This is a genomic window from Mycobacterium sp. pUA109 (assembly GCF_041287095.1).
Taxonomy (GTDB): Bacteria; Actinomycetota; Actinomycetes; order Mycobacteriales; family Mycobacteriaceae; genus Mycobacterium.
Genome location: NZ_JBGGKS010000010.1, coordinates 56,281 through 113,951 on the forward strand (window position 1 = coordinate 56,281; position 57,671 = coordinate 113,951).

50 protein-coding genes and 2 pseudogenes (2 of these 52 only partly in view) are annotated in these 57,671 nt (G+C 68.8%); 32 read left to right on the forward strand and 20 right to left on the reverse strand.

Features of this window, described 5'->3' with window-relative positions:
• Positions 1-71, reverse strand: partial view of a LysR family transcriptional regulator gene (locus tag ACAG26_RS13215; RefSeq protein ID WP_370482859.1) — the 5' end (the start) only. It extends 835 nt beyond the left edge of the window; the window shows 71 of its 906 coding nt (coding positions 1-71); the start codon lies at positions 69-71; its stop codon lies beyond the left edge, outside the window.
• A 1,631-nt stretch (positions 72-1,702) separates the two neighbouring features.
• Here ACAG26_RS13215 and ACAG26_RS13220 point away from each other — a divergent pair.
• The 5 genes from ACAG26_RS13220 to ACAG26_RS13240 all read left to right on the forward strand — a co-directional run bounded on the left by ACAG26_RS13220 (position 1,703) and on the right by ACAG26_RS13240 (position 6,358).
• Entirely contained in the window at positions 1,703-2,710 is a 1,008-nt protein-coding gene (locus ACAG26_RS13220; protein WP_370482861.1) for an ABC transporter substrate-binding protein, read from the forward strand.
• Between the two features lie 116 nt (positions 2,711-2,826).
• Positions 2,827-3,546 carry an ABC transporter permease gene (locus tag ACAG26_RS13225; RefSeq protein WP_370482863.1) on the forward strand — a complete coding sequence of 240 codons (720 nt, stop codon included), beginning with the start codon at positions 2,827-2,829 and terminating at the stop codon, positions 3,544-3,546.
• Positions 3,543-4,247 (forward strand): ABC transporter ATP-binding protein, encoded by a 705-nt coding sequence (locus tag ACAG26_RS13230; RefSeq protein ID WP_370482865.1) that lies wholly within the window; start codon positions 3,543-3,545, stop codon positions 4,245-4,247. The genes ACAG26_RS13225 and ACAG26_RS13230 overlap by 4 nt, the downstream gene beginning before the upstream one ends.
• Before the next feature lie 31 nt (positions 4,248-4,278).
• Positions 4,279-5,169: an ABC transporter substrate-binding protein gene (locus ACAG26_RS13235; RefSeq protein WP_370482867.1), complete on the forward strand. Its 891-nt coding sequence runs from the start codon at positions 4,279-4,281 to the stop codon at positions 5,167-5,169.
• A gap of 4 nt (positions 5,170-5,173) precedes the next feature.
• Complete coding sequence (locus ACAG26_RS13240; protein ID WP_370482869.1) at positions 5,174-6,358, forward strand: MFS transporter; 1,185 nt, start codon at positions 5,174-5,176, stop codon at positions 6,356-6,358.
• On the opposite strand, the gene ACAG26_RS13245 is transcribed toward ACAG26_RS13240, so the two are convergent.
• Positions 6,333-7,325, reverse strand: a complete 993-nt coding sequence (locus tag ACAG26_RS13245) for an IclR family transcriptional regulator (RefSeq protein ID WP_370482871.1) — start codon at positions 7,323-7,325, stop codon at positions 6,333-6,335. The two genes, ACAG26_RS13240 and ACAG26_RS13245, sit on opposite strands and share 26 nt — an antisense overlap.
• A gap of 110 nt (positions 7,326-7,435) precedes the next feature.
• Here ACAG26_RS13245 and ACAG26_RS13250 point away from each other — a divergent pair, with 110 nt between their 5' ends.
• From ACAG26_RS13250 to ACAG26_RS13275, 6 genes are all read left to right on the forward strand, one after another.
• Positions 7,436-8,002 (forward strand): alpha/beta fold hydrolase, encoded by a 567-nt coding sequence (locus tag ACAG26_RS13250; protein WP_370482873.1) that lies wholly within the window; start codon positions 7,436-7,438, stop codon positions 8,000-8,002.
• A gap of 161 nt (positions 8,003-8,163) precedes the next feature.
• Complete coding sequence (locus ACAG26_RS13255) at positions 8,164-9,522, forward strand: glutamine synthetase family protein (protein WP_370483092.1); 1,359 nt, start codon at positions 8,164-8,166, stop codon at positions 9,520-9,522.
• Between the two features lie 13 nt (positions 9,523-9,535).
• Positions 9,536-10,240, forward strand: coding sequence for a gamma-glutamyl-gamma-aminobutyrate hydrolase family protein (locus ACAG26_RS13260; protein ID WP_370483093.1), 705 nt, complete (start codon positions 9,536-9,538; stop codon positions 10,238-10,240).
• Positions 10,237-11,604 carry an aldehyde dehydrogenase gene (locus ACAG26_RS13265; RefSeq protein ID WP_370482875.1) on the forward strand — a complete coding sequence of 456 codons (1,368 nt, stop codon included), beginning with the start codon at positions 10,237-10,239 and terminating at the stop codon, positions 11,602-11,604. Before ACAG26_RS13260 ends, ACAG26_RS13265 begins: the two co-directional genes overlap by 4 nt.
• Entirely contained in the window at positions 11,601-12,377 is a 777-nt protein-coding gene (locus tag ACAG26_RS13270; protein WP_370482877.1) for a 3-oxoacyl-ACP reductase, read from the forward strand. The genes ACAG26_RS13265 and ACAG26_RS13270 overlap by 4 nt, the downstream gene beginning before the upstream one ends.
• Positions 12,378-12,578: 201 nt before the next feature.
• Positions 12,579-13,007, forward strand: coding sequence for an SgcJ/EcaC family oxidoreductase (locus tag ACAG26_RS13275; protein ID WP_370483094.1), 429 nt, complete (start codon positions 12,579-12,581; stop codon positions 13,005-13,007).
• 6 nt (positions 13,008-13,013) lie between these two features.
• On the opposite strand, the gene ACAG26_RS13280 is transcribed toward ACAG26_RS13275, so the two are convergent.
• Positions 13,014-13,514, reverse strand: a complete 501-nt coding sequence (locus ACAG26_RS13280) for a MarR family winged helix-turn-helix transcriptional regulator (RefSeq protein WP_370483095.1) — start codon at positions 13,512-13,514, stop codon at positions 13,014-13,016.
• Between the two features lie 70 nt (positions 13,515-13,584).
• Between ACAG26_RS13280 and ACAG26_RS13285 the strand changes: the two genes are divergently transcribed.
• Entirely contained in the window at positions 13,585-14,568 is a 984-nt protein-coding gene (locus ACAG26_RS13285) for a zinc-binding alcohol dehydrogenase family protein (protein ID WP_370482879.1), read from the forward strand.
• A gap of 86 nt (positions 14,569-14,654) precedes the next feature.
• Here the strand turns inward: ACAG26_RS13285 and ACAG26_RS13290 are convergent, their stop codons facing one another.
• On the reverse strand, positions 14,655-15,935 hold the full coding sequence (locus ACAG26_RS13290) for a sodium:proton exchanger (RefSeq protein WP_370482881.1): 1,281 nt from the start codon (positions 15,933-15,935) through the stop codon (positions 14,655-14,657).
• A gap of 270 nt (positions 15,936-16,205) precedes the next feature.
• Between ACAG26_RS13290 and ACAG26_RS13295 the strand changes: the two genes are divergently transcribed.
• Complete coding sequence (locus ACAG26_RS13295; protein WP_370483097.1) at positions 16,206-17,285, forward strand: HoxN/HupN/NixA family nickel/cobalt transporter; 1,080 nt, start codon at positions 16,206-16,208, stop codon at positions 17,283-17,285.
• 67 nt (positions 17,286-17,352) lie between these two features.
• Here ACAG26_RS13295 and mtr read toward each other — a convergent pair whose 3' ends face one another.
• Both mtr and ACAG26_RS13305 read right to left on the reverse strand, forming a co-directional pair.
• Positions 17,353-18,729, reverse strand: a complete 1,377-nt coding sequence (mtr, locus tag ACAG26_RS13300; RefSeq protein WP_370482883.1) for a mycothione reductase — start codon at positions 18,727-18,729, stop codon at positions 17,353-17,355.
• Positions 18,729-19,739 (reverse strand): alpha/beta hydrolase, encoded by a 1,011-nt coding sequence (locus ACAG26_RS13305; RefSeq protein WP_370482885.1) that lies wholly within the window; start codon positions 19,737-19,739, stop codon positions 18,729-18,731. Before ACAG26_RS13305 ends, mtr begins: the two co-directional genes overlap by 1 nt.
• A 130-nt stretch (positions 19,740-19,869) precedes the next feature.
• Here ACAG26_RS13305 and mqo point away from each other — a divergent pair, with 130 nt between their 5' ends.
• From mqo to ACAG26_RS13345, 8 genes are all read left to right on the forward strand, one after another.
• Positions 19,870-21,366: a malate dehydrogenase (quinone) gene (gene mqo, locus ACAG26_RS13310; protein WP_370482887.1), complete on the forward strand. Its 1,497-nt coding sequence runs from the start codon at positions 19,870-19,872 to the stop codon at positions 21,364-21,366.
• Positions 21,367-21,377: 11 nt separating this feature from the next.
• Positions 21,378-23,240, forward strand: a complete 1,863-nt coding sequence (locus tag ACAG26_RS13315; RefSeq protein ID WP_370482889.1) for a magnesium chelatase subunit D family protein — start codon at positions 21,378-21,380, stop codon at positions 23,238-23,240.
• 23 nt (positions 23,241-23,263) lie between these two features.
• Positions 23,264-23,878 carry a cob(I)yrinic acid a,c-diamide adenosyltransferase gene (gene cobO, locus ACAG26_RS13320; RefSeq protein ID WP_370482891.1) on the forward strand — a complete coding sequence of 205 codons (615 nt, stop codon included), beginning with the start codon at positions 23,264-23,266 and terminating at the stop codon, positions 23,876-23,878.
• On the forward strand, positions 23,875-25,251 hold the full coding sequence (locus ACAG26_RS13325; RefSeq protein WP_370482893.1) for a cobyrinate a,c-diamide synthase: 1,377 nt from the start codon (positions 23,875-23,877) through the stop codon (positions 25,249-25,251). The genes cobO and ACAG26_RS13325 overlap by 4 nt, the downstream gene beginning before the upstream one ends.
• Positions 25,248-26,453: a uroporphyrinogen-III C-methyltransferase gene (gene cobA, locus ACAG26_RS13330; RefSeq protein WP_370482895.1), complete on the forward strand. Its 1,206-nt coding sequence runs from the start codon at positions 25,248-25,250 to the stop codon at positions 26,451-26,453. Before ACAG26_RS13325 ends, cobA begins: the two co-directional genes overlap by 4 nt.
• Before the next feature lie 33 nt (positions 26,454-26,486).
• Entirely contained in the window at positions 26,487-28,067 is a 1,581-nt protein-coding gene (locus ACAG26_RS13335; RefSeq protein WP_370482897.1) for an MFS transporter, read from the forward strand.
• Between the two features lie 154 nt (positions 28,068-28,221).
• Positions 28,222-29,715, forward strand: a complete 1,494-nt coding sequence (locus tag ACAG26_RS13340; RefSeq protein WP_370482899.1) for an MFS transporter — start codon at positions 28,222-28,224, stop codon at positions 29,713-29,715.
• Positions 29,716-29,834: 119 nt separating this feature from the next.
• Positions 29,835-31,583, forward strand: coding sequence for a proline--tRNA ligase (locus ACAG26_RS13345; RefSeq protein WP_370482901.1), 1,749 nt, complete (start codon positions 29,835-29,837; stop codon positions 31,581-31,583).
• Between the two features lie 130 nt (positions 31,584-31,713).
• Here ACAG26_RS13345 and ACAG26_RS13350 read toward each other — a convergent pair whose 3' ends face one another.
• Both ACAG26_RS13350 and ACAG26_RS13355 read right to left on the reverse strand, forming a co-directional pair.
• Positions 31,714-32,181 carry a ferritin-like domain-containing protein gene (locus ACAG26_RS13350; protein WP_370482903.1) on the reverse strand — a complete coding sequence of 156 codons (468 nt, stop codon included), beginning with the start codon at positions 32,179-32,181 and terminating at the stop codon, positions 31,714-31,716.
• Positions 32,178-32,687 (reverse strand): hypothetical protein, encoded by a 510-nt coding sequence (locus tag ACAG26_RS13355; protein WP_370482905.1) that lies wholly within the window; start codon positions 32,685-32,687, stop codon positions 32,178-32,180. The genes ACAG26_RS13350 and ACAG26_RS13355 overlap by 4 nt, the downstream gene beginning before the upstream one ends.
• A 319-nt stretch (positions 32,688-33,006) precedes the next feature.
• Here ACAG26_RS13355 and rimP point away from each other — a divergent pair, with 319 nt between their 5' ends.
• The 8 genes from rimP (at position 33,007) to ACAG26_RS13395 (ending at position 41,691) form a co-directional block, all read left to right on the forward strand.
• The gene (gene rimP, locus ACAG26_RS13360; RefSeq protein ID WP_370482907.1) at positions 33,007-33,522 is read left to right on the forward strand and encodes a ribosome maturation factor RimP; all 516 of its coding nucleotides are present in this window, start codon (positions 33,007-33,009) and stop codon (positions 33,520-33,522) included.
• On the forward strand, positions 33,519-34,556 hold the full coding sequence (gene nusA, locus ACAG26_RS13365) for a transcription termination factor NusA (protein WP_370482909.1): 1,038 nt from the start codon (positions 33,519-33,521) through the stop codon (positions 34,554-34,556). The genes rimP and nusA overlap by 4 nt, the downstream gene beginning before the upstream one ends.
• 9 nt (positions 34,557-34,565) lie before the next feature.
• Positions 34,566-35,630 carry a glycoside hydrolase family 172 protein gene (locus ACAG26_RS13370; protein WP_370482911.1) on the forward strand — a complete coding sequence of 355 codons (1,065 nt, stop codon included), beginning with the start codon at positions 34,566-34,568 and terminating at the stop codon, positions 35,628-35,630.
• Between the two features lie 172 nt (positions 35,631-35,802).
• On the forward strand, positions 35,803-36,024 hold the full coding sequence (locus tag ACAG26_RS13375; RefSeq protein ID WP_370483098.1) for a YlxR family protein: 222 nt from the start codon (positions 35,803-35,805) through the stop codon (positions 36,022-36,024).
• Positions 36,025-36,125: 101 nt separating this feature from the next.
• Positions 36,126-38,813: a translation initiation factor IF-2 gene (gene infB / locus ACAG26_RS13380; RefSeq protein WP_370482913.1), complete on the forward strand. Its 2,688-nt coding sequence runs from the start codon at positions 36,126-36,128 to the stop codon at positions 38,811-38,813.
• A gap of 2 nt (positions 38,814-38,815) precedes the next feature.
• Positions 38,816-39,304, forward strand: coding sequence for a 30S ribosome-binding factor RbfA (rbfA, locus tag ACAG26_RS13385; RefSeq protein WP_370482915.1), 489 nt, complete (start codon positions 38,816-38,818; stop codon positions 39,302-39,304).
• Positions 39,267-40,295 (forward strand): bifunctional oligoribonuclease/PAP phosphatase NrnA, encoded by a 1,029-nt coding sequence (locus tag ACAG26_RS13390; protein WP_370483099.1) that lies wholly within the window; start codon positions 39,267-39,269, stop codon positions 40,293-40,295. Before rbfA ends, ACAG26_RS13390 begins: the two co-directional genes overlap by 38 nt.
• A 70-nt stretch (positions 40,296-40,365) precedes the next feature.
• Positions 40,366-41,691, forward strand: coding sequence for an MATE family efflux transporter (locus ACAG26_RS13395; RefSeq protein WP_370482918.1), 1,326 nt, complete (start codon positions 40,366-40,368; stop codon positions 41,689-41,691).
• A 137-nt stretch (positions 41,692-41,828) separates the two neighbouring features.
• Here ACAG26_RS13395 and ACAG26_RS13400 read toward each other — a convergent pair.
• The 9 genes and pseudogenes from ACAG26_RS13400 to ACAG26_RS13440 all read right to left on the reverse strand — a co-directional run.
• Positions 41,829-42,830, reverse strand: a pseudogene (locus ACAG26_RS13400) (alpha/beta fold hydrolase); the annotation flags it as partial.
• Positions 42,831-43,069: 239 nt separating this feature from the next.
• Complete coding sequence (locus ACAG26_RS13405) at positions 43,070-43,729, reverse strand: TetR/AcrR family transcriptional regulator (protein ID WP_370482920.1); 660 nt, start codon at positions 43,727-43,729, stop codon at positions 43,070-43,072.
• 75 nt (positions 43,730-43,804) lie between these two features.
• Positions 43,805-45,055 (reverse strand): MlaD family protein, encoded by a 1,251-nt coding sequence (locus ACAG26_RS13410; RefSeq protein ID WP_370482922.1) that lies wholly within the window; start codon positions 45,053-45,055, stop codon positions 43,805-43,807.
• Positions 45,052-46,239 (reverse strand): MCE family protein, encoded by a 1,188-nt coding sequence (locus tag ACAG26_RS13415; protein WP_370482923.1) that lies wholly within the window; start codon positions 46,237-46,239, stop codon positions 45,052-45,054. The genes ACAG26_RS13410 and ACAG26_RS13415 overlap by 4 nt, the downstream gene beginning before the upstream one ends.
• A gap of 2 nt (positions 46,240-46,241) precedes the next feature.
• Positions 46,242-47,408 carry an MCE family protein gene (locus ACAG26_RS13420; RefSeq protein WP_370482925.1) on the reverse strand — a complete coding sequence of 389 codons (1,167 nt, stop codon included), beginning with the start codon at positions 47,406-47,408 and terminating at the stop codon, positions 46,242-46,244.
• The gene (locus ACAG26_RS13425; RefSeq protein ID WP_370482927.1) at positions 47,405-48,472 is read right to left on the reverse strand and encodes an MCE family protein; all 1,068 of its coding nucleotides are present in this window, start codon (positions 48,470-48,472) and stop codon (positions 47,405-47,407) included. Before ACAG26_RS13425 ends, ACAG26_RS13420 begins: the two co-directional genes overlap by 4 nt.
• Complete coding sequence (locus ACAG26_RS13430) at positions 48,465-49,541, reverse strand: MCE family protein (protein WP_370482931.1); 1,077 nt, start codon at positions 49,539-49,541, stop codon at positions 48,465-48,467. The genes ACAG26_RS13425 and ACAG26_RS13430 overlap by 8 nt, the downstream gene beginning before the upstream one ends.
• Positions 49,538-51,139: an MlaD family protein gene (locus ACAG26_RS13435; RefSeq protein WP_370482934.1), complete on the reverse strand. Its 1,602-nt coding sequence runs from the start codon at positions 51,137-51,139 to the stop codon at positions 49,538-49,540. Before ACAG26_RS13435 ends, ACAG26_RS13430 begins: the two co-directional genes overlap by 4 nt.
• A gap of 52 nt (positions 51,140-51,191) precedes the next feature.
• Positions 51,192-51,314: pseudogene (locus ACAG26_RS13440) on the reverse strand (ABC transporter permease); the annotation flags it as partial.
• 668 nt (positions 51,315-51,982) lie between these two features.
• On the opposite strand from ACAG26_RS13440, the gene ACAG26_RS13445 reads away from it, so the two are divergent.
• Positions 51,983-53,716 carry a CocE/NonD family hydrolase gene (locus ACAG26_RS13445; RefSeq protein WP_370482936.1) on the forward strand — a complete coding sequence of 578 codons (1,734 nt, stop codon included), beginning with the start codon at positions 51,983-51,985 and terminating at the stop codon, positions 53,714-53,716.
• Here ACAG26_RS13445 and ACAG26_RS13450 read toward each other — a convergent pair.
• Positions 53,702-54,466, reverse strand: a complete 765-nt coding sequence (locus tag ACAG26_RS13450) for an enoyl-CoA hydratase (RefSeq protein WP_370482939.1) — start codon at positions 54,464-54,466, stop codon at positions 53,702-53,704. The genes ACAG26_RS13445 and ACAG26_RS13450 overlap by 15 nt on opposite strands.
• 177 nt (positions 54,467-54,643) lie before the next feature.
• Here ACAG26_RS13450 and ACAG26_RS13455 point away from each other — a divergent pair, with 177 nt between their 5' ends.
• Positions 54,644-55,606, forward strand: a complete 963-nt coding sequence (locus ACAG26_RS13455) for a TauD/TfdA dioxygenase family protein (RefSeq protein WP_370482941.1) — start codon at positions 54,644-54,646, stop codon at positions 55,604-55,606.
• A 14-nt stretch (positions 55,607-55,620) separates the two neighbouring features.
• Positions 55,621-56,181, forward strand: a complete 561-nt coding sequence (locus tag ACAG26_RS13460; protein WP_370482943.1) for a DUF1802 family protein — start codon at positions 55,621-55,623, stop codon at positions 56,179-56,181.
• On the opposite strand, the gene ACAG26_RS13465 is transcribed toward ACAG26_RS13460, so the two are convergent.
• On the reverse strand, positions 56,140-57,159 hold the full coding sequence (locus tag ACAG26_RS13465) for an isopenicillin N synthase family dioxygenase (protein ID WP_370482945.1): 1,020 nt from the start codon (positions 57,157-57,159) through the stop codon (positions 56,140-56,142). The two genes, ACAG26_RS13460 and ACAG26_RS13465, sit on opposite strands and share 42 nt — an antisense overlap.
• A gap of 48 nt (positions 57,160-57,207) precedes the next feature.
• Positions 57,208-57,671, reverse strand: partial view of a CocE/NonD family hydrolase gene (locus ACAG26_RS13470; RefSeq protein WP_370482946.1) — the final stretch only. Its footprint extends 1,189 nt past the window's final position; the window shows 464 of its 1,653 coding nt (coding positions 1,190-1,653); its start codon lies beyond the right edge, outside the window; the stop codon is at positions 57,208-57,210.

The window sequence follows — 57,671 nt, forward strand, 5'->3', positions numbered from 1 at the left end:
GCGACGGCGGTGACCGTACCCAGGTCGGCGAGATCGCTGAGCAGCATCATGCGACGCAGATCGAGCATCATCTATCGCCTGCGGCCGGTGCCTCAAGCGCCGAGGCCGACGCGTGATCGGCAACGCGACTGCCGTTGGCGGGCATAAGGACTGACGAGGTCATAAGAGATGATGGTGGCACATGACGCGGCTGGCGCGGTTGGATTAGGCCCCGGCCAAATCTGACTGCAACTCGCTGTACTGGCGTTACGGTGTGATTTCTGCAGAAATCAGCGCGGATGAAACTCGGAAGTTATTCCGCCAGCGGACCGCAACGGGTATGGAAGACCTTCTCGGTGCGGTGTCGTGTAGGGCGCTCCCGGACAAAAAGACTAGTCGCCCAGGGTAATCAGATCACTATCGCCGGCGGCGAGGCCACGTAGTGGCCCTCCATGAATGGGTCGCGCCGTGTCGAGTCGATATACGAGGCGCGTAATACGCGCTGCCGCAACGTCAGACGGTTACTTGCGACAAAACATGCTGCGATGGTGAAAAGCCAAGGGGGCGTGGAGGGGGGATTGAGAAGTGAAAACCGCGCTGTGCCGAGGGCTGCGGCTAGATCGCCAAGGTAAAGCTGCGAAATGCACTGGGGCGACGAGGGGGTCGCTCCCGTCATCGATGCCACGATGCGCGAACCAGGCCACATCCTCAGCGTGGCCGGCTAGAGATCACCACTTCCGCCTTGTCCATAGCATGGACACTGGCCTGAGGGCGTCCAAATGCGTTCCTCTGCAAGGATAGTCGACCATCCACCGGACCCATGCTGACGTCCGACTCCTGAACTGTGTCATATCACGAAGAGGTGAGGAGGAGTTCGCGATGAGGATGGCGACAATTACTGTATAACAGGGTAATTCGGTCCAGCACGAGCGCTACTACGCCCGGCGCTTTGCCGCTTCGGCGCTCAGCATGCTGATCCAGCTTGGCTTTGCGCGGCCGCTGTGCATCGGCGCCGTGTCAGTGAAGGGCATCAGGGCGGCGCCAATGATGCCAGGCCGGTCTGCCCGGCTGTCCGCGCAGCTCCATCGGTATCTGTCTCTGTATAGGAAACGCTATTGCCAGGACGCATACGCATAAAACTAGCGGGAAATACCGCTGCCGTCCAGCCGAGGGACCTACGGGTGGCCAATTCGCGCTCCCGCACCGCGTCCGAAAGGCGTCCTCGATGCACGGGCGAATCGGAGTCCTGATCTTTCGAACTACCTGCGCCTGCGGCGTTTCCGGGATGACGGGCACAAACGGGCCGGTCGGGTGCCGCTGCGATCGATTGGCGCAAGCTGCGCAACGAGCCGTTGACGATGCTGGGCGTCGTGGTGCTTGCCGTTCCCGTCTAAACAACTGCGGGACGGGCTGATTCGGTGGCCTGCGAAAGCGTGACCCCTGATCGCCGACGGATGGTTTAACTCAGCGGGAAGTAAATCCACCGCTACCGATTTCGATGAGGTTCGAAGCGCTGCACAGCAGTGAGATCCCCCGTGGAGAACCGCTGCTTCGGGGCGGTGTCAGACACAAGCGACCGTTGACGGGCGTAATGAGCACTCCTACGGTGTCGGCTGAAGGGCTAAGGGGAAATCTCTGAAAATGGGCTACCCGCTTGGATTTCAGTATCAAGACCTGCTCGGTGCGCGGTGTAGAAGCGTGGAGAGCACAAGGAGATATGCGGGTGTCGGACAGGATGCTTAGCCGCCGCGGGGTGCTGCGCGCCGGTGTCGTTGGCCTAGGTGGGCTCGGACTGGGCGCCATACTGGCATCGTGCGGGTCGGACGGTGCGGCGGGCGAGAAGCGGGCCAGGATCGAAGATACCCAGAAGGGGACCGCCGGTGCGGTGATCCGGCCGATCTCCGAGCGGTATGGACTGCTCGATTCGCTGTCGCTGACCTATGTGGCCGGAACAGGACCGGGCGACGTGCAGAACAAGCTGCTGTCCGGCGCGCTGGACAACGCCAGCATGGGCCCGATCGGCGCCGTCGTGGCGAACAACGCGGGCGCCGCGCTGACGGTATTCACTACCGGCCTGAACAATCATGTGCGGTGGCTGGTGCCAGCCAACAGTCCGTACCGAACTCCTGCCGATCTGCGGGGTAAGCGCATCGCGACGCCACCCAACAACAGTGATGCCTACCGCTCGGCGCAGCTGGCCGCGGCCGTCAACGGGATCGAGTTCAACAAGGAATACGAGATCCACCAGGGCGCGGTGTTGGCGGGGCTGGCGCTGTTCGACCGCGGTGACGTCGAAGGCATCGTCACCATTGAGCCCAACGCCACCCGGCTGGTGGCCCGCGGAGCGCGGCAACTGGCCACCGTGGACGAATTGTGGCGGCAAGGCACCGGGCATTCGGAGCCGTTGCTGCTCAACGGGCAGGGGGCGCGGTTGGACTGGGTGAACAGCAACCCCGACCTCGCCGCGGCGCTGCAGAAACTCCGGTTGGATGCCCATCACAAGATCCGCGAGCAGCCGCAGATCCTCGCGGAGCTGGCCGGCTACTACGGAATCCCGCCCACCGAGAAGGAGGCGATCAAGCTCTTGCCGCAGCGGCTGGTCGACATCTATCCGGTCGAGTGGGGCCAGGCCGCGGCAACGAGTATGGACACCCAAATCGCGGCCGCCGTGCAGCACGGTCTGCTGCCAAAGGCGCCGACCGCGCCGGTTTACTCGAAGCTGACCTCATGACCGTCGACATCGAAGCGCCGCCGCCGCAGGCCGTCCGGAAGGCGACGCCGGAACAGCGGGTGCGCCGCGCCCGCCGCGGCTGGCTGGCGACCGTGTGGCCACCCACGCTTTTCGTGGTGCTGCTGGCCGCGGGCTGGCAGATCATGGCCGTTCGACTGAACAGTGTGCTGGTACCTGGTCTGCCCGCGATCGTCGAGGCGTTGGTCAACACCGTGTCGGGAGGGCGCTTCCTGCCGGCCTTGGGGGCCACCCTGCTACGGGTGGCTCTCGGCTTCGCGCTCGCGTTCATCGTGTCGCTCGTTGTCGGGATCGGGATGGGGCGCAACATCAAGGCCCGTCGGTTTTTCGAACCCGCTGTGCTGCTCGGGCTTACCGTGCCAAGTTTGATTTGGGCACTGCTGTGTGTGATCTGGTTCGGCGTCGGTCTGGCGAATCCGGTGATCGCGGTGGCGTTATCGTCGGCGCCGGCGCTGACGCTGAGCGTCTACCAAGGTGTCGCGTCGATGTCCGCGGAACTGGTGGAGATGGCGTACATCTACCGGTTCCCGATGCGGCGCCGGCTGCGCTACCTATGGTTGCCCGCGATCCAGCCGGCGCTGTTTTCCGGCGCCCGAATCGGACTTTCCTTGTCCTGGAAGGTGATTGTGCTGGTCGAGGTCTTCGGGATGTCCAGCGGTGTCGGCTATGAACTCAACAACGATTTCGCCGCACAGGACGTCGCCGGCGTGCTGAGCTGGACGATGCTGTTCGCCTTGGTCATGGCGCTTCTGGAATACGGCGTCCTGCAGGGCCTGGAGCGGTACTTCACCCGCTGGCGGAAGCTCAGCGCGGTATGAGCACAGCGGTGGTGCTGGACTCGGTCGCCAAAAGCTTCGCGACCGAGCACGTCTTCCGGGAGTTCTCGCTGACCGTGCAGAACGGCGAGTTCGTCGCGGTGGTCGGCGCGTCGGGTACCGGCAAGACCACCCTGCTACATCTGGTCGCCGGGCTGGAAAAACCCGATGCTGGCTCGGTACACACGACGGGCGGGCCGCCGCGTCTCGGTGTGGTGTTCCAGCAGCCGCGATTGCTGGACTGGGTATCGGTGCGTAAGAACGTCGAACTCGCCGTGGAGGCGGCCGCCTTAGATACCGGCGAGGTGGACACGATCCTGGAATCGGTCGGGCTCGGTGACTACGCGGACACGTTTCCCTCGCTGCTGTCCGGTGGCCAACGCCAGCGGGTGGCCGTCGCTCGCGCGTTCGCGGTGCGGCCGGACCTGATGCTGCTCGACGAGCCGTTCAGCGCGCTCGACGAGATTACCGGACGCCGTCTGCGTCTCCTGCTGCAGAATTTGTGGCTGCGGCAGCCGCTGTCGGGTCTGCTGGTGACCCACAATCCGCTGGAGGCGGTGCTGCTCGCCGACCGGGTGATTGTGCTGTCCGGCCGCCCAGCCGTCATCACCCAGGAATATGTCATCAACCTGCCCCGGCCCCGCTCGCCGGAAGATCCGGCGCTCTTCGAAGCCAGCCGGCGCATCATCGCCAACCTCATCTGAGTTTCCCAACCCATAGAAAGGTGCATTCATAATGTCGACCCCAATCACCATGGAACTGCTGGCACTGGTGTTTTCGCTGCCGCAACTCGTGGCGAAGGACGAGGGCTACTTCGCCGAGGAGGGCCTCGATGTCACCTTCGTGCCCAAGGAGCAGGCAGCCGTCACCTACCTGGACAACCACGAACTGCTCAGTGCATTCGGCGCCACCAAGTCCCACTTCGAAAGCGGCGAAGCGACCCTGTACCGCGCGTGCGAATGGGGCCAAATTCGCCGATCGCACGACAGCACGATCGGCGGCAGGATCGTGAGCAAGCGCGCCGCGGTCGCCGGTCAGGCCATCGTGGTGGCCCCGGACGCCCCCGAGGTCCATCTTTCGGACCTGGCGAACAAGGACGTTGCGGTCAACTTCCATCACGGCTCGCACTATGTGGCCCTGCAGATGCTGGAAGGGTTCCTGCCGCGGGAGGAGATCAAGGTGGTCCACCTCGGCGGGCCACAACTACGATTCGAGGCGCTGCGTGACGGACGCATTGCGGCCGCGGCGTTGATGGAGCCATGGGTGACCCTCGCGGAGAAGCAGGGCTACAAGGTGTTGTCCGAGGCGTTCTACATCGGATCCGAGGTGGCCAGCCCTGACCTTGACACCGAGACCTATGAGGCGATCGGCCGCGCGGTGAACCGGGCCGTGGTCAAGCTCAACGAGGATCTACGCCCCTACCTGCACCACCTGATCGCTGAAGTCCCACCGGAGCTCGGCGAACTGCACCCCGACGACTTCCCGCTGGGCCGGTTCCGATTCGTGCCCCAGGAGCCTTACCCGCAAGACCAGTTCCAGCGCACCTACGATTGGATGGTCGGCTGGGGGCTGATCCAGGACGACTCCCGCTTCAACCAGATCGTCAGTAACCTGATCACCACCTGACGGGGTGACTGCCTCTTCCGAGGCCACGTCCACAGGCGTCCACGCGCGGGTATGGCCGGTGTATGCCGGCGGGTTCCTGGGCCCGTTCGGCAGCACCATGGTCACTCCGATGATCCACGAGGTTGCCCGCGGGCTTGGCGGCACGGAGCAAGCCGCTGCCGGCGCCGTTACCGCCTACATGCTGCCGTTCGCCGGGCTCATGCTGGTGTCGGGCACGGTCGCCGAACGCTGGGGCCGCGGACGCACCATCCAGGTTTCGCTGGTGCTGTTCGTCCTGGCCAGCATCTGGTGCGCGCTGGCCCCCGACATGGCGTGGTTCCTGGCCGGACGTGCCGTACAAGGTGCGACGAACGCGTTCACCACGCCGCTGCTGGTCGCGGCCATCGGTGACCTGGTGCCAAATCACCGGCTCGGCAAAGCGCTGGGGTGGTTCGCCGCGATGCAAGCGGCGGGCCAGGCATTCAGCCCACTGGTCACCGGGGTGTTCTCGGCGCTGGACTGGCGTTTGGCGTTCGCGTTCCCCTCGGCGCTGGCGTTGCTGCTTGTCGTGTTGCCGCCGGGCGAAGCGGCGGTGGTGCGTCGAGCGTCCGGGCGGGCGTCGTGGCGCGCCCTCAAGACAAAACGCCTGGCACTCGCGTGCGCGTTGTCCTTCCTGTGCTACCTCGCTGCGGTCGGGCTTACGGTGCTGGGCAGCTTACGCGCGCAGCAGGTATTCGACCTCGGGCCGACCCAACGGGGCCTGGTCGGTGCCGCGTTCGGAGTCGCCGGCCTGGCCTGCGCCGGACCACTGGGCGGAGTGCTGGACCGTATCGGCCCGCGGATACTTGGGCTCGCCATGAACGCCGCCCTAGCCACCGGGGTCCTGATCGCCGCCTTCTCGGCGACGGTCGCCGCGCTCGCGTTGGGCATCGCGCTGACCGGAATCGCGGTCACCGGGTTGCGTTCCGTCATCAACAGCCTCGCGGTCACCAGTGCGCCGACCAACCGGGGCGGCGCGGCTTCGCTGGCCCTGTCGTTCCAGTTTTTCGGCGGCGCACTGGCCCCCGCCATCTGGGTACCGCTGTATCAGGCAACGGGCGAGTTCGGTTTCGCCGCCGGTGCGTTGGCCCCGGGGGTGGCGTTTGTCGTGATCGCGCTGGCACCGAAACGAGTTGGTGCTGCCGCTATCCCGATGGCGGAAACGCGGTAGCCGACCAGGCGCCGGTCGGGTCGCCGGAAATCGCCCGGACAATCAGGTCGCGGCCCTCGCGCAACACGGGTTCGGCCGCTGCGGGGTCGAGTCGGTCGGTGGGGCCAGCGATGTTGAGTGAGACGGTGTGGAAGCGCAGCGAATCGTACAGCGGCATCGACACCGCCGAGATCCCCGGGGTGACCTTGTCGGCCGTGTAGACGAACCCGGCCTGCCTGACCCGGGCCAGCTTGGACTCGGAAGCCAACGCGATGCCGCGGCTGCGCAGGGCGTCGCGCTCGGCCTTGTTTAGGGCGAACGCCGCCAGCACCAGCCCGGAGGAGCTCGCGTCCAGCGCCATGCGTGTGCCGACTCGAATATCGGCATAGAGCGCTTGGCGGCACTCCGCGCGTTGGATGATCACCGCGGCGTCGTCGGCAAGCGCTGCGACCGACACGGTCTCGTGCGCACGCGCGGCGATCTGCTCGAGGAACGTGTGGATGCGTTGACCCAGCCCCGCCTGCTGAAGTGCGGCGTTACCGAGCCGGGTCAGCTTCAGGGTCAGCCCGTAGCGACCATCCTGCCCCTGCTCGACCCAGCCGGAGGTGACCAGCCCGGCCAGTTGTTTGTGTACCGTCCCGCGTGAACCGTTGACTCGTTGCGCGAGCTCGCTGACCCCCAGTGGTCGTCCCGCGTCGGCCAGCGCCTCAACCAGCAACAGGCTCTTTTGGGCCGAGCTGAGCGGCGCATCCGGGAGTGGGTGCGGTGATCGTCCAGTGTCGGCTTCTGTCCTCGTCTTGGAGACGCCGTTTCTGCTCGGCACACGGTGATCGTATATGGAACCTCGTGGTGGTGCCGTTGCCGCACGCGGTCTGGCCGTGTTGCGTCGTGCCGGCGGGTGCCATGGTGGCGCCGGCGACCCATCTGGTCGGGTTCGGCAACCGGGTGTGACACGCGCCTGATCATGGTGATCCAAAACGCTACGCACGCATGGGCTTTCTGCGTATCATCGGCCCAGCAGGTCGGCTTGCCTGAAAGGTCGCTGAGACCGCGTCGAAAATGGCCCGCCAGGCGCCGTCTGGTTGTAGCGTGCTGAAAATGCCTTCGACGATGACAACCGTCGACGGATTCCCCATCCCGGTCAGCGTGGCCGGCCCCGGAGGGAGTCCTGTCGTGGTGGTGCTCAGTGCCGCCCAGCGCACCGTCGCCGCGTACGACGCCGTCTGCGAACGCCTGCACACCGCCCATTTGCGGACCGTCGTCGTCGGTCCCGACCCGCGGTTGACGGTCAAGTCGGTGGTCGGCATTCTCGACTCGCTCGACATCCAGTGGGGTGTCGTCGTCGGTGATCGGCTCGGCGGCGGCGAGCTTGCCTGGGAGTTGGCCGCGACCCGGTTGGATCGCTTCACCGGCCTGGTGGCCATCGACCGGGGCCATCCGCGGGTGCCCGACCTCAACGGCATGGTGCGTGACGAGCATTGCCCACCGGTGGAGATCAACACCACCGTGTTGGTGAGTGGCCGGGGCGCGCAGCAGGTGGCCCGCGCCAGCCAGCGCTACGTTTACGGCGACTTCCGGGTGGTCGAACTGCTCGGTCGACGCAGCGCGCAGGAGTCCACCGCGCAACTCGCCGCCGAAATCGTGTTGCGCACCAGCACCTGGTGACCTCCGCCTGCTCCGCGAGCGTGCGTGTCCCCGGTCGGCGCGCCGACCGGATTCCCGGGTCTACGCACGCTCGCGCCGACGACGTAAGTGACTGCAGTGCCAGTTGTTTCGCGTGAGAGTTATGCGACATAACTGCACTCAGCCGGCACAGCGCGGATAGGATCGGAGAGGTGCTCACGGTTACCGACCTGCAACAGCTGGTCGCGGCCGGCGATATCGACACCGTCATCGTCGCGTTCCCCGATATGCAGGGCCGGCTGACGGGCAAGCGGATCGCGGCCGCCCACTTCGTCGCCGAGGTGGCCGCCCACGGGGTGGAGTGCTGCAGCTACCTGTTGGCGGTCGACGTCGAAATGAACACGGTGCCCGGCTACGCACTATCGAATTGGGACACCGGCTACGGCGACATGGTGCTGATCCCAGACTTCGGCACGTTACGACGCACCCCCTGGTTGCCCGGCACTGCGCTGGTGCTGGCCGACCTGCGCCACCACGACGGCGGGCCGGTGGCGGTCGCACCGCGCCAGATCCTGGCCACCCAGATCGACCGGCTCACCGAGCGGGGCCTGGTGCCCGACGCCGCCACCGAACTGGAATTTCTGGTGTTCGAGGACAGCTACCGGCAGGCATGGGAACACGGCTACCGCGGCCTGACCCCGGCCACCGACTACAACGCCGACTACGGCCTGGTGGCCGGATCCCGGCTCGAGCCGCTGCTGCGCGACATCCGAGTGCAGATGGCCGAGGCCGGGCTGACGTGGGAGAGCGTCAAGGGCGAATGCCATCCAGGCCAGCAGGAGATCACCTTCCGCTACGCCCCCGCGATGGTGTCCTGCGATAACCACTGCATCTACAAAAGCGGCGCGAAGGAGATCGCCGACCAGCACGGTAAAAGCCTGACGTTCATGGCGAAATATGACGAACACGAAGGCAACAGCTGCCACATCCATCTGTCGCTGCGCGGCGAGGACGGTGCCGCGGTGTTCGCCGACCCCGATGCGCCGCACGGCATGTCGTCGCTGTTTGCCAGCTTCGTGGCGGGTCAGTTGGTGACGCTGCCGGAGCTGACGCTGCTGTACGCGCCGACCATCAACTCCTACAAACGGTTTGCCGCCGCCAGCTTCGCGCCCACCGCGGTCGGGTGGGGCCTGGATAACCGCACCTGTGCGCTGCGGGTGGTCGGCCACGGCGCTGGGCTGCGAGTCGAGTGCCGCGTTCCCGGCGGCGACGTCAACCCCTACCTGGCGCTCGCGGCGCTGATCGCCGGTGGACTGCACGGGGTCGACAACGACCTGGTGCTGCCGGACCCGTTTGCCGGCAACGCCTACGCCAGCGACCTGCCCCGGCTCCCGGCTACCCTGGATGAGGCTGCCGCCTTGTTCGAACACTCGGCGGTGGCGCGTAAGGCATTCGGTGACGACGTCGTCGCGCATTACCTCAACAACGCACGGGTAGAGGTGCAGGCGTTCAACGCCGCGGTCACCGACTGGGAGAGAGTGCGAGGCTTTGAGCGGCTATAAGCCCGTCGTCGGCATGACGACCTACCTGGATCAGGCGCAGACCGGAGTCTGGGACGTCCCGGCCAGTTTCCTGCCCGCCAGCTACTTCCAAGGCATCACCGCGGCCGGCGGGATCGCGACGCTGCTACCGCCGCAGCCGGTGGACCCCGAGATCGCCGAGGGGGTGCTCGACCGGCTGGATGGTCTGGTGATCACCGGCGGCAAGGACGTTGACCCGGCCGCCTACGGTCAGTCCCGGCATCCGACCACCGACGAACCCGGCGGTCTGCGCGATACCTGGGAATTCGCTTTGCTGGCCGCGGCGCTGCGGCGCGGGCTCCCGGTGCTGGGCATCTGCCGCGGCGCCCAGGTGCTCAACGTGGCGTTCGGCGGAACGTTGCACCAGCACCTGCCCGAGGTGATCGGCCACAACGGGCACCGCGCCGGCAACGCGGTGTTCACCACGCTCACGGCACGCACCGTGCCGGGTACCCGGCTCGCGTCGCTGCTCGGCGACGCCGCCGCGGTGCGGTGCTATCACCACCAAGCCATCGCCGACGTCGGGGAGGGCTTGGTGGTCAGCGCCCGCGACGACGACGGGGTGATCGAGGCGATCGAACTGCCCGGCGAGGGTTTTGTGCTGGCGGTGCAGTGGCATCCGGAGGAATCCCTGGATGATTTGCGGCTCTTCGCCGCGATCGTGGATGCCGCGCGGGCCTATGCGGGGGCGGTGCGATGAGCGCCGCCCAGCTGATCAACCCCGCCACCGAGCAACCGCTGGACCGCGTCGAGCACACCGAGGCCGCCGCCGTCGACGACGCGGTGGCGCGGGCTCAGGTGGCGCAGCGACGGTGGGCGCGGCTGGCACCCGCGGCGCGCGCCGAGGGGCTGCGGGCGTTTGCGGCGGTTGTCGACGCCCACGTCGGCGATCTGGCCGCGCTGGAAGTCGCCAACTCCGGGCACCCGATCTCGGCCGCCGAGTGGGAGGCCGGCCACGTCCGCGACGTGCTGCAGTTCTACGCCGCCAGCCCGGAACGCCTCTCCGGGCAACAGATTCCGGTCGCCGGCGGGCTCGACGTCACCTTCCACGAACCGCTGGGGGTGGTCGGTGTTATCACCCCGTGGAACTTCCCGATGCCGATCGCCTGCTGGGGCTTCGCGCCCGCGCTGGCCGCAGGCAACGCCGTACTGATCAAACCCGCCGAGTGGACCCCGCTGACCACCCTGCGACTGGGAGAGCTGGCCACCGAAGCCGGACTGGACCCCGACCTGCTGCAAGTGCTGCCCGGCCAGGGCACCGTGGTGGGGGACCGGCTGGTCACCCACCCGGACGTTCGCAAGATCGTCTTCACCGGATCCACCGTCACCGGCACCCGGGTGATGGCCGCGGCGGCCGCGCAGGTCAAGCGGGTCACCCTGGAGCTGGGCGGCAAGAGCGCCAACATTGTGTTCGACGACTGCGACCTGGACCGCGCCGCGGCCACCGCGCCCTACGGGGTGTTCGACAACGCCGGCCAGGACTGCTGTGCCCGCAGCCGGATCCTGGTGCAGCGCAGCGTCTATGACCGGTTCATGGAGCTGCTGGAGCCGGCGGTCAGCGGTGTCGTCGTCGGCGATCCGGCGTCCCGCGACACCGAGATGGGGCCGCTGGTGTCCCGGCCGCACTGGGAGAAGGTCGCGTCCTACGTGCCCGACGATGCGCCGGTCGCGTTCCGCGGCGGCGTCCCCGACGGTCCCGGCTTCTGGTTTGCGCCGACGGTGCTGACCCCGGCGCGCACCGACCGCGCCGTCATCGACGAGATCTTCGGTCCGGTGGTGACCGTGTTGCCGTTCGACGACGAGGCCGACGCGATTGCCCTGGCCAACGACACAGCATTCGGCCTGTCCGGTTCGATCTGGACCGATGACCTGTCACGGGCGCTGCGGGTGACGAGGGCGGTGGAAGCCGGGAACCTGTCGGTGAATTCGCATTCCTCGGTGCGCTATGCCACGCCGTTCGGCGGCTTCAAGCAGTCGGGTGTGGGCCGGGAGCTGGGCCCGGATGCGCCGCTGGCGTTCACCGACACCAAGAACGTGTTCATCGCCGTGAAGGAGGCTCCGTGACCGATCTGACCCAGCGGCTGGCCGGACGGGTGGCGGTGGTGACCGGGGGCGGCGGCGGGATCGGTTTGGCCGCGGCCCGTCGGATGCGCGCCGAGGGCGCAACCATCGTGGTCGGGGACGTCGACGCCGATGCCGGTGCGGCGGCCGCCGATGAGCTATCCGGATTGTTTGTGCCGGTGGATGTTTCCGATCAGGGCGCGGTCGATGCACTGTTCGCTGCCGCGGCCGACCGGTATGGGTCGGTCGATATCGCGTTCAACAATGCCGGCATCTCCCCGCCGGAGGATGACCTGATCGAGGATACCGAACTTCCGGCATGGCAGCGTGTGCAGGACGTCAACTTGAAGTCGGTGTACCTGTGCTGCCGGGCGGCGCTGCGGCATATGGCGCCCGCGGGGAGGGGCTCGATCATCAACACCGCGTCGTTTGTGGCGGTGATGGGTTCGGCGACGTCGCAGATCTCCTATACGGCCTCCAAGGGGGGCGTGCTGGCCATGTCACGTGAGCTGGGTGTGCAGTACGCGCGGCAGGGTATCCGGGTCAACGCGCTGTGCCCGGGCCCGGTGAACACCCCGCTGTTGCAAGAGCTTTTCGCCGCCGATCCCGAGCGGGCGGCGCGCCGGCTGGTGCATGTGCCGCTGGGCCGGTTCGCCGAACCGGAGGAGATCGCCGCCGCTGTCGCATTTTTGGCCAGCGACGACGCGTCGTTCATCACCGCCTCGACGTTCCTGGTTGATGGTGGGATCAGCTCGGCGTATGTGACTCCGCTGTAGGGGTCGCCTGTTTCGGCCGCCCAGCTAACGCTCGGGCCCAAGCTCGGCGGTGTCGGCGTATTCGGCGAGCTGGTTGATCAACGGGTGCTCGCAACGGTCCAAAACAAGCCCATAAAGGTCACAGAATCATAACAATCCCCCCGGATATCGAGGCGCGGATGGTTCGCTCATGCGACGGGGAGCAGAGGGGTGAGCACCGCGATGACCAACGACCGGCGTGCCGACGAAGACGCCATCCACGTGCTGATTAATCGGCAGGTCAAGGGCTGGGCAGCAGGGGATTCCGCTGCTTATGCCAGTGTGTTCACCGCCAACGCGGACTACGTCACGTTTCTGGGCGCCCATCACCAGGGACGTGATGCGATCGCCGCATCGTATGCTCCGCTGTTCAAGAGATTCCTCAAGGGATCACGGCTGGATGTCGAGGTCACCCAACTGCGGTTTCTGACGCCCGATGTGGCGGTGATCCACGCCAAAGCTGCCGTGGTGAAGGGGAAACGGCGGCCTCGCAATTACCGGGTGAACACCACCGTGGCCGTCCGGACCGAGGACGGCTGGCGGTTTTCCTCCTCGCAAAACACCACCCATCGCCGACTGGCTGAAAAGCTCCTGGGCGCGCTCGCATCGTAGCCGGACCTACGTCGCCAACCGCACACCCACGCGTTCGGCCTTCAATAGATCCCGAAGGATTTTGGTCACTGTGGCCAACTCGGCACGGCTATAGCGGCAGAGAAAGTCGTGCATCCCACGATCCATTTCGGCATGCAGCTGCCGATGCGCGCCGACGACGATCCGACCGTCGGCGGTGGTGCTGAGCGCGATCTCTTTCCGGTTGCCCGGCACCGGCGAACGCTGCACCAACCCGGCGTCGACGAGTCGCTGCACATGTTTGGAGACCGTCCCCTTGAGCTGGCCGGAGCGCGCCGCCAGCGCGACCAGGTTGATCGGCTCGTCGCCGATGTGGTCGAGCAGATGCATGCTCAGCGTCGGTAGGTCGCGCACCAGCGGTTCCAACCGCCGCGGGCAGTGCTCGGCCATAAAGTCGCGCTCGGCGTCGCCGTCGGAGTCGTCGAACTTATCGCCGACGGCCTGAATCAGCTCACCGATCTCGGCGACGGCGTCGGACTTGGTTTTGATGGAAACCATCTTGTCATGATCGCATCCGCGAGAGTAAGTTTCCATGGAAACTATCCTCGAGGAGGGCGTGATGAAAGCAGCGGTGATCGAGGCCCTCGGCCGGGCACCGGTATACGCCGAATTCCCCGAACCCGCCGCGCACGACGATGCCGTGGTGGCGACGGTGGAGGCGGCGGCCCTGACCAACCTCACCCGCGGGTTGGTAGCGGGTTCGCACTACGGGAGCTCGGGGCTGGCGTTGCCCAGCGTCGCCGGGGTGGACGGGGTGGCGCGGCTATCCGATGGGCGCCGGGTCTACACCGGCGCGGTGAGCCCATACGGGATGATGGCCGAACGCGCGTTGATTGATCCGCGCGGCGCCGTCGACGTGCCCGACGGAGTGGACGCGGTGACCGCCGCGGCCGCACCCAATCCCGGTCTGTCGGCGTGGATGTCGCTGCACCACGCCGCGCAGATCCAGCCCGACCATCACGTCTTGGTGGTGGGGGCGACCGGTGTCACCGGAGCGCTCGCCGTCCAACTGGCCAAGATGGAGTTCGGGGTGCAGCGGGTCGTGGCGGTGGGCCGCGACGCCGACCGCTTGCAATGGTTGCGCACCGTCGGCGCCGACGACACCATCCGGCTCGGCCATGACGATCTGGGCGCCCGGGTCGGCGACGCGCACCGTGACCGGCCGTTCGACGTGGTCCTGGACTATCTGTGGGGAGAGCCGGCCGAACACGTGCTTTCCGCACTGGGCAACGACGGGTTGGGGCCGACCTTTCACGCCACCCGATACGTGCAGATTGGGTCCATGGCCGGTCCGACGATCAACCTGGCGGCGGGCATTTTGCGCAGCGCCGGGGTGACACTGACGGGCGTCGGCTTCGGCAGTGTGCCGTTGGATGTGGTGGTGCGCGCCCGCACCGAGTTCTTGCCTCGACTCTTCGGCATGCTCGCCGACGGTCAGCTGCAGTTGACGACGCAGGCCCGGCCGCTGGCAGACGTCGAGGCGGTCTGGGCGCAGCGCGAGCCGTCGGGCACCCGGGTGGTGTTCACCCCGCGAGCGTGTTGAAATTGCGGCGAGGGTCGTGCATTTGCGAAAACCACGACCCTCGCCGCAATCTCAAGTGTGTCTTGGTGTCCGCTCGCCACAAAGTGCTACCCCTCAGCCGGGTGGGGGTGCCCGCTGTGGCGCACCGCGTGCCCGACGAACGGTGCGGCGACGGTGGCGGCCAGGTGGCGGCGATGGACGATCAGCCCGGCGACGGACACCGCCGTGTAGATGCCGCAGAGCAGCAACCGCCCCTCGGTGGAGCTGATCGGGAACTGGACAATGAACAACGCCAACAGTGCCCAGGCGGTGGCGCGGTGGAAGCGCAGCGCCAGGATCAGCGTCACCCCCATCAGGGTCTGGGTGGCGGTGAGCAGCACTTCCTCGATCTGACGGGAATCGAGCACCAGCGAGAATCCGCCGCCGCCGAGTAGGTGGGCCAGCGGCAGTGAGCCGATCAGCAACGTCCACTGGTTGACCTTGGCCGAGATCAGGGTGCCGATCGCCGCGGCCCCCTTGCCACGGCTGGCGAAGATGGTGGCGATGATGAATTCGGGGGCCTCGGAGGCCAGCGGCGCCAGCCACTGCACCAGCAGGAACCGGTCGATCCCTAACTCGGTGCCGGCGGCGACAAGATTGTCGGCGAACGGTTTCGCGCACAACAAGATCACCGCACCGGCCGCGGTGAACAAGGTGGTGACGGCGATGCGGCGGGTGCGGTCGGGCAGCTCTCCGAGGGCGGCGGCGGTGCCGATCAGGTCGGGCTCTTCCACGTCGCCGTGGCTGATTTTGTAGAGGTAGAAGCCGAACCAGGCCAACAACCCCAGCCCCAGTACCAGGTGGATTTGACCGCTGGCCGGGATGGCGAACGCGACCACGCCGGCGATCAGCAGAAACCCGAGTTCGACCCGGTTGGCGGGCTCCAGCGACACCGCGGCGGCTCTACGACCGGTGGCTTTGCGGGCCACCACCAGACTGACCAGCACCACGACCGGCCAGCCCAGACCCATCAACAGCCGGTTGGATCCGGTCATGTTGGCCGCCGCGTACTGGGTGTATTCCGGGGCATGACCGGAGGTATAGGCGTAGTACAGGTCGACGGCGTATTCGGGCAACACCGCGATCAACGCGAGCAGCGCGATCGCCAGCCCACCGGACACATCGATCTGGGCCGCTTCGGCCGCCCAGGCCAGCAAGAAGCTGGCCGCCACCACCGCGCCGCCGTAAACCAGCAGGGCGACAACGGGGTGGAGATGCAGGCCAGCGGTCCGAACCACCACGGCCGGGATAATGAACACCGCCGTGATCAGCGTCGAACGGCTCAGAGTGCGCCACGGGGAGCGTGCTGCCGGCCGGACGGCCACAGCGGGACGGCTAGTGGCGAGCATCGTGCTCCTTCACTCGGGGATGCCGATCGTCGGTCACCAAACCTACCGGCCGTCCACCTGGTTCAGCAACGTGGCGACTGTTCGAAGTGTCGACATCAGGAACCTTGTTTTTGCTCGTCAGGGCGCACAACTTTGGAAGTTAGGCCAGCCTTATTCGAAAGTTGGGCAAACCGTGGGGCGTGTCCGCGTTGCACCGCGTTCCGGCGGTGTCCTAACCTGACCTGGTTGTCTTCCCACGCCGATGCCGCCAACCAGCCCCGATCGTGGTGGGTGCGGCTGCGGGGTTCCTTGACGCGGCAGGAATGGTCGCGGCTGGGCTTGATGTTCGCGGTGATCATCGGATTACATCTGGCCGGCTGGATCACGTTGGTGTGCCTGGTCGAGCCCGCCCATTACAGCGTCGGCGACAAGGCCTTCGGGGTCGGAATCGGGTTGACCGCCTACACGCTGGGGCTACGGCACGCGTTCGACGCCGACCACATTGCCGCCATCGATAACACCACCCGCAAACTGATGAACGACGGCCAGCGCCCGTTGGCGGTGGGATTCTTCTTCTCGCTGGGGCATTCCACCGTCGTGTTCGGCCTGGCGGCCCTGCTGACGGTGGGATTGAAGAGCGTCGTCGGGCCGGTCCAAGACGACTCATCGCGGTTGCACCATTACACCGAGCTGATCGGAACCAGCGTCTCCGGCGTATTTCTGTACCTGATCGCGATCCTCAATGTCGTCATTTTGGCCGGCATTCTGCGGGTGTTCGCCCGGATGCGCCGTGGCAGCTACGACGAAGCCGAACTCGAAGCCCAGCTGGACAGCCGGGGCCTGCTCAACCGGTTGTTGGGCCGCCTCACCAAGTCCATCGCCAAGTCCTGGCACATGTACCCGGTCGGCATCCTGTTCGGGCTCGGTTTTGACACCGCCACCGAAATCGCGCTGCTGGTGCTGGCCGGCACCAGCGCGGCCGCCGGCCTGCCCTGGTACGCCATCTTGTGCCTGCCCACCTTGTTCGCCGCGGGCATGTGCTTGCTGGACACCATCGACGGGTCGTTCATGAACTTCGCGTACGGTTGGGCGTTCGCCAACCCGGTGCGCAAGGTCTACTACAACATCACCATCACCGCCCTGTCCGTGGTCGTCGCCCTGCTGATCGGCACCGTCGAACTGCTGGGCCTGCTCGCCGAGCGGCTGGGCTGGTCGGGCGGATTCTGGAACTGGGTTGGAGGGCTCAACCTCAACGCGATCGGTTACGTCATCGTCGGCATGTTCGTCGTCACCTGGGCAATCGCCGTGCTGGTCTGGCGCTACGGCCGCATCGAGGAGAAGTGGAGCCTGCCGGCCGAGGATTTCGCCTAACCCCGCGAGCAGACACAAAATCACCCCAAACGACGGTTTTGAGGGGACTTTTGCGTCTGCTCGCGCCTCAAGACAGGCCCAGCAGGGCGTTCTCGACGACCTCGGGCAGCGCCGGGTGAATCCAGTACTGGCCGCGGGCCATCTCCGGTGCGGTCAGCCCGAAGCTCATCGCCTGAATCAGCGGCTGGATGATCGACGACGCCTGGTAGCCGAGGATGTGCGCGCCCAGCAACCGGCCGGTGCCGCGTTCGCCGACCAGCTTGACGATCCCGGTGGTGTCCTCCATCGCCCAGCCGTAGGCGACGTCGCCGTAGTCCTGCACCTTCACCGACACGTCGAAACCCTGTGCGCGCGCCTGATTTTCGGTCAACCCGACACTGGCGATCTGCGGGTCGGTGAACACCGCCGACGGGACGTAGCGGTGGTCGGTGGCCACCATCGCGTCGGTAGCGTCCCAGTCGCACAGCAGATTGTGCTGCACCACCCGCGCCTCGTGGTTGGCCACATGTTTGAGCTCATACGGGGAGGACACGTCGCCGAGCGCGAAAACGTTGCGGGCCGAGGTGCGTTGGTACGCGTCGACGACCACCCGGCCGTCGGCGACGGCGATGCCGGCCTGCTCGGCATCCAACAGGTCACCGTTGGGCACCCGGCCGGTGGCCACCAGCACGGCGTCGGTGCGCAGCGTCGAACCGTCATCGAGGGTCAGCGCGATGCCGGCGCCGTCGGTGCGGGCGGCCACCACGTTGCGGTGGCTGCGCAGCTCCCACTTGCTCGCCGCAATGCGGGTGAACCGTTCGCTGATGGTGTCGTCGAGGTGGCGCAGCAGGGTGCCGCCCCGGATCACCAGGGTGACCCGCACCCCGAGCGCGGAGAAGATGTGCGCGAATTCGGCGGCCACGAAGCCGCCGCCGACGATCGTCAGGTGCCGGGGCAACTCGGCGATCCGCATCACGGTGTCGCTGGTGTGATACGCCACCCCGCTGTGCTGGAACACCTCGGGAACCACCACCCGCGAGCCGGCGGCGATCACCACCTGCTCGGCGCTGAACTCGTCACCGCCCTCGGTGCGCAGCAGATACCGGCCGTCCGACACCGCCCCGAACCGGGTGTGCTGGTCATACACGTCGATGTTGGGTGCGTCGCGACGGTAGTCCTCGCCGCCGACCGCGATCGGGTCGATGCGTCCGAAGACCCGCGAGACGATGTCGGTCCAGCGCACCTGATCGACGTGCGCGTCCACGCCGTAGCGGGCCGCGTGCCGGACGGTGTTGGCCACCTCGGCGGCGTAGACGAACATCTTCGTCGGGATGCATCCGACGTTGAGGCAGGTGCCGCCGAAGGTGCCCTGCTCGCAAATCGCCACCCGTTTACCGGCATAGCGTTCGTCGAGAATGCTGTTGCCCGAACCGGTTCCGATGATCGCCAGATCGTAGGTTTCCATCAGCGCCCGCTTCCGGTCGGTGCGGCGGGGTCCGCGGCACGGCAATAGTGGTCCAGCCAGCTGTCCAGCTGCCGATACGCGGCTCGGCGCGGACCGGGCAGCGACAAGAACACGTCGTGTTTGGCGTCGACCACCGGGACCACGGTGCTGCGGTTGCCGATGCACCCCGCCCAGCGGGCGATCTGGGTGACGTCGAGCACCGCGTCACCGCACCGCAACGTGACCGGGTCGGCGGTTTCGGGCACGCTGTGATCCGAGCGCAGGATCAGGTTGGGCACCCCGACGTCCAGACCGCGGTGCAACCGGGCCTGGCCGCGCCGGCTCGCGTGCAGCCAGCCGAACGTGATCGGAAAGCCGCCCAGCGGCTTCCACGCCAGGTTGTAGTCGAACTCGCCGTCGTAGTCGTGGTGCAGGCTGCAGCCGTACCCGCCGCAGCCGGGCCCCCGCGCCACCTTCGTCGGGGCCAGCCGAGCCAGCGCGGCGATCACCGCCGACGTCACCGGCCAGCGCAGGATCGCCGGGCCGTGCAGGTCCAGCCACGGACTGTTGAGCACCAGGCCGTCGACCCCGGTGCCCGCCAGCACGCCGAGGCGACGCAGCCGGTCCAGCCACAGCGGCACGATCAGCCCGCCGGTGGAGTGCCCGTACACCAGCACCCGCGCCGAGCCGGTCTGCTCGGCGATGACGTCGAGGGCCGCCTGCAGCTCGACGTCGTAGTGCCGCAGGTCGGTGGTGAAGTGCGGTGTCTGCCCGGCCCGCCACGACCGGCCGCATTTGCGCAGGTCGAGTCCGTAGAAGGCGAAACCGCGGGCGGCGAAGTGCTCGGCCAGCGCGGTGTTGAAGAAGTAGTCGGTGTAGCCGTGCACCGCGAGCACGGCGCCCGCCTCGGCGGTTGCGTCGGTGCGGGCGACGAGGGTCGCGACGATGTCGCCCTCGCCGTCGGGGTCGGCGCCCAGCGGAATGGTGTACCGCCGGTAGCCGGGCAGATCGTCGGGCGTCCAGCCGGTCACACCGGTCAGCTTAAGGGCTGTTGACGCCCGCACCGGGCGGGGATTCGACCGCGCCGGGTCAATAGCTGGGGCCGTCGGGATAACCTGGGGACCGAAGAAAACTGGCGAGTAGGTAAGGACGAAGGATCCGGTGTCAGACGAAGCCAAGACCGCGAAGACCGACGTCGTGCTGGTGGGCGCGGGGATTATGAGCGCCACGCTGGGCGCGTTGCTGCGCCGGGTGCAGCCGGACTGGTCGATCACGCTGATCGAACGCCTGGACGGTGCCGCCGCCGAAAGCAGCGACCCGTGGAATAACGCCGGCACCGGGCACTCGGCGCTGTGTGAGCTCAACTACACCCCGGAGCAGCCGGACGGCTCGATCGACATCACCAAGGCGGTGACCGTCAACGAGCAATTCCAGGTGACCCGCCAGTTCTGGGCCTACGCGGTGGAGAACGGGATGCTGACCGACGTGCGCAGCTTCCTCAACCCGGTTCCGCACGTCAGCTTCGTGCACGGCGCCGAGCGGATCGACTTCCTGCGGCGCCGCCAGCAGGCGCTGGCCGCCAACCCGCTGTTCGCCGCCACCGAGTTCATCGACGACCCCGATGAATTCGCCCGCCGGCTGCCGCTGATGGCCGCCGGCCGCGACTTCTCCGAACCGGTCGCGCTGAACTGGTCGGCCGACGGCACCGACGTCGATTTCGGCTCGCTGTCCAAACAGCTGATCGGCTACGGCGTGCAAAGCGGCACCACCGCGCTGTTCGGCCACGAGGTGCGCAACCTGTCCAAGCAGCGCGACGGCAGCTGGACCGTGAAGATCCGCAACCGACGCACCGGCCAGAAATCGAAGCTCAACGCCAAGTTCGTGTTCGTCGGCGCCGGCGGCGATGCGTTGCCGCTGCTGCAGAAGTCGGGCATCAAGGAGGCCAAGGGGTTTGGTGGTTTCCCGGTGGGCGGAAAGTTCATCCGCACCGGGAACCCGGAGCTGGCCGCCGCGCACCAGGCGAAGGTGTACGGCTTCCCGCCGCTGGGCGCCCCGCCCATGTCGGCGCCGCACCTGGACACCCGGGTCATCGGCGGCAAGTCCTGGCTGCTGTTCGGTCCGTTCGCCGGTTGGACGCCGAAGTTCTTGAAGCAGGGGCATTTCACCGACCTGCCGAAGTCGGTCAAACCCAACAACATGTCGTCGATGGTCAGCGTCGGGCTGACCCAGATGAGCCTGGTGAACTACCTCGTCGGGCAGCTGCTGCTGTCCGAGCCCGACCGGGTGGCCGCGCTGCGCGAGTTCGCGCCGACCGCCCGCGACGCCGACTGGGAGACCATCGAGGCCGGGCAGCGGGTGCAGGTCATCCGGCCGCAGGGTGCGAAGGGGGTGCTGGAATTCGGCACCACCGTGCTGGCCGACGCCGACGGCAGCATCGCCGGCCTGCTGGGGGCCTCGCCGGGCGCGTCGACCGCCGTGCCGGCCATGCTCGACGTGATGGAGCGGTGCTTCCCCGACCGGTATCAGTCCTGGCTGCCCACCCTCAAGGAGATGGTGCCGTCGCTGGGGACCCAGTTGTCCAATGAGCCCGCCCTGTTCGAGGAGGTCTGGTCCTGGGGCACCAAGGTGCTGGGGCTGAAGGCCGACACCGCCCGGTGACCGTCCCCGCGGTGACCCGATATCCGTTCAGCGCGATCGTCGGGCACGACCGGCTGCGCCTGGCGCTGATCCTGTGCGCGGTCCGTCCAGAGATCGGCGGGGTGCTGATCCGCGGCGAGAAGGGCACCGCCAAGTCGACGGCGGTGCGCGGGCTGGCCGCGTTGCTGCCCGCGGCCCGGCTGGTCGAGCTGCCGATCGGTGCGACCGAGGACCGGGTGATCGGTTCCCTGGATCTGCAGCGGGTGCTGCGCGACGGGGAACACGCGTTTTCGCCGGGCCTGCTGGCCCGCGCGCACGGCGGTGTCCTCTACGTCGACGAGGTCAACCTGCTGCACGATCACCTGGTCGATGTGCTGCTCGACGCCGCCGCGATGGGGCGGGTGCACATCGAACGCGACGGCATCTCGCATTCGCACGAGGCCCGGTTCGTGCTGATCGGGACGATGAACCCCGAGGAGGGGGAGCTGCGGCCGCAGCTGCTGGACCGCTTCGGGCTGACCGTCGACGTGCAGGCCTCCCGCGATGTCGACGTGCGGGTGCAGGTCATCCGGGCCCGGATGGCCTATGAAGCCGACCCGGACGGGTTCGCCGCCCGCTACGCCGCCGAGGATGCCGAGTTGGCCCGCCGCATCGCGGCCGCCCGCGCGGCCGTGGACGCGGTGGTGCTGCCGGAGACCGAGCTGCGCCGCATCGCCGCCTTGTGCGCGGCGTTCGACGTCGACGGGATGCGGGCCGATTTGGTGGTGGCCCGCACCGCCGTCGCGCACGCGGCCTGGCGCGGCGCCGACACCGTCGACGAATCCGACATCCGGGTGGCCGCCGAGTTGGCATTGCCGCACCGCCGGCGCCGCGACCCGTTCGACGAGCCCGGCATCGACCCCGCCCAGCTCGACGAGGCGCTGGCCCAGGCCGGCGCCGAGAACCCGGAGCCGGACCCGGATCCGCCCGGCGGCGGCCAGGCCTCGGAACCGGCGCCGGGCCAGCAGGATTCGTCCGCGTCGCGCCCGCAGGCGCCCAATTCGATGGGCGACGACCCGCAGCGCCCGGCTTCGCCGCGCTCGCGATCGTCGACGAAACCCAGCGCGCCGCCGGCGGCGACGTTCCGCACCCGCGCGCTGACCGTGCCCGGTGTCGGCGAGGGGGCGCCGGGGCGCCGATCCCGGGCCCGCAACAGCGCCGGGATGACGGTGGGCGCCACCGAGGACACCGCGCAGGGCCATGGCCTGCACCTGTTCGCGACGTTGTTGGCCGCGGCGGGGCGCGCCGGGGCGGGCCGGTTGCGGCCACAGCCCGACGACGTGCGCCGCGCGGTGCGCGAGGGCCGCGAGGGCAACCTGGTGGTGTTCGTCGTCGACGCGTCCGGGTCGATGGCCGCCCGCGACCGGATGGCCGCGGTCAGCGGCGCGGCGCTGTCGCTGCTGCGCGACGCCTATCAGCGGCGCGACAAGGTCGCGGTGATCACCTTCCGCGGGCAGCAGGCGCAGCTGGTGTTGCCGCCGACATCCTCGGCGCATATCGCCGGACGCCGGCTGGCCCGGTTCGACACCGGCGGCAAAACCCCGCTCGCCGAAGGCCTGCTGGCCGCCCGGGACCTGGTGGCACGGGAGAAGGTGCGCGACGCGGCGCGGCGCCCGCTGGTGGTGGTGCTCACCGACGGCCGGGCCACCGCCGGCCCGGACCCGTTGGGCCGCAGCCGGTCCGCGGCGGCCCGGTTGGTCGCCGAGGGTGCCGCCGCGGTGGTGGTGGACTGCGAAACGTCCTATGTGCGGCTGGGACTGGCCAGCGAGCTGGCCGCGGCGCTGGGTGCGCCGACCGTGCGGCTCGAACAGCTGCGCGCCGATCAGCTGACCTCGGCCGTGCGCCGGGCGGCGTGAACCAGGGGAGAAGGTAACCGCCGATGCCGCAAGGCCGTCCGCTCCAGGTGCCCGACGACGGGTTGACCACTCGGGCCCGACGCAACGCGCCGGTGCTGGCGGTGCACACCGGCCCGGGCAAGGGGAAATCGACGGCGGCGTTCGGGATGGCGTTGCGGGCCTGGAACGCCGGCCTGGACGTCGGGGTATTCCAGTTCGTCAAGAGCGCCAAATGGAAGGTCGGCGAGGAGTCGGCGTTTCGCCAGCTGGGCCGGCTGCACGACGAACACGGGGTCGGCGGCGCCGTCGAATGGCACAAGATGGGCGCCGGGTGGTCGTGGTCACGCAAAGCCGGCAGCGATGACGACCATGCCGTGGCGGCCGCCGCCGGGTGGGCGGAGATCGCCCGCCGGCTGGCCGCGCAGCAGCACGGGTTCTACGTGCTCGACGAGTTCACCTACCCGCTGAAGTGGGGTTGGGTCGACGTCGAGGAGGTGGTGGCGGTGCTGGTGGATCGACCGGGAACTCAGCACGTGGTGATCACCGGCCGGGACGCGCCGCCGCGGCTGATCGAGGCCGCGGACCTGGTCACCGAGATGACCAAGATCAAACATCCGATGGACGCCGGCCGCAAAGGGCAAAAAGGCATCGAGTGGTGAGCACCCCGGCGATCGTGGTGGCCGCCCCGGCCTCGGGCAGCGGGAAGACCACGGTGGCCACCGGTTTGATGGGCGCGCTGCGGCGCGCCGGGCACGCGGTCGCGGGGTTCAAGGTCGGCCCGGACTTCATCGACCCCGGCTATCACGCGCTGGCCACCGGCCGGCCCGGCCGCAACCTGGACCCGGTGCTGGTGGGGCAGGAGCTGATCGGGCCGCTGTACTCCCATGGCTGCGCCGGCGCGGACCTCGCCGTCATCGAGGGCGTGATGGGGCTGTTCGACGGGCGGATCGAGCCGTGCCCGACCGGCGTCGCCGCCGGATCCACCGCGCAGGTCGCCGGGCTGCTGGGCGCCCCGGTGCTGCTGGTGGTCGACACCCGCGGCCAAAGCCACAGCATCGCCGCGCTGCTGCACGGGTTTGCCACGTTTCACCCCGGCGTCCGCGTCGCCGGCGTGGTGCTCAACCGGGTCGGTTCGGCGCGGCACGAGCAGGTGCTGCGGTCGGCCTGCGAGCAGACCGGGATACCGGTGTGGGGGGCGATCCCGTGGGTCGATGAACTGGCGGTGCCGTCGCGGCACCTGGGCCTGGTCACCGCCGTCGAACACGGCAGCCGGGCCCGCGCCGCGGTGCGCGCGATGACCGATCTGGTGGCCCGCCACGTCGACTTGGCCGCGGTCGCCGCGGCCGCGACCGCGCAGGTCCCCGGCCCGTGCTGGGATCCGCAGGCCGCGGTCGGGCCGCCCGCGCACGGGCGGCCCACCGTGGCGGTGGCCGCCGGCAAAGCGTTCAGCTTCGGCTACCCCGAACACGGCGAACTGCTGCGAGCCGCCGGCGCCCAGGTCGCCGCATTCGATCCGCTGACCGACCCGCTGCCCGCCGACGCCGCCGCCCTGGTGCTGCCCGGCGGCTTCCCCGAGGAGCACACCGCCGAGCTGTCGGCCAACGAGCAGCTGCGCGCCCAGATCACCCAGCTGGCCGCCCGCGCCCCGGTGCACGCCGAATGCGCGGGGCTGACCTACCTGGTCACCGACCTCGACGGGTCCCCGATGTGCGGGGTGCTGGCCGGCTCGGCGCGGTTCACCCAACGGCTGACGCTGGGGTACCGGGACGTCGTCGCCGTCACCGACTCGCCGCCGTGGCCCACCGGCCAGCGCGCGGTGGGCCACGAATTTCACCGCACCGCAGTCACATTCACCGACGACTACCCGCCGGCGTGGGTGCGCCGGGGCGAGGACGGCGCGCCGGTGCACGACGGCGCCGTGCGCGGCGGGGTGCACGCGGCCTACCTGCACACCCATCCGGCGGCGCATCCGGAGTCGGTGCGGCGCTTCGTTGAGCATGCCGCCGACGCAGCCACTACAGTTGCCCGGTGACCGATAATCCCTACCTGGTCGGGCTGCGGCTGGCCGGCAAGAAGGTGGTCGTCGTCGGCGCGGGAAGTGTCGCGCAGCGTCGGCTCGGCCTGCTGATCGCCAGCGGCGCGCAGGTGCAGATCATTGGCCGGGCGGCGACCCCCGCCGTCGAGGCGATGGGGGCCACCGACGGTGTGACGCTGGAATTGCGCGACTACCGCGACGGCGACCTGGCCGGCGCCTGGTACGCCATCGCCGCCACCAACGACGCCGACGTCAACGCCGCCGTGGTCGCCGAAGCCGACCGCCGCCAGATCTTCTGCGTCCGCGCCGATATTGCCGTCGAGGGCACCGCGGTCACCCCGGCGACGTTCGGCTACGCCGGGCTGACGGTGGGGGTACTGGCCGGTGGCGAGCACCGCCGGTCGGCGGCGATCCGGTCCGCCATCCACGAGGCGCTGCAGGCCGGTCTGATCACCGCGGACAGCGTCGACGTGGTGCGTGGCGGGGTGGCGCTGGTCGGCGGCGGGCCCGGCGACCCCGAGCTGATCACCGTGCGCGGCCGGCGGCTGCTCGCCCAAGCCGACGTGGTGGTCGCCGACCGGCTGGCCCCGCCCGAGCTGCTCGCCGAACTGCCCCCGCAGGTGGAGGTCATCGACGCCGCCAAGATCCCGTACGGGCGGGCGATGGCCCAGGACGCCATCAACGCGGTGATGATCGAGCGAGCGAAGGCCGGGCAGTTCGTGGTGCGGCTCAAAGGCGGGGACCCGTTCGTGTTCGCCCGCGGCTACGAGGAGGTGTTGGCGTGCGCCGACGCCGGGATTCCGGTCACCGTGGTGCCCGGTGTGACCAGTGCCATAGCCGTGCCCGCCTTGGCCGGCGTTCCGGTCACCCATCGGGGCGTCAATCACGAGTTTGTGGTGGTCAGCGGCCATGTCGCGCCCGGGCACCCCGAATCGTTAGTGAATTGGGATGCACTGGCCGCGATGTCCGGCACCATTGTTTTGCTGATGGGCGTCGAACGCATCGAACAATTCAGCGAGGCGCTGCTGAAAGGCGGTCGACCTGCGGAAACCCCGGTGCTCGTGGTCCAGCACGGCACGACGGCCGCGCAACGGGCGTTGCGGGCGACGCTGCGCGACGCGCCGGAAAAGATTCGCGCCGAGGGCATTCGACCTCCCGCGATCATCGTCATCGGATCGGTCGCCGCCTTCGGCGCTTAAACAGCTCTTAATATTACTGTAGGGTAGCCCGCTATGACGGCTCTCAACGATGCAGAGCGGAGCGCCCCGGTGTGGGCGACCGACCAGCCGGAACAGGATGTTCCGGCGCGCGCCGGACGGAGTCTTGTGGATCGGTTCAGCAAGTACTACCCGGCCTGGCTGCCGTCGCGGCGCTTCATCGCCGCGGTGGTCGCGATCGGCGGTATGCAGCTGATGGCGACCATGGACGGCACCATCGCGATCGTCGCGCTGCCGAAGATCCAGAACGACCTGGATCTGTCCGATGCCGGGCGCAGCTGGGTGATCACCGCGTACGTGTTGACGTTCGGCGGGTTGATGCTGCTGGGCGGACGCCTCGGGGACACCATCGGGCGCAAGCGCACCTTCATCGTCGGCGTCGCCGGGTTCACCATCGCCTCGGCGCTGTGCGGGATCGCCTGGGATGAGGCGACGCTGACCACCGCCCGGCTGTTGCAGGGCATCGGTGCCGCCATCGCCTCACCGACCGGTCTGGCGTTGATCGCCACCACGTTCCCCAAGGGGCCGGGCCGCAATGCCGCGATGGCGGTGTTCGGTGCGATGACCGGTGTCGGCTCGGTGATGGGGCTGGTGGTCGGTGGCGCATTGACCGAGGTGTCGTGGCGGCTGGCCTTCATGGTCAACGTGCCGATCGGGTTGGTGATGATCTATCTGGCACGCACCGCGCTGCGGGAGACGACGCGGGAACGGATGAAGCTGGACGCCGCCGGGGCGGTGCTGGCCACGCTGGGCTGTACCGCTGCGGTCTTCGCGTTCTCGATCGGGCCGGAGCAGGGCTGGGTCTCGGCCATCACCATCGGTTCGGGGCTGGTGGCCGCGGCGGCGTTCGTGGCGTTCATCTGGGTGGAGCGCAGCGCCGAGAACCCGCTGGTGCCGTTGACGCTGTTTTTCGACCGCAACCGGCTGGCCACCTTCGCGGCGATGTTCCTGGGCGGTGGTGTGCTGTTCACGCTGACGGTGCTGATCGCCCTGTACGTGCAGGACATCATGGGCTACAGCCCGCTGCGCGCCGGTGTCGGCTTCATCCCGTTCGCCATCGCGATGGGCATCGGCCTGGGCGCGGCGTCGCAGCTGGTGCGGTACTTCCCGCCGCGGGTGCTGGTGATCGGCGGCGGCATCCTGGTCGTGGCGGCGATGGTGTATGGCTCAACGCTGAACGCCCGCATCCCGTATTTCCCGAACCTGGTGGTGCCGATCATCGTCGGCGGCATCGGTATCGGCGTGATCATTGTCCCGCTGGCGTTGGCCGCGATCGCCGGCGTCGGCTTCGACCAGATCGGGCCCACCTCGGCGATCGTGCTGATGCTGCAGAACCTCGGCGGCCCGTTGGTGTTGGCCGTCGTGCAGGCCGTCATCACCTCGCGCACGCTGTATCTGGGCGGGGTCAACGGCCCGGTGAAGGACATGAACCCCGCTCAACTGCATGCCCTGGACCAGGGCTACACCTACGGCCTGCTGTGGGTGGCCGGGGTGGCCGTCGTTGTCGGTGCGGTGTCGCTGCTGATCGGCTACACCGCCGCGCAGGTCGCGCACGCGCAGGAAGTCCAGGAAGCCCTCGACGCCGGCGAGCTGTAACTGTTTCGTCCGGGGCGCTCGCGCGGCGGTTGCGCCGCGGTTGCGCCGCGGTTGCGCCGAGATTGACGCCAGCGCGGGAAAGTGTGAGTAGCGATCGCGGTGACGTCGATCTCGGCGCAAGCGGTCGGTCGAATCCTCGGTAGGGTGGCATTCCATGTCCGCGGGGGGTAGCGCTCAGTCGACCGACCAGCGGCTCTCCTCCAGCGTGCTGGGGATCGCCATCGTGGCGATCACCGGGATGCAGCTGATGTCGACGCTGGACGGCACCATCGTGATCGTCGCGCTGCCGCGGATGCAGGCCGAACTCGACCTGTCCGACGCCGCCAAAAGCTGGGTGATCACCGCCTACGTGCTGGCGTTCGGCGGCCTGCTGCTGCTCGGCGGCCGGGTCGGCGACGCCGTCGGCCACAAACGGGCGTTCATCTCCGGGGTCGGGCTGTTCACCATCGCCTCGCTGGCCTGCGGGTTGGCCACCCAAGGACCGTTCCTGATCCTGGCGCGGGCCGTGCAGGGGATGGGCGCCGCGGTGGCCGCCCCCACCAGTCTGGCGCTGATCGCGTCCACCTACGCGGTCGGCCCGGCCCGCAACCAGGCGATGGCGGTGTCGGCGGCCATGCAGGGCGCCGGATCGGTGCTGGGGTTGATCCTCGGCGGCGCGCTGACCGTGGTGTCGTGGCGGCTGGCGTTTTTGATCAACGTCCCGATCGGGATCCTCATCGTGGCCGTCGCGGTGACCCGGCTGGCCGAGACGCGGCACGAGCGGCTCAAATTGGACGTCTCCGGTGCGCTGCTGGCCACGCTGGGCTGCACCTGCGGCGTGCTGGTGTTCACCCAGGGGCCGCCGCGCGGCTGGGTCGACCCGTGGGTGATCGGCGCCGGCGTGGCGGCCGCGGGCTGCGGGCTGGCGTTTTTGATCGTCGAGCGCTCGGCGGCCAACCCGCTGGTGCCGTTGGCGGTGTTCGACAACCGCAACCGGGTGGCGACCTTCATCGCGTACTTCCTGGCCGGCGGCGTGATGCTCACGGTGAGCGTGATGATCGGCCTGCTGGTCCAAGACGTGCTCGGCTACTCGGCGCTGCGGGCCGGCATCTGTTTCATCCCGTTCGCGGTGGGCATGGCGATCGGCAACGTGTTGAGCACCCGGGTGGCCGGGCTGATCGCACCGCGCTGGCTGGTGATCGGCGCCGGCGCCCTGGTGCTGGGCGCCATGTTGTTCGGGTCCACGCTGCAACGCGACGTGCCGTATTTTCCCGATCTGCTGACGCTGTTCGTGGTGGGCGGCTTCGGTATCGGCGTCATCTCGGTGATCCTGCCGCTGTGCGCGGTCGCCGAGGTCGGTCCGGCCGAGATCGGCCCGGTGTCGGCGATCACGTTGATGGTGTACAACCTGGGCGGCCCGCTGGTGCTGGTCGTCATCCAGGCCGTGCAGGTGTCACGCACCCTGTATCTCGGGGGTGTCAGCGGACCGGTCACCGACATGACACCGGCTCAACTCGACGCGCTGGGCCACGGCTACACCTATTCGCTGCTGTGGGTGGCGGCAATCGCCGTGCTGGTGGGTGCCGCCGCGCTGTTCATCGGCTTCTCCGCGCGCCAGATCGGCGTCGCCCAATACACCAAGGAGGCGGTGGAGGCCGGCGAGCTGTAGGGTTCCCGCGGCCGAGTCTCCCCGAGATCGACGCCGGCGCGACAAAATCCGAGTGGACCGCACGCCACGGTCGATCTCGGCGCAGAAGCCTCCGCGTTGCCCGGCTAAGCTGGCCCGCTGTGATCACCCGGATGTCTGAGCTGTTCCTGCGCACCCTGCGCGACGACCCCGCCGACGCGGAAGTCCCCAGCCACAAGTTGCTGATCCGGGCCGGCTACATCCGGCCCATCGGACCCGGGCTGTACAGCTGGCTGCCGCTGGGGCTGCGGGTACTGCGCCGCATCGAACGGGTGGTCCGCGAGGAGATGAACGCCATTGGCGGCCAGGAGATCCTGTTCCCGGCGCTGCTGCCGCGGGCGCCCTATGAGACCACGAACCGGTGGACCGAGTACGGCGAGAGCGTTTTTCGGTTGCAGGACCGCCGCCGCAACGACTACATGCTGGCCCCGACGCTGGAAGAGCTGTTCACCTTGACGGTCAAGGGGGAGTACAGCTCCTACAAGGATTTCCCGGTGGTGCTGTACCAGGTCGCGACCAAATACCGCGACGAGGCGCGGCCGCGGGCCGGCATCCTGCGCGCCCGCGAGTTTTTGATGAAGGACTCCTACTCCTTCGACGTCGACGATGACGGGCTCAAGACCGCCTACCACGCGCACCGCGACGCCTACCAGCGCATCTTCGAACGGTTGGGTGTGCGCTACGTCATCGTGTCCGCGGTCTCCGGCGCGATGGGCGGCTCGGCGTCCGAGGAGTTTCTGGCCGAAAGCGACATCGGCGAGGACACCTTCGTGCGCTGCCGCGAATCCGGGTATGCCGCCAACGTGGAGGCGGTGGTCACCGCCCGCCCGGAGCCGCTGGCGCTCGACGGGCTGCCCGAGGCGGTCGCATACGACACCCCGGGAACCCCCACCATCGCCACCCTGGTGGACTGGGCCAACTCCGCGGGGCTGGGCCGCACCGTCACCGCCGCCGACACATTGAAAAACGTGCTGCTCAAGGTCCGCGAACCGGGCGGGGAGTGGGAGCTGCTCGGCATCGGCGTGCCCGGCGACCGCGAGGTCGACGATAAGCGGCTGGCGGCCGCGCTGGAGCCCGCCGAATACGCGCTGCTCGACGACGACGACTTCACCAAATACCCGTTCCTGGTGAAGGGCTACATCGGGCCGAAGGCGCTGCGGGACAACGGTGTTCGTTACCTAGTCGATCCGCGGGTGGTGGACGGCACCAGCTGGATCACCGGCGCCGACGAACCCGGCCGGCACGTGGTGGGGCTGGTGGCCGGCCGCGACTTCACCGCCGACGGCACCATCGAGGCCGCCGAGGTGCGCGACGGGGACCCGTCGCCGGACGGGGGGGGACCGCTGGTGAGCGCCCGCGGCATCGAGATTGCCCACATCTTCCAGCTCGGCCGCAAATACACCGATGCGTTTGCCGCCGACGTGCTCGGCGAGGACGGCAAGCCGGTGCGGCTGACCATGGGCTCCTACGGCATCGGGGTGTCCCGGCTGGTCGCCGTCGTCGCCGAACAGCACCACGACGAGCTGGGCCTGCGCTGGCCGGCGCAGATCGCCCCGTTCGACGTGCACCTGGTGATCGCCAACAAGGACGCCGAGGCCCGCACCGGGGCCACCACGCTGGCCACCGATCTGGACCGGCTGGGGATCGAGGTACTACTCGACGACCGGCAGGCGTCGCCGGGGGTGAAGTTCAAGGACGCCGAACTGCTCGGGGTGCCCTGGATCGTGGTGGTCGGCCGCGGCTGGGCCGACGGCGTGGTCGAGTTGCGCAACCGCTTCACCGGTGAGACCCGCGAGCTGAGCGTCGGGGTGTCGCTGGCCATCACCGTGGCCGGCGCCATCGCCGGGTAGCGCTGCCGCCTGCGCCGGCTGCCGCCTGCCGCCTGTCGGCTGCCGCCTGCCGCGAACGTGCGCAGAATGCCAGTTCGAGGGTGGTTTTGGCGTACAACTGCGCACGCTCGCGGGGTAGGGTCAGCCGGGCTTACTCGCTGCCGCCGGGGAACGCCCCGGCGATCGGCCAGATGTCCAACGCCCGATTCCACCGGGCGCCCAGCACCGCGCTCTGCGTCAACGCGGTGACCGCGAAGGCCCGGTCCTCCGACGTCTGGGCGTGCTCGAGGACCGCCCGCCAGGCCACCGCGGCGTCGTTTTCCATCCGCGCCGCCAGCTGGGCGGCCTCCGTGGGATTGTTCACCGGGACCGGCAGCTGGTAGCCGGCCGCGGCGACCGGGACCGTCACCGACCGGTCGGCCAACATGGTGACGACCTGATCGCGGCGGTCGCGGTGCTGGTGCAGGGCGTCGGCCACCAGGTAGTTGATGTCCGGCGGGGAATGCGCCGACACCATCCCGTAGCCGTAGATGACGCCGTATTCGGTGGTCAGCGCCTCGGCCAGGGCCGCGTCGCCGGGCTTGTCGGGTGCGGACGGGCTGGGCTCGGTTGAGGTCATGACCCGGTCTCCCCGCTGGCCAGCGCGACCGTGTAGGCGACGGTGCAAGCCGCCGCGATGGAGCCCAGCAGCCCGGCCCGGTAGCCCGACGAGCTGGCCGCCACCGTGCCGGCGCTATCGGCCGAGGTGTGCAAGGCGTTGATGACGTCGGGCAGCGTGGGCGGCGGCCCGGCTTGTGCGGTGGCGCTGGGTGAGGTCGAGGCCGCAGAGGAGGTGGGCGCGGGCTGTCCAGCCGCCCGGGCGATCTCGGTGGCCAGCGCCTGCGCGTGGTCGGAGCGCTGGGCGGCGACGGTGGTCAGCGCCGCGGCAAGCGAGGGGTCCGCCGCGGCGGCGGCCGCGGTCGCGAGCGCGCTGTCGTGGCGGGCCAGCTCCAGCTGCGCTTCCAGGTCATCGACCTCGGGCTCCGGCGTAGAACTGCACGCTGAGACCGCCACGCCGAGCAGGGCCAAGGCCACACCGCCGGCCAGCACATGACGCCTGCTGACGACGGGGGAGGTGCTGGGCACGCCAACATCCTGCCATTGCGGCCCGGTCCGACTCGCGGCGGCGACGCGAAGGCGCGCCTCACCGAACGCCGGGTCCTTCGGTGAGATTGCCGTGCGGGCTGTGCCGAACCCGGCCACCGCGACCCTCGGCGAATCTCACGAACGATCCGGGAAGCGCCGATCGCCGGTCCCCGCAGCGGCGGCTGTGCGATGGCTGAGCGCTTCGCTTCTTCGCGCCGGCATGCACGATTCCTGGCGTATCGTTGGTAGCTGGTGCCCCGGCCCGCCGACACGGCGAACCGGGGCTGAGGACTGGACAACTCAAGATGAGGAGCTCGCCGTGACCACCGGCCTACCGTCGCAGACGCAGGTGATCGAGCTACTCGATGGAGAGTTCGCGCGCGCCGGATACGAAATCGAAGACGTCGTCGTCGACACCCACGCCCGCCCCCCGCGCATCACCGTGATCGCCGACGGCGACACCGCGCTCGACCTGGACACCGCCGCGGAGTTGGCGCGTTCGGCCTCGGCGTTGCTCGACGGGCTGGACGGGATCGACGAGCAATACGTGCTGGAGGTCAGCTCCCCGGGCGTCGAGCGGCCGCTGACCAGCGAGAAGCATTTCCGCCGTGCGCGCGGCCGCAAGGTCGACCTGACCCTCGCCGACGGGGCGCAGCTCACCGGCCGGGTCGGCCCAATCCACGACAACACGCTGACGCTGGTGATCCGGTCTGGCCGGGACTGGGCGGTCCGCGAAATCCCGACTGACCAGATTGTGAAAGCCGTTGTGCAGGTGGAGTTTTCGCGGCCATCGCAGCGGGAGCTGGAGTTGGCGGGATCGGAGGCCGGAGCATGAACATCGACATGGCCGCGCTGCACGCGATCGAGGCCGACAAGGGCATCTCGGTGGATGTGGTGGTCGAGACCATCAAGTCCGCGCTGCTGACCGCCTACCGGCACACCGAGGGGCACGAGGCCGACGCGCACATCGATATCGACCGGAAAACCGGTGTGGTCAAGGTGATCGCCCGCGAGGTCGACGTGGACGGCAACGTCATCTCCGAATGGGATGACACCCCCGAAGGGTTCGGCAGGATCGCGGCCACCACCGCGCGGCAAGTGATTCTGCAGCGGCTGCGGGACGCCGAAAATGAGCGCAACTACGGCGAGTTCTCCACCCGCGAGGGCGAGATCGTGGCCGGGGTGATCCAACGGGACAGCCGGGCCAACGCCCGCGGCCTGGTCGTGGTCCGGATGGGCAGCGAAACCAAGGGCTCGGAGGGAGTGATCCCGGCCGCCGAACAGGTTCCCGGGGAGAGCTACGAGCACGGCGATCGGCTGCGCTGCTACGTGGTCGGGGTGACCCGGGGGAGCCGCGAGCCGCTGATCACGCTGTCGCGCACCCACCCCAACCTGGTGCGCAAACTGTTCTCGCTGGAGGTGCCCGAGATCGCCGACGGCTCGGTGGACATCGTCGCGGTCGCCCGCGAAGCCGGTCACCGCTCCAAAATCGCGGTCGCGTCGCGGGTGCCCGGCCTCAACGCCAAGGGCGCCTGCATCGGCCCGATGGGGCAGCGGGTGCGCAACGTGATGAGCGAGCTGTCCGGGGAGAAGATCGACATCATCGACTACGACGAGGACCCGGCGCGGTTCGTCGCCAACGCGTTGTCGCCGGCGAAGGTGGTGTCGGTGACGGTGATCGACCAGGCGGCCAAGGCCGCCCGCGTGGTGGTGCCCGACTTCCAGCTGTCGCTGGCGATCGGCAAGGAGGGCCAGAACGCGCGGCTGGCGGCCCGGCTCACCGGCTGGCGCATCGACATCCGCAGCGACGCGCCCGCGCATTCGGGCAGTCCCGGCGACCACGGCCACGGGGCGCCGCACGAGCACTGAGCCGACGCCATGACCGACCTGCGTTCCCTGGCCCGGCTCAGCGGTGCGCAGTCCCGGTCGATCAGCCCGGAGAACTTTGACGGGGCCAAAGGGGGCGGTGCCCGCGCCACCGAGGGCACCGGCGCCGCGGCCGCCGCGCACCTGGGCGCGGGTTGGAAGATCTCGCCCAGCGTCGACATCGATGGGCACGCCACCCACGAGCTGGCGGCCATCGACGGGCCGGCGCTGATCACCCACATCTGGCTGACCACGCATCACCGCCACTGGCGCAGCCTGATCCTGCGGGCCTACTGGGACGGCGCCGACGAGCCCGCGATCGAGGTCCCGCTGGGCGACTTCTTCGGCCAGGGCTGGGGCGAGTTCGCCCAGCTGTCCTCGGTGCCGGTCGCGGTAAACCCGCACGGCGGCTTCAACAGCTACTGGCCGATGCCGGTGCCCCGGCACGGGCGGCTCACGTTGGAGAACCGGGCGCCGGCGACGGCCACCGTCTATTACCAAATCAGCTACGAGATCGACGTCGACGTCGCCGGGGCCGGCTACCTGCACAGCCAGTTTCGCCGCAGCAACCCGTTGGCCGCCGGCAGCGTGCACCCGATCCTGGACGCCGTGCCCGGCGCCGGCAAGTACGTCGGCACCTACCTGGCCTGGGGGGTCAACCGTCCCGGCTGGTGGGGCGAGGGTGAGGTCAAGTTCTACCTCGACGGCGACGAGGAGTACCCCACCATCTGTGGCACCGGCACCGAGGACTACTTCGGCGGTGCCTGGAACTTCGACGTGCCCGGCCAGGGCTACACCGCGTACACGACCCCGTTTCTGGGGCTGCACCAGATCCTCCGGCCGGACGGGCTGTACCGCAGCCAGCAGCGGTTCGGCATGTACCGCTGGCACCTGGCCGACCCGATCCATTTCCACCGCGATCTGCGGGTCGACGTTCAGGCCCTGGGGTGGACGTCGCGGGGGCGCTACCAGCCGTTGCATGACGACATCGCCTCGACCGCGGTGTTCTACCTGGATCGCCCGTCGGCGCCGCGCCCGCCGCTGCCCGGCGCCGACGAGCTGGAGGTGGGCGGGTAGCGAGGGCAGAAGATAGGTGGTTCGGAACACCCCCGGCGTATAGGTAGACTGAGCCGTGATCCAGCGCGAGAATCCGGCTGTTGACTCGCGACAGCACCGCCGCCCCGAAGGACCGGTGCGAACGTGTGTCGGTTGCCGGAAACGAGAGTTGGCTGTCGGACTGCTTCGCGTAGTGGCTGCATCATCCGGGAACGGCACCTATTCCGTGATCGTTGATACAGCGGGTAATCTGCCGGGGCGGGGCGCATGGCTGCATCCCGCCCTGCAGTGCGCGAACGAAGCGATCCGACGGCGAGCTTTCGGGCGAGCGCTGCGGATCGCCGGTTCACCGGACACCTCCGCGGTGATCGAGCACCTCAACGTGCTCGCCGCCACGGACACAGAGAACAGGTAGCGAAGAACATGAGCACACCGTGAAGTCCCGATGACCATGCGTCATAGCTAAACCCGAGGCGCCGGCCCACCACCGCTGTCGCCTCATGGACAGGAGAAGTAGTGGCAAAGGCCCGCGTACACGAGTTGGCGAAGGAACTCGGTGTTACCAGCAAGCAAGTCCTCGCTCGGCTAAGCGAGCAGGGCGAATTCGTTAAATCGGCGTCGTCGACGGTGGAGGCGCCCGTCGCCCGTCGACTGCGCGAATCATTCGGCGGCGGCAAACCCGCGGCGGAAAAGCCGTCCGGCAACGGCGCGGCCGCCAAGGCCACCCCGGCCCCGGCCAAGCCCGCCGCACCCAAACCGGCCCCCGAGCCGCCCAAACCGGCCCCCGAAGCACCCAAACCCGCAGTTGAGGCGCCCCCGCCCGCTGCCGAGGCGCCCAAGCCGGCCGCCGCGGCGGCGCCGCCCAGCCCGGCCCGTCCCGCGCCGACCCCCGGCGCCACGCCCGGCCCGCGTCCGGGCCCCAAGCCGGGCCACCGCACCCCGCGGGTCGGCAACAACCCGTTCTCGTCGGCGCAACCCGTCGAACGGGCGATCCCGCGTCCGCAGGCGCCGCGCCCGGGTGCGCCCCGGCCGGGTGCCCCGCGCCCGGGTGGTGCCTCACCGGGCAACATGCCACCCCGTCCGGCCGGTGCAGGCCGTCCGCCGCGTCCCGGCGGTCCCCGCCCCGGCCCCGGCGGTCGTCCCGGCGCCCCGGCCGGCGGCGGACGCCCCGGCGGTGGCGGCGGTGGATACCGCGGCGGCGGTGCTGGCGGTGGCGGCGGTGCCCCGGCCGGTGCCGGATACCGTGGCCGCCCCGGCGGCGGTGGACGCCCCGGTCAGCGCGGTGGCGCGGCCGGCGCCTTCGGTCGTCCCGGCGGCGCGCCGAAGCGGGGCCGCAAGTCCAAGCGGGCCAAACGCGCCGAATACGAAAACATGCAGGCCCCGGTCGTCGGTGGGGTGCGGTTGCCGCACGGCAACGGCGAGACCATCCGGCTGGCCCGCGGCGCGTCGCTGTCCGACTTCGCCGAGAAGATCGACGCCAACCCGGCCGCGCTGGTGCAGGCGCTGTTCAACCTCGGCGAGATGGTGACCGCCACCCAGTCGGTGGGCGACGAAACCCTCGAGCTGCTGGGCAGCGAGATGAACTACGTCGTGCAGGTTGTGTCCCCCGAGGACGAGGACCGCGAGCTGCTGGAGTCGTTCGACCTGAGCTACGGCGAGGACGAGGGCACCGAGGAGGATCTGCAGAGCCGCCCGCCGGTGGTGACCGTCATGGGTCACGTCGACCACGGGAAGACCCGACTGCTGGACACCATCCGCAAGGCCAACGTCCGCGAGGCCGAGGCCGGCGGCATCACCCAGCACATCGGCGCCTACCAGGTGTCGGTCGACCTCGACGGCACCGAGCGGCTGATCACCTTCATTGACACCCCCGGTCACGAGGCGTTCACCGCGATGCGTGCCCGTGGTGCCAAGGCCACCGACATCGCGATCCTGGTGGTCGCCGCCGACGACGGCGTGATGCCGCAGACGGTGGAGGCGATCAACCACGCCCAAGCCGCCGACGTGCCGATCGTGGTGGCGGTCAACAAGATCGACAAGGAGGGCGCCGACCCGGCCAAGATCCGCGGGCAGCTCACCGAATACGGTTTGGTGTCCGAGGATTTCGGTGGCGACACGATGTTCGTGGACATCTCGGCCAAGCAGGGCACCAACATCGAGGCGCTGGAAGAGGCGGTGCTGCTGACCGCCGACGCCGCCCTGGACCTGCGGGCCAACCCCGACATGGAAGCCCAGGGTGTGGCGATCGAGGCGCACCTGGACCGCGGCCGCGGCCCGGTGGCCACCGTGCTGGTGCAGCGCGGCACCCTGCGGGTCGGTGACTCGATTGTCGCCGGCGACGCCTACGGTCGGGTCCGCCGCATGGTCGACGAACACGGTGAGGACGTCGAGGAGGCGCTGCCGTCGCGGCCGGTGCAGGTTATCGGCTTCACCTCGGTGCCCGGCGCCGGCGACAACCTGCTCGTCGTCGACGAGGACCGGATCGCCCGGCAGATCGCCGACCGGCGCAACGCGCGCAAGCGCAACGCGATGGCGGCGCGGTCGCGCAAGCGGATCTCCCTGGAGGACCTGGATTCGGCGCTGAAGGAAACCAGTCAGCTCAACCTGATCCTCAAGGGCGACAACGCCGGTACCGTCGAGGCGCTGGAGGAGGCCCTGATGGGCATCCAGGTCGACGACGAGGTGGCGCTGCGGGTCATCGACCGCGGTGTCGGTGGCATCACCGAGACCAACGTCAACCTGGCGTCGGCCTCGGACGCGGTGATCATCGGGTTCAACGTGCGCGCCGAGGGCAAGGCCACCGAGCTGGCCAACCGCGACGGCGTGGACATCCGCTACTACTCGGTGATCTACCAGGCCATCGACGAGATCGAGAGCGCGCTCAAGGGCATGCTCAAACCGGTCTACGAGGAGAAGGAACTGGGTCGCGCCGAAATCCGTGCGCTGTTCCGCAGCTCCAAGGTCGGCAACATCGCCGGCTGCCTGGTCACCTCCGGCATCATCCGACGCAACGCCAAGGCGCGGTTGCTGCGCGACAGTATCGTGGTCGCGGAGAACCTGACCGTGTCCTCGCTGCGACGGGAGAAGGACGACGTCACCGAGGTCCGTGACGGCTACGAATGTGGTCTGACGCTGACCTACTCCGACATCAAGGAAGGCGATGTCATCGAGACCTACGAGCTGGTGGAAAAGGAGCGAGCCTAGCGATGGCTGACCCGGCCCGGGCGCGCCGGCTGGCCAAGCGGATCGCCACCATCGTCGCATCGGCGATCGAGTACGAGATCAAGGATCCGCGGCTGGCCGGGGTGACCATCACCGACGCCAAAGTGACCGCCGACCTGCACGACGCGACCCTGTATTACACGGTGCTGGGCCGCACCCTGGACGACGAGCCGGACTACGGCGGGGCCGCCGCCGCGCTGGACCGGGCCACCGGGGTGCTGCGCACCAAGGTCGGCGCCGGCACCGGGGTGCGGTTCACGCCGACCTTGACGTTCACCCGGGACACGGTGCCCGACACCGCGCACCGGATGGACGAGCTGCTGGCCGCCGCGGCGGCCGCCGACGCCGATCTGGCCCGGGTGCGCGCAGGTGCCAAACCGGCCGGGGAGGCCGACCCGTATCGTGCCAGTGGTGCGGAGCCTGACGACGGTGTCGATGCCGAGGGCGTCGGTGACGATCGATTCGAAGGCTGACCTAGCGGTCGGGTCGCAGCGGCCCGCGGGGATACGCGTCGACGCGGTCGGCGCCAGTGAATTGCTGTCTGCCGCGGCCACCATCGGCGTTGCTTGCCACGTCCACCCCGACGCCGACACCATCGGCGCCGGGCTGGCGTTGGCCGCGGTGTTGGACAGCTGCGGCAAGGACGTGCAGGTTAGCTTCGCTGCGCCGGCGGATCTGCCGCAATCGCTGCAATCGCTGCCGGGTGGGGGACTGCTGGTGGACCCGGACTTGATGCGCCGCGACGTCGATTTGGTGGTGACGGTCGACATTCCCAGCATCAACCGGCTGGGTGGGCTGCGTGATCTGGCCGAATCGGCGCGCGAACTGCTGGTGATCGACCACCACGCCTCCAATGAGCTGTTCGGCACCGCCAATTTCGTGGATCCGTCCGCGGATTCGACGACGCTGTTGGTGGCCGAGCTGCTCGACGGGTGGGGCAAACCGATCGACCTGCCGGTGGCGCATTGTCTGTATGCCGGGCTGGTCACCGACACCGGGTCGTTCCGCTGGGCCTCCGCCCGGGCGCACCGGTTGGCGGCCCGGCTGGTGGAGTTGGGCGTCGATAACGCCGCGGTCAGCCGGGCGCTGCTGGATACCCACCCGTTTGCCTGGCTGCCGATGCTGGCCCGGGTGCTGTCCTCGGCCCAGCTAGTGCCCGACGCGGTCGGGGGCAGCGGGCTGGTCTACGCCGTCGTCGACAACCAGGAATGGATCGCGGCCCGCTCTGAGGAAGTGGAAAGCGTCGTCGACATCGTGCGCACCACGCAGCAAGCCGAGGTGGCGGCGGTGTTCAAGGAGATCGAACCGCAGCGCTGGTCGGTGTCGATGCGGGCCAAGTCCGCGGTGGATCTGGCGGCGGTCGCCTCGGCGTTCGGCGGCGGCGGGCATCGGCTGGCCGCCGGCTACTCAGCGACCGGCGCCGTCGACGACGTGGTCGCGGACCTGGTGGCCGCGCTCGGCTGACTTCCGCGAGCGTGCGCGTCCCCGGCCGACACGCCGAGGTGAAACCCGTTTTCGCGCACGCTCGCGCAGGATGGTGACCGTGACCGACACGCCCGCCGCCGGTTCGCGGCAGATTGCGGCGCTGGCGTTGCCCGCGCTGGGGGTGCTGGCCGCCGAGCCGCTGTATCTGTTGTTCGACACCGCGATTGTCGGGCGCCTCGGCGCGCTGCCGCTGGCCGGTCTGGCGATCGGCGGCCTGGTCCTCGGTCTGGTCAGCTCCGACCTGACATTTCTGTCCTACGGCACCACCGCGCGCTCGGCCCGCTACTTCGGCGCCGGCGACCGGCCGGCGGCGGTCGCCGAGGGCGTGCAGGCCACCTGGCTGGGGCTGGCGATCGGGGCGGTGGTCACCATCGCCGTCGAATGTGCCGCGGTGCCGCTGGTTTCGGCGATCGCCGGGGGCGGTGACATTGCCGCGGCGGCGTTGCCGTGGCTGCGGATCGCGATCCTGGGTGCCCCGGCGATCCTGGTGTCGCTGGCCGGCAACGGATGGATGCGCGGGGTGCAGAACACGGTGCGCCCGTTGCGCTACGTCATCGCCGGGTTCGGAACCTCGGCCGTGCTGTGCCCCTTGCTGGTGTACGGCTGGCTGGGGTTACCGCGGCTGGAACTGGCCGGTTCCGCGGTGGCAAACCTGGTCGGCCAGTGGGTTGCTGCGGTGCTTTTTCTGTCGGCCCTGCGGGCCGAGCGGGTGGGGCTGCGGGTGGACCGCGTCGCACTGCGGGCGCAGCTGGTGATGGGGCGTGACCTGCTGGTGCGCAGCGTCGCCTTCCAGGCCTGCTTTGTCTCGGCCGCGACGGTCGCCGCCCGCTTCGGTGCGGCCGCGCTGGGCGCGCACCAGGTGGTGCTCCAACTGTGGGAATTCCTTGCGCTGGTTCTCGATTCGCTGGCCATCGCGGCCCAGGCGCTGGTCGGTGCCGCGCTGGGCGCCGGCGACGCCAGGTATGCGAAATCGGTGGCGTGGCGGGTCACCGCATTCTCGCTGGCGGCCGCGACGGTGTTGGCGGTGCTGCTCGGTGCGGGCACGTCGGTGCTGCCCGAGATCTTCACCGACGACGCCTCCGTGCTGGCCGCCATCGGCGTGCCGTGGTGGTTTTTGGTGGCCCAGCTGCCGGCCGCCGGCATCGTGTTCGGCCTGGACGGTGTGCTGCTGGGCGCCGGCGATGCCGCCTTCATGCGCACCGCCACCGTAATCAGCGCCCTGATCGGGTTTTTGCCGCTGGTCTGGCTGTCGCTGATCTTCGGGTGGGGGCTGGCCGGCATCTGGTCGGGGTTGACCATGTTCATCGTGCTGCGCCTGGTATTCGTGGGCTGGCGGACGCTGTCCGGGCGCTGGGCGGTGACCGGAACGGCGTAGCCGTGCAGCGCGACACCGACCCGCCGGTGCACCGGCGCCGAAGCCCGGCGGCCGGCGGCGATGGCGTCGCTGATGGCGTCGGTCACCAGCGCCGGCTCTTCGTGGATCACCATGTGCCCGGCGGTCGGGCGGTGGATCAGCCGGGCACCGGCGATGCCCGCGGCCATCTCGCTGCCGTGCACCGCCGGGGTCAGCGTGTCGGCGCCACCGGTGATGATCGTCGTGCGCGCGGTGATGGTGGGCAGGGTCGCGCAGTGGTCGTAGATCTTCAGGCCCCGCATGAACCCGAGCTTGGTCGCCATCGGGGTGGAGTTGATCGCCCCGCCGAGGGACACGTCGGCCCAGATCTTCAGGATGTGGCACACCGGCGGACCGAACAGCCGCACCACCGCGTTCGCCAACCGGGGGAAGCGGTGCCCGATCGCGCAGACGAGATGTGCGGCCCGGCTTTTGAGTAGCCGGCCGATGCCGCGCTCGGCGACCTTCCCGGCTGCGGTCGCCACCAGGACGACGTGGTGCGGCTCGACGGGACGCAGGTGGGCGGGTCGGCCGAGGTAGGCCAACGCCGTCATCCCGCCCATCGAGTGCCCGACGAACGTCACCGTTCCGGTCACGCCGAGGGCCACCAGCACCTCGGCGAGATCCTCGGCGAGGCAGTCGACGTGGTAGGTGTGCACCGGCGCCTCGGCGGAGTCACCGTGCCCGCGGTGGTCGTAGCCGATGATCCGGACGTCGTCCCCCCACTGCCGGATCAGCTCGGATACCTGGATGTTCCAGGCGTCCTTGTTCATGCACCAGCCGTGCAGCAACACCACGGTGTGGCCGGCGGCGGGCGATCCGTGCTCGCGGACCGCCAGGGCGACCCCGTCGCGGGTGTGCACGATCCGGCTGCTGACGAGGCCGGAACCCTGGCCGCTGGGCGCCGCGTCCTGCGCCTGCGGATTGCGCTTGCGCCGATTCAGGCAGTGCGCGATGGCCTGGGCCAGCGGGTGGCGGGTGATCCGACGGAACAGCCGGGCGAACAGTCCGGGCCGACGCGGAGCCGGGGCCGGCGCGCGGCGGCAGTCGCGCATCGGGGGTGTGCTCGGCCCAGTCCTGTGCATACCGCGGTCTACGGATCCACCGACTCCTCGGTTCATGGCGATTCCTCTCGTTCCCAGACCTCGCAGCAAAAAACCGTAGCGCTGCTACGGAAAGGAATATAGCAGTGCGACGGTTGCAAGGCAAGGGCGGTTGACCTGGTGATTTGAGGAGAATCGAGACGTGTTTTCTGTCGACAGCACGGGCGATCGAGCCGCATAACCGTAGCGGGGCGCTTCCCTGGACCTGATCCCAGGGCACCAAACGGCGGAGTAAATGTAGCGCCGCTACAGAAGTATCACAGTGGGTCGAAGACCGGTCCGGCGCGCGGAGGCTCGGGCAGCACGGCGGGAAACACGAACACCTTGACGTAGCGCCGCACTTGGTCGGGATCGTCAGAACCCGGAACCAGACCGAGCAGCAAGCCCAACGCGGACGCCATCAGGAAATGGACCGCGTCGCGGGGACGCAACCCCGGGCGCAGATAGCTCTTCTTATCGTCGGCGAACTGGACGATGAGCGATTCCACGAAGTCCAGGTAGGGTGCCACGTTACTGAGCAGGTGCGCGACGTTGCCCGTTTCGGTGTGTTCGGCGAACACGGCGAACAGCGGATCGTGGGCGAGTTCCGTTGCGACCATGACGGAACTCTCCATGATCAGCGTCGGAAGGTCCGCGGACCGGCCCAGCCGGTCGGTGAGGCGGGAGATTTGGCGCAGCGTCACCCGCTTGAGCAGAGCCTCATCGACGTCGCCGCGGGTGCTGAAGTGGCGGTAGATCATCGTGCGGGTGTACCCGGCTTCGCGGGCGATGACCTCCATGGTCGAGGCGCGGTAGCCGTACTTGACCATGGAGCGTTCCGCCGCATCCAGTAGGGCTTCCCGGGCCTGCTCCGGCTCGTTTCCGCCGCCAGGGGGCCGTCCACGCCGGCGGCGCGGTGGGGTCGTCTTCGCGGGCAACCTACCTCACCTGATCGTTGTGACGTTCTGACGCGCCCTCGACCGTACCTGCCATCGGGTTGTCCTCCGGATCGTTCAATGTGGTGGCTCGATCGGCAGCGTCGGACCGCCGTACGGGGTGGGAACGGTGTACCGGCCGGTGGGGGTGTGGTTGGTGGTCGCGCTGAGGTCGGCGCCCGGAGGCGGTCCGGCGGTGTCGTCCCCGGCGGGTCGCGGTGCGTTCTTGGCGCCGCGGATCAGCACCGACGGGTCGTCGTCGCGGCAGTAGGTGTAGCGGAAGGGTTCGGGATAGTCGGCGGCCGACGGCACCCGGCGGGGGGTGCCGTAATCGCAGGTGTATTTCGGGTAGATGTCGGCCGCGGCCCACAGCCCGTGGTCGTGCATGATGCTCATCGCCGAGTCCAGCACCGATCCCCGATAGTTCGGGAACAGCGCGTTCAACGCCGGAACCCGAACGTAGAGCAGCTGCGCGGTCGTCGCCAGATTGGCCAGCAGCCCCACCATGGTGTCGGAGTTGTCGTCGTAGAGGGTGTCCAGCGTGGACAGCAGACCCGGGGTCTGGTCGAGCAAGCGGCGGTAGCCGCCGTCCATCGCCGCCACACCGGTCAGCAGGTGGCCTAGGTTGTCGGTGGTGGCTGCCAGGCCCGCATTGACGTCGGCGGCGGTCGTCAGCACAATCCGGCTGTTGCGCACCAGGCTGACGGTCTCGGGCAGCACCGAATCCAAGGTGGACAGCAGGAAGATGCCGCCGTCGACGGTGTCGGTCAGCTTGCGGGGCCCCGCATCGGTCAAACTCAGTTCCCGTTTGACGAGTTCGAGTTTGCGCGGATCGGTTTGCGCCAGCAGCCCGTCGGCGTCGGCGAGCAGCCGCGACAGCGGAATCGGGGTGGTGGTGTTTCCCGTGCCGATCACGCTGCCCTCGCCCAGGAACGGGCCCGCGCTCGTGGTCGGCACGAAGTCGATGTACTGTTCACCCGCCGCCGACAGCCCCGACACCCGCACCGGACTGGACGCCGGGATCTTGACGTCGGATTTGATCGCCGCGACCGCGTCCACCCCGTCGGTGGTCAGCGTCAGCGATTCGATGCGCCCCACCTGAACCCCGCGCAGCGACACGTCCTGGTTAGCCAGCAGACCACCGGATTCGGGCAGCTGAATTCGGACGTGGTACATCGACTGCATCGGGTTCAGCCGCAGGGCGCCGACGAGGAGATAGCCGGTCGCCACCACCAGCACCAGCACCAGCGCCACCCCCGACAGCCACGCCCGCTGGCGGTGGCCGGCCCGGACCGTGTCGACGATCAGCCGGCTGATCGCGCTGATCACCGTGGGGGCTCTGATTCAGCGGGCGTCGGCGGCAGCGCCGGCCCGACCGGGGCCCATGGATTCTGCCCCATCGGAGTGTCCGGCCCGGTGCCCACCACACGTTCCTGCAGGCGCCACAGGGCGTATTTGAGCGAGCCGATCATCTTGGCCCAGTCATAGCGTTTGGGTCCGTGGAAGGCCGGGTCGCCCTTGTAGCCGGCGTCCGGTAGTGCGCCCAGGATCAGCTTGTCGAAGCTGGCGGTCACCGCCAAGGACTGGCTGCCGGTCATTTTGATCGCCGGGGGCATCAACCGGTTCAGGGCGGCCAGGCTGGTGTCGGGGCTGACCGCGACATCGTTGAATGCGCCCGCGACGGTGTTCAGATCCTGGATGACGCTGCGGCCGCTGGTGTCGGTGCCGGCGATCGACGGGAACCGGGACAGCTGGCGGGTGGTGGCGCCGACCTGCTCGACGACATCGGCGATCTGAGTGGCGTTGGCGGACAGCGCATCGGCGGCGGGCGCCACGGCCGCCAGCAGCTCGCTGATGGACTGATTCTTCTCGTCGAGGCGATCGGCCAGCCGCGCGGTCTGTTTCAACGCCGACTCGATGTCCTGCGATCGGAAGTTGAGGGTGGCCAGCAGGTCCGTGGTTTGGTTGAGCAGGTTGCCGAACGCCTGGCCCTGATCGCCGGTGGCCTTGCCGGCGCCGTTGATGATATTGGTGAAATGCCGGACGGTGCCGCCGTTGACCAGCAGCGCGGCCGCGCCGAGCACCGATTCCACGGTGGCCGCGGCGGCGGTGGAGTCCAGGCCGATGGTGTCGCCGTCTTTCAGCAGCGGCCCGCCGGAGTCGGCCGGGGGTTTGAGTGCGACGAATAAGTCACCGAGCGGCGTGGCCGAGCGCAGTTCGGCGGTGCTGCCCACCGGGACCCGCACCCCGTCCCTGATGCGCAGCGTGGTGACCGCGGTGTAGTCGCGGGCCACCATGGACTCCAGCTGCCCGACATCGGCGCCGGCGAGCTTCACCGGCGCATGGCCGGGCAGGTTCAGCGCGTTCGCGAAGATCGCGGTCAGCAGATAGCCGCCGGGGCCGACGCCCGGCGCCGGCAACGGCAGACTGCCCAACCCGTTGGTGGCGCAGGCCGAGGTGAGCACCGCGGTCGCCGCCGCCGCAGCGACCGCCCGCCGTTTACGAAGCCGCATCGTCACTGTCCCATCGCCGAGAGGCCGTCGAGGATAAAGGTCAACCCGAAGTCGGGGCTGTAGTCCTGTAATGTCCCGGTGCTGCAGCCGAGTTGACGCAGATGCATCAGATTGCAGATCTCTTTGGCGGTCTGCCCTTCGACGAGGATCTTCTCCACCGGGGCGTGCGCCCGCACCACCCCGTTGCTGCGGTCGATGGCGTTGTAGATGTTGTCCAGGGTCAGCGGCAGCACGTCGATCAGCTCGGCGACCTCGCGCTGGTTGTCGACGACGGCGGTGACCGCGGTGTCCCCGTTGAGCAGGCTCTGTTTGAGGTGATCCCGGTTCTCGCCGATCAGCAGGTGCGCTTGCTCGATCAGTTCGGTGATTTTGCGGCCGGTGGTGCCGGCGCCGAGATCCTCGTCGGCCATGATCTGGCTTAGCTGGCGGGTTGTCGACCCGAACTGCCGCATTTTGGCGTCGTTGCGGGCGGCGGCGTCCATCAACGAACTCAGGTCGGTGATGATCGTGGTCAGCTGGTCGCGGGTGGTCACCCCGCGGTCGGAGCTCAGCCGCAGGGCGTGCGAGAGTTCGCTGAGCGCCGACCTGATCTGCTCGCCGTTGCCGGCGGTGGTGTTGGCGGCGGCGTCGACGACGTCGGCGATCGGCCCACCGCCGTCGCGGTCGCCGGCCAGCGATTTGGAGATTTTGTCGAGCATGTCCAGCACTCGGTCGAAGGCGACCGGGGTTTTGGTGCGGGTCAATCCGATGGTGTCGTGGTTACGCAGCAGCGGGCCGCCCTTATAGGGCGGGGTGAGTTCGATCTGCCGGTCGGTCAGGATCGACGTGGAGATGGTCACCGCGCGCACGTCGGCGGGCACCCGCACGTTTTTGTCGACGGTGAACTCGACCTCGACGTACTCGCTTTGCGGGGTGATCCGGGTGACGGTGCCGACCGGCATTCCGGCCACCGCGACCACGTTGTTCTCGTATAGTCCTGCCGCGCTGTCGAATTGGGCGGTCACCGTGATCGTGTTGAGCTTTTTGTGCAGGGCGTAGCCGATTCCGCCGAGCACCGTGAGCGCCAGCACGGCGAACGCGACGACCAGGGCGATGACCCTGCTTCTGCCGCTCAACCGCTGGGTTCCCTTCCCGACCGTCACCGCGGGTCGCCACCGCCGGTTTCTCATTTGCAGTCCTTGAAGTATTCGGGCATGTTGAATTGTTTGGCGCGTCCGCTGATCGCGCACAACCAGGAGTCGATGGCCAGCCCGCCGGGGACATTGAATTCGAAGGCGGGACCGTATCCGCTGGCGTTCGTCAGGTCCCGCACGCTCACCGGTGCGACCTGCAGCAGATCGCGGAACAGGTCGTCGTGCTGGCCGATCATGTCCGTCAGGGCGTGCAGGTTGGTGAGCATCTCACCCAGCAACGGCCGGTCGTTGACGACGATCTGGCTCAGGCTGGTCACCAGTCGGGTCAGCGCAGCCAGCATGGCGTGGAAGGTGTCTTCGCGCGCCACAAACCGGCCGAGCAGGTCCTGACCCTGATCGACCAGGGTGCCCAGGTTGGCCTGCTGGGTGTGCAGGGTGGTGGCGACCCGCTGGGTGTTGGCCAGCAGGCTGCCGATTTGATCGCGCCGGCTGGCGACGATCGTCGACAACGTGTGCAGGTTGGTCATCGCCTGCGGCACCACGGTCGGCATCCCCTGCAGCTGGGCGCCCAACACCTGCAGCGATTTGCCGAACTGGTCGGAGTCCACCTGCTCGAAGGTGGTGGTCGCATCCTCCAGCAGCGATTGCAGATCGTAGGGGACCTCGGTATGGGCCAGCCCGATCGTCTTGTGCGGTAACGTGTCCGGCCCGTCCGGGAGCAATTCCAGATACCGCGATCCGAGCACGGTCATCACCTTGATGACCGCTCGGGTGTCCTTGCCCAGCGCAATGTCGTTACGCACCGACAGACCGGCTTCGACGTGATCGCCGTCGAGTTTCATGCTGGTGACCTTGCCGACTTCGATGCCGGCGATGGTGACCGGATTGCCGGGGTGCAGCGACGCCGCCTGCAGGAACTCGGCGGTGTAGTGGGTGTAGCCGACGCCGACCAGCCGCCACGTCAACGAGGTCCCGACCAGCACCGTCAGAACCGTCAGCGCCACGAATCCCAACCGGGTCTTGTTGTAGGACTCCAGTGGCCGGTGCCGCCAGCGTTGGATCCAGGTCGGCGCCGTCGAGGTGGGCGTGGGGTCAGCCATTGGCCATGCTCCGGCATCGGGGGGTGTGCCAGGCTTGGTTCTTCGGGGTGATCGGGTTGGCGTTCCCCGGTGTGGCCGCGTTGACGATGTACGTGATGACATCGTTGAGCCCGGGGAAGAAGCCGAGGTTCAGGTCGCACAGATAGGCCTCGGCGTAAGTGCCCTCGCCGTACCCACGCGCGATACCTTTGAGCAGCAGCGGCAGGTTGTCGCCGGTGAACGCCAGCTGCGGTTCGATGCCGACCATGTGTTTGGCGAAACCGGGTTGGCGGGTGATCATTTCGTTCAGCGACGGAAAGACGTCGTCGGTGATGACCGACAGCTGACGGGAGGCGTGGGCCAGCGAGCCGATCGAGGACTGCAGGGCGGGGCCGCGGGCGTCGAAGTCGCTGACCACGGCGCGGGCCCCGGTCAGCGCCTGATCGAGGTTGTCGTTTTGTTGGGCGATACTGCCGGTGGCGTTGTTGAGGCTGGTGATCAGGTCGCCGAGGTCTTGATCGCGTCCGGCCAGGGTCTGGGTCAGCGTGGAGGTCTGGTCGATCAGCGTGGTCAGGGAGGCCTTATCGCCCTGCAGGGACTGCAGCACCCCCTTGGTCAGATCGTCGGCGGCCTTGGGGTCCAGCAGGGAGAACAATGGCTCGAATCCGTTGAGCATGGCCCCCACGTCGAAGGACGGGTCGGTGCGTTCCACCGGGATGACGCTGCCCGGCGGCAGCAGATCGGTGCCGCCGATGGTGCCGCGCGACAAGCCGAGATAGCGTTGCCCGATGATGTTTTGGTAGGTCACCGAGGCGACGGTGTTGCCGTAGAGTTTCTGGTCGTTTTGGACGATGAAGTCGACCTTGGCGAGTTTGCCGTCCAGCTGGACTTTTTCCACCCGGCCGACGCGCACCCCGGCCATGCGCACGTCGTCGCTTTCCCGCAGCCCGTACACGTCGGTGAAGACGGCCGAATACTTGTTGGTCGGCCCGGTCACGTCGCGTTGCAGGGTGGCGTAGACCAGCCAGGTCACCGCGACGGCGACGACCATGAAGATCGACAGGCCGATCAGCGGTCCGCGGATTGTCATTTGGGCTCCTCGACAGGTCCGGGTTCGATGGAGACGGTCATGCCGCGGGCCACCGGGCCCAGCAGCAGCTGGGTCGCCACCGACGCCGGGTGCGGTTGGCCAGTCATCACCCCGAGCTGGGCGCGTTCGACCTCGCTACCCACCGGGCCGACGTTGCCGCCGAACGAGGCCGGCGCGGCCGGGGCCGGGCCGGGGGGCAGCGGTGGCGGTGGTTCCGCCGGTCCCGGTGCGACCGGTGCGGGCGGAATGGGCGGTCCGGGTGGTGGCGGCGGCGCGGCCAGATCGGGGTCGGCGGTGCCGGGCACCCGGGGCGATGGGGCCGTCCACCACGGCAGCGGCGGATTAGGGTCCTCCAGGTCGGGGTTGGGATTGATCAGTGGCGGCCCCACCGCGATCAGGTTTCCGTCGGGGCCGATCTCGGTGCCCGGCGGCGGTGCCAGCCCCGCGGGTAGGTGGTAGTTCTGCGGTAGCAGCGCCTCGGGCAGGTCGGGCCGCTCCGCGATCAGCGGGGCGGTGTAACAGCTGGGGGCCTTCAGTTCGCCGTAACGGGGACAGTCCGCCCGGGTGTAGGTGTAGGTCGGGGTCAACGACAGGATGCCGCGCATATGACCCACATCCAGGTCGGGATCCCACACCGCTTCGAAGAACCGGTCCGACAGGCCCGGGATCCGGGTGAAGATCGGCACGAACTTGTCGTGGTTCACGGCGAAGACGCCCAGCGCCGGGGTGAAATCGTGGCTGAGCTGGATCAGCTGGTCGATGTGGTTATCGACGGCGGTCCGGGTGGTGCCCAACGTATTTTGGGACCCGGCGATCAGCGATTCCAGCTGGGCGCGGGTCTCGGCGAAGGTCTGCATCGGTTTGATCGCCTGGTGCAGGGCATCGACCAGGTCTGGGGCGGTGGCCTGCAGCCCCTGGGTGGCCGCCAGCAGCGCCGACACCGTCGACGGGGTCTCGGGCTCGGTGGCGACGATCGCGTTGAGTTCGTTCAGCATCCGGTTCAATTGCCCAGCGGCGGTGAGCAACTGGGTGCGCCGATGATCGGTGGCCGCCCCGATCGCGGCCAAAATACCGATGCTGTGGTCCTCGCGTCCCCGCCCGGTGGCCGTCAGGATGTCGCGCAGCTTGGAGATAGCGGTTTGGAAGATCACCGTCGGCAGCTCGGCGTCCTCCCGGATGTGGGCACTGTCGCTGATCGCGGGGCCGTGCGGGACGGCGGCGGGGTCGACCAGTTGGATCGAGGACACCGCGAACACGTTGGAGGGCACCACCCGCGCGGTCACGGTGGCCGGGATGTCTTTGGCGTATTGGGGTTTGAGGTCGATGTACACGTAGTTGGGTTTGCCGAAGGCCGCCGGGGTGACGTCGTTGACCGAACCCACCAGCAGGCCGTGGTACTTCACGTCGGATTTGCTCGGCAGACCGTCGCCGACGTTGATCAGGTCGGCGACCACCCGCACGTAGGCGGTGAACCGCCCGGTGGACTTCGCCAACAAGCCTGCCACCAGGAGAGCGATCACCACCATCATCGCGACTCCGCAGCTGAGCAGTTGTTGGTCGGTGGGACCGCGGCCGTCCAGGTCGAGCGAATTACCCATCTACCCACCAAAACTCGCGCCCGGCGTCGATGCTCCACAGCGCCATCAGCAGCTCACCGACCGTGGTCAACGAGGCCAGCGGATGCCGCTTGACATACTCGGTAGTCCACTCCTCAATGGCAGCCACACCATCGGGCTGCCGTTCCTGCACTGCGTGCTGGCTGTGTGCTGTCATCGTCCCGTTTGCTCCATTGACTGTCGGAGCGTTCGGGTAACCGCACCGCGGTCGCAACTATCGTGAAACTGGCAGCGTGGCAGGGTGATTCGAGGACCATCCGGGCGAGCGCGACACATGTGCAGCATCACCTGTCACCCTCCTTTGATCGCCCGGCGGGTCGCAGATGCATCCCCGGGGGACTTTCCTGATGGCGTCGCATGGCCGGTTTGGGCACGATCTCGATAGATCTGAGATAGTACACAGTGAGTATAAGCTGTCAATAACCAGAAACGATCTGCGTTCTGGATGTTGGTTCAAGTACGGGAAGGCCGACGCGATCGTGGCGACGACCAGATCGCTCGACATCGCGTCAGGCGTGGCGGACTAATTAAACTGTGGCCAAACATAATAAAGATATCTCTGGTTGTCTCACCAGCATTGGGCGAGTGCGAGATACAAGCCGCTGGGAAGACGGTTGGCAGGCCGCGGGGTCTGTGGCTGGGACGCACTTGCATCGGTCGACGTCGGTCATTATTGACAGATGTTGATAATTCATACAATATGTCGCGTTAAGATACGACGACGACGTTGTGGTTCAGTCCTGAACGCGGCAGAACGCGGCCGAGGCGCCACGATGGTGATCGCCGCCGCTGTTGAGGCTGAACCGTCCCGTAGAGGAGCTATCGATGCAAGAGGACTGGCGCGGTGCACATCAACGTGATGTAGCTGGTATCCGGGACGGCAACGCGGTAGCGCCTCGGGGCGGTCCAGCGGCCGACGTCAAGGTCCGGGGGTGGAGGTGCAATCCCCTCGACTACGGCCTCAGTCGGATCCTGCGGCTGCCCGCCGCCACCAACCAATACACCGTGCACCGGGTTGCCGTCCCGATGCGTGACGGGGTGGAGTTGCTGGCCGATCACTACGCGCCGACCGGCGACGCCGTCGGCACCTTGCTGGTCCGGTGCCCGTACGGTCGCGGGTTTCCGTTTTCGCTGGTGTTCGCCCGGGCCTACGCCGCGCGGGGCTACCACGTGATCTTGCAGAGTGTGCGCGGCACCTTCGGTTCCGGCGGGGTGTTCGAGCCAGTGGTCAACGAGGTCGCCGATGGTGCCGATACGGTGGCCTGGCTGCGCCGCCAGCCGTGGTTTACCGGGACGTTCGGCACCATCGGGCTGTCCTACCTGGGGTTTACCCAGTGGGCGCTGCTGGCCGATCCGCCGCCGGAGTTGGCCGCGGCCGTCATCACCGTGGGCCCGCACGATTTCAGCGCGTCGTCGTGGGGCACCGGGTCCTTCGCGCTCAACGACTATTTGGGGTGGAGCGACATGATGGCCCACCAGGAGGACCGTCCGCGGCTGCGGGCCGGCATCCGCCAACTGGCCGCGCAACGCAGGGTCAAACACGCGGCCGTCGAGCTGCCGTTGGGGGCGGCCGGTCGGGCGCTGCTCGGCGACGGGGCGCGGTGGTACGAGTCGTGGATCGAGCACCCCGACCCCGACGATCCGTTCTGGGAGCCGTACCGGTTGGGCACCGCTTTGGAGCGGGTGGATGTTCCGGTGCTGCTGCTCAGCGGCTGGCAGGACCTGTTTTTGGAGCAAACGCTGGCCCAGTACGCCCGGCTGCGCGACCGCGGCGTCGAGGTGGCGCTGACCATCGGGCCCTGGACGCATACCGAAATGCTGACCAAAGGGTTGGGCACCATCACCCGCGAATCACTGCGCTGGCTCGACACCCACCTGGGCGGCGCGGCGGGCCGCCCGCGACCCCCGGTCCGGGTTTGCGTCAGCGGGCGAGGTTGGCGCGAGCTGCCGGATTGGCCGCCGGCCACCGCCGCGCGCACCTGGTATCTGCACCCTCGCGGCGCGCTGCGCGACGTCGCCCCCGACCCGTCGGCCGCGGCCGCGTCGTTTCGCTACGACCCCGCCGATCCGACACCCACCATCGGAGGTCGCCTGCTGTCCCCAGAAGGCGGTTACCGCGACGACACCCGACTGCTCGGCCGCCCCGATGTGCTCTGCTTCACCGGCGATCCGCTGGCCGAGGACCTGGACGTGTGCGGCACCCCGGTGCTGGAGTTGGCACACAGCTCGGACACCCCGCACGTCGATGTGTTCGTCCGGATCAGCCGGGTCGACGCCTGCGGGCGCTCGGTCAATATCAGCGACGGCTACCGGCGCCTGGACCACCACAGCGGCATCCTGCGCATCGACCTCGACGCGGCCGCCGCCCGGTTCGTGGCCGGCTCACGCATCCGGGTGCTGATCGCCGGGGGCAGCCATCCCCGCTACGCCCGCAACCTGGGCACCGGCGAACCCCCGTCCTGCGGGCACCGGATGCGGCCGGCCACCCACACCGTGCAGTTCGACACCTCGCGGCTGATATTGCCGGTCTCTGCTGGGGATGGCTTAGCGCACCTGTGAGCGGCCCCGCTGCAGCACGGCGTCGCGGTTGGCGGCGATATCGTCGCCGCTGGTGCGGCTCATCCACTGCCGGGCGGAGTCGGCCTCGATCCACAGCCCCGCGCTGGTCTGGGATTCGTCGATGCGGTGATACGAGGCCAGCAGCGCCCGCACCGCGGCCTGGTTGTTGCCGACGATGGAGGCGGCCACCTCCCGCGCGGCGGGCAGCAGTTTCTCGTGCTGCACCACCTCGGTGACCAGCCCGGCGCGCAGGGCGTCCCCGGCGGACAGATAGTCACCGGTGAGGCTCATCCGGCGGGCTAGGCCCACGCCCACCTTCTGCGGCAGCCGCACCGACAGGCCCCAGGTCGGCAGCAGCCCAACCCGGGCGTGGGTGTCGGCGAACCGGGCTTGCTCCGAGGCGATCAGGATGTCGCAATACAAGGCCATCTCCAGCCCGCCGGTGACGGCCGCACCGTTGATGGCGCCAATCACCGGCTTGCTCATGGCCGGCCAGCGCGGTGAGATGTCGGGCAACTCCGTGGAGCTGCCCAGCTCCTTGAGGTCCAAGCCCGCGCAAAACACCGGATCGGCGCCGGTGAGGATGACGACGTCGACGGCGTCATCGGTCTCGGCATCGGCCAAGGCAGCGAACAACCGGTCGCGCAGCGCCGCCGACAGCGCGTTGCGCGACTGCGGCCGGTTCAACGTCAAGGTGCGCACCCGGTCGGTGGTGTCGATCAGCAGGACGTCGTCGGCGTTGGTCGTCATGGCATCACCGTAGCCAGTCGGGCATGGGCCCGCGCCGACGGGCTGGCAGGCGGCCGGGAACAAGCGCTCCGAATCTGGCTGATTGAAACTCGAATTCCCTGTGCCCGCATGAGTTCTGGACTGATCGCTGGGTGTGTGCGCGGTTCGCGACGGCGGGGCCGGCGCTATACAGGGCGCATGACCACAACCTTGTCGACCTCTTCGGCGGCTCCCGCACTGCCGGCCGGGGCCACGCTGCGCAAACTCACCGCCGACATCGGTGCGGCCGTCACCGGGCTGCGGCTCGGCGGTGACCTCGACGACACGACGGTACGGGCAATCCGGCAGGCGGTCCTCGACCACAAGGTGGTCATCTTCCGCGGCCAGCAGCACCTCGACGACGACACGCAGCGCGCCTTCGCCGGCCTGCTCGGGCCGCTGACCCTCGGGCATCCGACGCTGGCGTCCCGCACCGCTGGGGCGGTGCTGGAAATCGACTCCGAGCATGGCCGCACCGACAGCTGGCACACCGACGTGACCTTCGTGGACCGCCCGCCGGCGTTCTCGGTGCTGCGCCCGATCGTGCTGCCGGACTACGGCGGCACCACCGCCTGGGCCAACACCGCGGCCGCCTACCGGGGGCTGCCGGATCAGCTGCGGCTGCTGGCCGAATCGCTGCGGGCTGTGCACACCAACCGCTACGACTACGTCCGGACCCATCAGCGTGAACCCGACAAGGGCCAGACCGGAAGCGAACGCCACGACGCCCGGGCGCACTATGAGGAGTTCCGCTCCACCACCTATGAGACCGAACACCCGGTGGTGCGGGTCCATCCCGAAACCGGGGAGCGGGCGTTGCTGCTGGGCCAATTCGTCAGCCGCATCGAGGATCTCAAACCGTCGGAGTCCGACGCGCTGTACCGCATCTTCCAAGACCGGATCACCAAGCTGGAAAACACCGTGCGCTGGCATTGGCAGCTGGGCGACGTCGCGATCTGGGACAACCGGGCCACCCAGCACTACGGGGTCTCCGACTACGACGATCTGCACCGGCGGCTGCACCGAGTCACCGTGGCCGGCGACGTGCCGGTGGGGGTGGACGGGCGGCCGAGCCGGTCCCTGGTCGGCGAGTCGACGGCCTATCTGTCTTCCGTCGGCTGATTACGCTGGAGCGCATGTGCCCGGCCCACACCGCCCCCGCCCTCAAGGAGTGGAGCGCCGCCGTGCACGCGCTGCTAGCTGGGCGGCAGCGGGTCCTGTTGCGTAAGGGCGGTATCCACGAGAAACGCTTCGATGTGACCGCGCGCGAGTTTCTGCTGTTCCCGACGGTCGCGCACAGCCACGCCGAGCGGGTCCGGCCCGAGCACCGCGATCTGCTCGCCGCCGCGGCCACCGATTCCACCGACGACCAGGTGCTGATCCGGGCGGCTGCGAAAGTGGTGGCCGCCGTGCCGGTGCAGCGCCCCGAGCGCCTCGATGAGGTCGCCGACCTGCACATCTGGACCGCCGAGTCGGTGCGCGCCGACCGGCTCGACTTCCGGCCCAAACACCGGCTGACGGTGCTGGTGGTGCAGGCGATCCCGTTGGTCGGCCCGGTGCCGCTGACCCGCACCCCCGACTACGCCGGGTGTGCCAGCTGGGTGCAGCTGCCGATCACCGCGGCGTTGGGCACCCCGGTGTGTGACGAGGCCGCGTTAGCCCACGTGGCCGCCCGGGTCCGCGACGCGGTCGGGTAGTGGCGTCGCGGCGGTGCTGCCGTGATGGCGGGCCGCCACGTCCGGGTGGGCGCGGGTGCGGGATTTCCACGCGTTCTCCCCGTAGGTGGCGTAGATGGGGTTGGCCGGATCGGCCTCCACCCCGCGGGCATGGGCCGCGAGCTCCGTGGGCAGCTCGATGATCGGGATCTGCGCGTCCAGCGCCGGATTGAAGAAGTAGGGGATCGACACCCGGTCGGCGCCGGGCGCGGGTGCCAGCACCCGATGCCGCGTCGCGCGTAGATACCCGCGGGTCGCCACCTCCAACAGTTCGCCGATATTGACGATGAACGCCCCGGCGACCGGGGGCACGTCGATCCAGTCCCCGTCGTCGAGCTCCACCTGCAGCCCGCGGGAATCCGGTTCGACCAGCAGCAGGGTCAGCACCCCGGAGTCCTTGTGCGCGCCGACGCCCTGCTCGGTGTCGGCGGTGCCGGGATAGCGCACCACTTTGATCAGGGTGGCGGGTCGGTCGGTGAATGCCCGGTCGAATACCGTCTCGTCGGCGCCCAGCGCGGCGGCCCAGTGCCGCAGCAGCCGATGGCCCAGCGTTGACAGCGCGGCATCCCAGGCCAGCAGCGCGGGCCGGAACTCGGGCAGCGCCGACGGCCACAGGTTCGGGCCTTGCAGCCGCCAATAGCCGCGCGCGTCGGGGATGGTCTGGAGTTCCGGACCGATATCGACCTGTTCGCGCCAGTCGACACGGCCGTTGGTGAGTTCACCGCCGATCCGCGAATAGCCGCGAAACTGCGGGCTGCGCAACTGGCTGATCTGCTGTTTGGCCGCGGCCGGCAGGGCGAAGAAGGCCCGCGCCACCCGCAGCACTCGCGCCGACAAGCCGGCCGGCACGCCGTGGCCCACCAGATAGAAGAACCCGAACCTGTGCGTTGCGGTCAGCAGCCGGGCACGGAATTGGTCGCGGTCTGCCTCGGCGTCGGTCAAATCCAGAATCGGCAGCATGTACTCGACTATGACCGCCGCCGGGAGCGTCCGCCATTCGGACCGGGATCAGGGGCGGGCGGAAACCGGCAGCACCAGCCGTGAGGTGCCGAACTGCACGGTGTGGGTGGCCGGCCGCATCCGGTGCCCGGACACCGGGGGTTCGCCGGTGCCCAGGTTGCGGGCGTAGCGGGGATGGCAGCCGCCGGCGATCAGCACCCGCAGGCGGGAGCCCGCCGCGAACCGGCGGGCGATCGGGTCCAGTTCGATGCGCAGCGGCCCGGAGTGTTCCCGCAGCCGCCGGTAGCCGTCGCTGACGTTGACCGAGCGGCCCTTGGCGTCGACCTCGCTGATCCGGACGAACACGTCGACGTGCGGGGTGTCGGAGCTGTGGGCCAACTCCAGCACCGGGGTGCCGCACACGTCCAGGTCGTCGGTCAGCGGGTCGCCGGTGAAGCTGAGCACGTCGTGGCGTCGGTACAGCCGGCTGTCGTCGCGGTAACCACTGTCCGGCGACAACAGTCGGCCCCCGA

Coding starts and splice junctions, on each gene's coding strand:
- ACAG26_RS13390 (WP_370483099.1), top strand. CDS start 39,267: ATGCCGAGGGCGTCGGTGACGATCGATTCGAAGGCTGACCTAGCGGTC.
- ACAG26_RS13275 (WP_370483094.1), top strand. CDS start 12,579: ATGACCAACGACCGGCGTGCCGACGAAGACGCCATCCACGTGCTGATT.
- ACAG26_RS13350 (WP_370482903.1), bottom strand. CDS start 32,181: ATGACCTCAACCGAGCCCAGCCCGTCCGCACCCGACAAGCCCGGCGAC.
- ACAG26_RS13395 (WP_370482918.1), top strand. CDS start 40,366: ATGGTGACCGTGACCGACACGCCCGCCGCCGGTTCGCGGCAGATTGCG.
- ACAG26_RS13260 (WP_370483093.1), top strand. CDS start 9,536: ATGACGACCTACCTGGATCAGGCGCAGACCGGAGTCTGGGACGTCCCG.
- ACAG26_RS13460 (WP_370482943.1), top strand. CDS start 55,621: ATGTGCCCGGCCCACACCGCCCCCGCCCTCAAGGAGTGGAGCGCCGCC.
- ACAG26_RS13290 (WP_370482881.1), bottom strand. CDS start 15,935: ATGCTCGCCACTAGCCGTCCCGCTGTGGCCGTCCGGCCGGCAGCACGC.
- ACAG26_RS13285 (WP_370482879.1), top strand. CDS start 13,585: ATGAAAGCAGCGGTGATCGAGGCCCTCGGCCGGGCACCGGTATACGCC.
- nusA (WP_370482909.1), top strand. CDS start 33,519: ATGAACATCGACATGGCCGCGCTGCACGCGATCGAGGCCGACAAGGGC.
- ACAG26_RS13450 (WP_370482939.1), bottom strand. CDS start 54,466: ATGACGACCAACGCCGACGACGTCCTGCTGATCGACACCACCGACCGG.
- ACAG26_RS13430 (WP_370482931.1), bottom strand. CDS start 49,541: ATGACAATCCGCGGACCGCTGATCGGCCTGTCGATCTTCATGGTCGTC.
- ACAG26_RS13340 (WP_370482899.1), top strand. CDS start 28,222: ATGTCCGCGGGGGGTAGCGCTCAGTCGACCGACCAGCGGCTCTCCTCC.
- ACAG26_RS13335 (WP_370482897.1), top strand. CDS start 26,487: ATGACGGCTCTCAACGATGCAGAGCGGAGCGCCCCGGTGTGGGCGACC.
- ACAG26_RS13420 (WP_370482925.1), bottom strand. CDS start 47,408: ATGAGAAACCGGCGGTGGCGACCCGCGGTGACGGTCGGGAAGGGAACC.
- ACAG26_RS13465 (WP_370482945.1), bottom strand. CDS start 57,159: ATGCTGCCGATTCTGGATTTGACCGACGCCGAGGCAGACCGCGACCAA.
- ACAG26_RS13415 (WP_370482923.1), bottom strand. CDS start 46,239: ATGCGGCTTCGTAAACGGCGGGCGGTCGCTGCGGCGGCGGCGACCGCG.
- rbfA (WP_370482915.1), top strand. CDS start 38,816: ATGGCTGACCCGGCCCGGGCGCGCCGGCTGGCCAAGCGGATCGCCACC.
- ACAG26_RS13425 (WP_370482927.1), bottom strand. CDS start 48,472: ATGGCTGACCCCACGCCCACCTCGACGGCGCCGACCTGGATCCAACGC.
- ACAG26_RS13370 (WP_370482911.1), top strand. CDS start 34,566: ATGACCGACCTGCGTTCCCTGGCCCGGCTCAGCGGTGCGCAGTCCCGG.
- ACAG26_RS13250 (WP_370482873.1), top strand. CDS start 7,436: ATGCCTTCGACGATGACAACCGTCGACGGATTCCCCATCCCGGTCAGC.
- ACAG26_RS13265 (WP_370482875.1), top strand. CDS start 10,237: ATGAGCGCCGCCCAGCTGATCAACCCCGCCACCGAGCAACCGCTGGAC.
- ACAG26_RS13235 (WP_370482867.1), top strand. CDS start 4,279: ATGTCGACCCCAATCACCATGGAACTGCTGGCACTGGTGTTTTCGCTG.
- cobO (WP_370482891.1), top strand. CDS start 23,264: ATGCCGCAAGGCCGTCCGCTCCAGGTGCCCGACGACGGGTTGACCACT.
- ACAG26_RS13455 (WP_370482941.1), top strand. CDS start 54,644: ATGACCACAACCTTGTCGACCTCTTCGGCGGCTCCCGCACTGCCGGCC.
- mtr (WP_370482883.1), bottom strand. CDS start 18,729: ATGGAAACCTACGATCTGGCGATCATCGGAACCGGTTCGGGCAACAGC.
- ACAG26_RS13445 (WP_370482936.1), top strand. CDS start 51,983: ATGCAAGAGGACTGGCGCGGTGCACATCAACGTGATGTAGCTGGTATC.
- ACAG26_RS13435 (WP_370482934.1), bottom strand. CDS start 51,139: ATGGGTAATTCGCTCGACCTGGACGGCCGCGGTCCCACCGACCAACAA.
- ACAG26_RS13230 (WP_370482865.1), top strand. CDS start 3,543: ATGAGCACAGCGGTGGTGCTGGACTCGGTCGCCAAAAGCTTCGCGACC.